The organism is Nonomuraea sp. NPDC049141, from assembly GCF_040648415.1.
Lineage (GTDB): Bacteria > Actinomycetota > Actinomycetes > Streptosporangiales > Streptosporangiaceae > Nonomuraea.
Window position 1 is genome coordinate 1 of record NZ_JBEZDR010000016.1, and the last position, 55,202, is coordinate 55,202.

Annotated in this window: 58 protein-coding genes and 1 pseudogene (1 of these 59 running past the window's edge); 28 read left to right on the forward strand and 31 right to left on the reverse strand. The window is 66.7% G+C overall.

All coding sequences use genetic code 11. The features are described from left to right. Positions 1-719 precede the first annotated feature (719 nt). The gene (locus tag AB0B91_RS39985; RefSeq protein ID WP_358331485.1) at positions 720-1,376 is read right to left on the reverse strand and encodes an ATP-binding protein; all 657 of its coding nucleotides are present in this window, start codon (positions 1,374-1,376) and stop codon (positions 720-722) included. A 221-nt stretch (positions 1,377-1,597) separates the two neighbouring features. Here AB0B91_RS39985 and AB0B91_RS39990 point away from each other — a divergent pair, with 221 nt between their 5' ends. The 3 genes from AB0B91_RS39990 to AB0B91_RS40000 all read left to right on the forward strand — a co-directional run bounded on the left by AB0B91_RS39990 (position 1,598) and on the right by AB0B91_RS40000 (position 2,841). Next, entirely contained in the window at positions 1,598-2,413 is an 816-nt protein-coding gene (locus AB0B91_RS39990) for a helix-turn-helix transcriptional regulator (protein WP_358331488.1), read from the forward strand. Further along, positions 2,401-2,607 (forward strand): DUF397 domain-containing protein, encoded by a 207-nt coding sequence (locus AB0B91_RS39995; RefSeq protein WP_358331491.1) that lies wholly within the window; start codon positions 2,401-2,403, stop codon positions 2,605-2,607. The genes AB0B91_RS39990 and AB0B91_RS39995 overlap by 13 nt, the downstream gene beginning before the upstream one ends. Positions 2,608-2,718: 111 nt before the next feature. Beyond that, a complete protein-coding gene (locus AB0B91_RS40000) occupies positions 2,719-2,841 on the forward strand; it encodes a hypothetical protein (protein ID WP_358331494.1) in 123 nt (40 codons plus the stop codon). Positions 2,842-2,874: 33 nt separating this feature from the next. Here the strand turns inward: AB0B91_RS40000 and AB0B91_RS40005 are convergent, their stop codons facing one another. From AB0B91_RS40005 to AB0B91_RS40015, 3 genes are all read right to left on the reverse strand, one after another. Further along, positions 2,875-3,336, reverse strand: coding sequence for a PaaI family thioesterase (locus AB0B91_RS40005; RefSeq protein ID WP_358331497.1), 462 nt, complete (start codon positions 3,334-3,336; stop codon positions 2,875-2,877). A 156-nt stretch (positions 3,337-3,492) separates the two neighbouring features. Next, positions 3,493-4,164 carry an enoyl-CoA hydratase-related protein gene (locus AB0B91_RS40010; RefSeq protein ID WP_358331500.1) on the reverse strand — a complete coding sequence of 224 codons (672 nt, stop codon included), beginning with the start codon at positions 4,162-4,164 and terminating at the stop codon, positions 3,493-3,495. 58 nt (positions 4,165-4,222) lie between these two features. Beyond that, a complete protein-coding gene (locus AB0B91_RS40015) occupies positions 4,223-4,840 on the reverse strand; it encodes a TetR/AcrR family transcriptional regulator (protein ID WP_358331503.1) in 618 nt (205 codons plus the stop codon). Between the two features lie 475 nt (positions 4,841-5,315). On the opposite strand from AB0B91_RS40015, the gene AB0B91_RS40020 reads away from it, so the two are divergent. The 4 genes from AB0B91_RS40020 to AB0B91_RS40035 all read left to right on the forward strand — a co-directional run bounded on the left by AB0B91_RS40020 (position 5,316) and on the right by AB0B91_RS40035 (position 10,034). Then, positions 5,316-8,270, forward strand: a complete 2,955-nt coding sequence (locus AB0B91_RS40020; RefSeq protein WP_358331506.1) for a glycosyl hydrolase — start codon at positions 5,316-5,318, stop codon at positions 8,268-8,270. 127 nt (positions 8,271-8,397) lie between these two features. Then, the gene (locus tag AB0B91_RS40025; RefSeq protein ID WP_358331509.1) at positions 8,398-8,940 is read left to right on the forward strand and encodes a MarR family transcriptional regulator; all 543 of its coding nucleotides are present in this window, start codon (positions 8,398-8,400) and stop codon (positions 8,938-8,940) included. A gap of 45 nt (positions 8,941-8,985) precedes the next feature. After that, a complete protein-coding gene (locus tag AB0B91_RS40030) occupies positions 8,986-9,399 on the forward strand; it encodes an RNA-binding S4 domain-containing protein (protein WP_358331512.1) in 414 nt (137 codons plus the stop codon). 101 nt (positions 9,400-9,500) lie between these two features. Next, complete coding sequence (locus AB0B91_RS40035; RefSeq protein WP_358331515.1) at positions 9,501-10,034, forward strand: hypothetical protein; 534 nt, start codon at positions 9,501-9,503, stop codon at positions 10,032-10,034. 71 nt (positions 10,035-10,105) lie between these two features. Here AB0B91_RS40035 and AB0B91_RS40040 read toward each other — a convergent pair whose 3' ends face one another. The 6 genes from AB0B91_RS40040 to AB0B91_RS40065 all read right to left on the reverse strand — a co-directional run bounded on the left by AB0B91_RS40040 (position 10,106) and on the right by AB0B91_RS40065 (position 17,218). After that, a complete protein-coding gene (locus AB0B91_RS40040) occupies positions 10,106-11,092 on the reverse strand; it encodes an aldo/keto reductase (protein WP_358331518.1) in 987 nt (328 codons plus the stop codon). A 288-nt stretch (positions 11,093-11,380) separates the two neighbouring features. Beyond that, entirely contained in the window at positions 11,381-12,427 is a 1,047-nt protein-coding gene (locus tag AB0B91_RS40045) for an ABC transporter permease (protein ID WP_358331521.1), read from the reverse strand. Further along, a complete protein-coding gene (locus AB0B91_RS40050) occupies positions 12,420-13,988 on the reverse strand; it encodes a sugar ABC transporter ATP-binding protein (protein WP_358331524.1) in 1,569 nt (522 codons plus the stop codon). The genes AB0B91_RS40045 and AB0B91_RS40050 overlap by 8 nt, the downstream gene beginning before the upstream one ends. Positions 13,989-14,021: 33 nt before the next feature. After that, entirely contained in the window at positions 14,022-15,092 is a 1,071-nt protein-coding gene (locus AB0B91_RS40055) for a sugar ABC transporter substrate-binding protein (protein WP_358331527.1), read from the reverse strand. 54 nt (positions 15,093-15,146) lie between these two features. Beyond that, positions 15,147-15,920, reverse strand: coding sequence for an SDR family oxidoreductase (locus AB0B91_RS40060; protein ID WP_358331530.1), 774 nt, complete (start codon positions 15,918-15,920; stop codon positions 15,147-15,149). Next, on the reverse strand, positions 15,917-17,218 hold the full coding sequence (locus AB0B91_RS40065; protein ID WP_358331532.1) for an enolase C-terminal domain-like protein: 1,302 nt from the start codon (positions 17,216-17,218) through the stop codon (positions 15,917-15,919). The genes AB0B91_RS40060 and AB0B91_RS40065 overlap by 4 nt, the downstream gene beginning before the upstream one ends. A gap of 341 nt (positions 17,219-17,559) precedes the next feature. On the opposite strand from AB0B91_RS40065, the gene AB0B91_RS40070 reads away from it, so the two are divergent. The 7 genes from AB0B91_RS40070 (at position 17,560) to larE (ending at position 24,286) form a co-directional block, all read left to right on the forward strand. After that, a complete protein-coding gene (locus tag AB0B91_RS40070) occupies positions 17,560-18,279 on the forward strand; it encodes a FadR/GntR family transcriptional regulator (protein WP_358331535.1) in 720 nt (239 codons plus the stop codon). A gap of 126 nt (positions 18,280-18,405) precedes the next feature. Beyond that, positions 18,406-19,257: a fumarylacetoacetate hydrolase family protein gene (locus AB0B91_RS40075; RefSeq protein WP_358331538.1), complete on the forward strand. Its 852-nt coding sequence runs from the start codon at positions 18,406-18,408 to the stop codon at positions 19,255-19,257. Further along, positions 19,257-20,279 carry an aldo/keto reductase gene (locus AB0B91_RS40080; RefSeq protein ID WP_358331541.1) on the forward strand — a complete coding sequence of 341 codons (1,023 nt, stop codon included), beginning with the start codon at positions 19,257-19,259 and terminating at the stop codon, positions 20,277-20,279. The genes AB0B91_RS40075 and AB0B91_RS40080 overlap by 1 nt, the downstream gene beginning before the upstream one ends. Further along, positions 20,276-21,553 carry a nickel-dependent lactate racemase gene (gene larA / locus AB0B91_RS40085; RefSeq protein WP_358331544.1) on the forward strand — a complete coding sequence of 426 codons (1,278 nt, stop codon included), beginning with the start codon at positions 20,276-20,278 and terminating at the stop codon, positions 21,551-21,553. The genes AB0B91_RS40080 and larA overlap by 4 nt, the downstream gene beginning before the upstream one ends. Beyond that, positions 21,550-22,242, forward strand: coding sequence for a nickel pincer cofactor biosynthesis protein LarB (gene larB, locus AB0B91_RS40090; RefSeq protein ID WP_358331547.1), 693 nt, complete (start codon positions 21,550-21,552; stop codon positions 22,240-22,242). The genes larA and larB overlap by 4 nt, the downstream gene beginning before the upstream one ends. Next, positions 22,239-23,414 carry a nickel pincer cofactor biosynthesis protein LarC gene (gene larC / locus AB0B91_RS40095; protein WP_358331550.1) on the forward strand — a complete coding sequence of 392 codons (1,176 nt, stop codon included), beginning with the start codon at positions 22,239-22,241 and terminating at the stop codon, positions 23,412-23,414. The genes larB and larC overlap by 4 nt, the downstream gene beginning before the upstream one ends. After that, positions 23,411-24,286, forward strand: coding sequence for an ATP-dependent sacrificial sulfur transferase LarE (gene larE, locus AB0B91_RS40100; protein ID WP_358331553.1), 876 nt, complete (start codon positions 23,411-23,413; stop codon positions 24,284-24,286). Before larC ends, larE begins: the two co-directional genes overlap by 4 nt. Position 24,287: 1 nt before the next feature. Here the strand turns inward: larE and AB0B91_RS40105 are convergent, their stop codons facing one another. The 4 genes from AB0B91_RS40105 to AB0B91_RS40120 all read right to left on the reverse strand — a co-directional run bounded on the left by AB0B91_RS40105 (position 24,288) and on the right by AB0B91_RS40120 (position 27,605). Continuing rightward, the gene (locus AB0B91_RS40105; RefSeq protein ID WP_358331556.1) at positions 24,288-25,094 is read right to left on the reverse strand and encodes a DUF1963 domain-containing protein; all 807 of its coding nucleotides are present in this window, start codon (positions 25,092-25,094) and stop codon (positions 24,288-24,290) included. A 318-nt stretch (positions 25,095-25,412) separates the two neighbouring features. Further along, on the reverse strand, positions 25,413-26,093 hold the full coding sequence (locus AB0B91_RS40110) for a hypothetical protein (RefSeq protein WP_358331559.1): 681 nt from the start codon (positions 26,091-26,093) through the stop codon (positions 25,413-25,415). Between the two features lie 109 nt (positions 26,094-26,202). After that, entirely contained in the window at positions 26,203-27,294 is a 1,092-nt protein-coding gene (locus AB0B91_RS40115; RefSeq protein ID WP_358331562.1) for a serine hydrolase, read from the reverse strand. 50 nt (positions 27,295-27,344) lie between these two features. Further along, positions 27,345-27,605 carry a hypothetical protein gene (locus AB0B91_RS40120; protein ID WP_358331565.1) on the reverse strand — a complete coding sequence of 87 codons (261 nt, stop codon included), beginning with the start codon at positions 27,603-27,605 and terminating at the stop codon, positions 27,345-27,347. Between the two features lie 67 nt (positions 27,606-27,672). Between AB0B91_RS40120 and AB0B91_RS40125 the strand changes: the two genes are divergently transcribed. Then, the gene (locus tag AB0B91_RS40125) at positions 27,673-28,227 is read left to right on the forward strand and encodes a GNAT family protein (RefSeq protein ID WP_358331568.1); all 555 of its coding nucleotides are present in this window, start codon (positions 27,673-27,675) and stop codon (positions 28,225-28,227) included. Positions 28,228-29,212: 985 nt separating this feature from the next. Here AB0B91_RS40125 and AB0B91_RS40130 read toward each other — a convergent pair. The 3 genes from AB0B91_RS40130 to AB0B91_RS40140 form a co-directional block, all read right to left on the reverse strand. After that, a complete protein-coding gene (locus tag AB0B91_RS40130; protein ID WP_358331571.1) occupies positions 29,213-29,689 on the reverse strand; it encodes an inorganic diphosphatase in 477 nt (158 codons plus the stop codon). A 488-nt stretch (positions 29,690-30,177) separates the two neighbouring features. After that, positions 30,178-30,603, reverse strand: a complete 426-nt coding sequence (locus tag AB0B91_RS40135) for a potassium channel family protein (protein ID WP_358331574.1) — start codon at positions 30,601-30,603, stop codon at positions 30,178-30,180. A gap of 15 nt (positions 30,604-30,618) precedes the next feature. Further along, complete coding sequence (locus tag AB0B91_RS40140; protein WP_358331577.1) at positions 30,619-30,765, reverse strand: hypothetical protein; 147 nt, start codon at positions 30,763-30,765, stop codon at positions 30,619-30,621. 258 nt (positions 30,766-31,023) lie between these two features. Between AB0B91_RS40140 and AB0B91_RS40145 the strand changes: the two genes are divergently transcribed. Further along, positions 31,024-31,236: a hypothetical protein gene (locus AB0B91_RS40145; RefSeq protein WP_358331580.1), complete on the forward strand. Its 213-nt coding sequence runs from the start codon at positions 31,024-31,026 to the stop codon at positions 31,234-31,236. On the opposite strand, the gene AB0B91_RS40150 is transcribed toward AB0B91_RS40145, so the two are convergent. From AB0B91_RS40150 to AB0B91_RS40165, 4 genes are all read right to left on the reverse strand, one after another. Next, on the reverse strand, positions 31,233-32,783 hold the full coding sequence (locus AB0B91_RS40150; protein ID WP_358331583.1) for a carbohydrate-binding protein: 1,551 nt from the start codon (positions 32,781-32,783) through the stop codon (positions 31,233-31,235). The two genes, AB0B91_RS40145 and AB0B91_RS40150, sit on opposite strands and share 4 nt — an antisense overlap. Positions 32,784-33,000: 217 nt before the next feature. Then, a complete protein-coding gene (locus tag AB0B91_RS40155; protein WP_358331587.1) occupies positions 33,001-33,423 on the reverse strand; it encodes a hypothetical protein in 423 nt (140 codons plus the stop codon). Then, the gene (locus tag AB0B91_RS40160; protein ID WP_358331590.1) at positions 33,420-33,677 is read right to left on the reverse strand and encodes a CopG family transcriptional regulator; all 258 of its coding nucleotides are present in this window, start codon (positions 33,675-33,677) and stop codon (positions 33,420-33,422) included. Before AB0B91_RS40160 ends, AB0B91_RS40155 begins: the two co-directional genes overlap by 4 nt. 89 nt (positions 33,678-33,766) lie before the next feature. After that, positions 33,767-35,260 (reverse strand): MFS transporter, encoded by a 1,494-nt coding sequence (locus tag AB0B91_RS40165; protein WP_358331593.1) that lies wholly within the window; start codon positions 35,258-35,260, stop codon positions 33,767-33,769. Positions 35,261-35,446: 186 nt separating this feature from the next. On the opposite strand from AB0B91_RS40165, the gene AB0B91_RS40170 reads away from it, so the two are divergent. Next, entirely contained in the window at positions 35,447-35,818 is a 372-nt protein-coding gene (locus AB0B91_RS40170) for a YciI family protein (RefSeq protein ID WP_358331596.1), read from the forward strand. Further along, positions 35,815-37,041: a DUF6596 domain-containing protein gene (locus AB0B91_RS40175; protein WP_358331599.1), complete on the forward strand. Its 1,227-nt coding sequence runs from the start codon at positions 35,815-35,817 to the stop codon at positions 37,039-37,041. Before AB0B91_RS40170 ends, AB0B91_RS40175 begins: the two co-directional genes overlap by 4 nt. A gap of 236 nt (positions 37,042-37,277) precedes the next feature. On the opposite strand, the gene AB0B91_RS40180 is transcribed toward AB0B91_RS40175, so the two are convergent. The 3 genes and pseudogenes from AB0B91_RS40180 to AB0B91_RS40190 all read right to left on the reverse strand — a co-directional run. Next, positions 37,278-37,454, reverse strand: coding sequence for a hypothetical protein (locus AB0B91_RS40180; RefSeq protein ID WP_358331602.1), 177 nt, complete (start codon positions 37,452-37,454; stop codon positions 37,278-37,280). 171 nt (positions 37,455-37,625) lie between these two features. Beyond that, a complete protein-coding gene (locus tag AB0B91_RS40185) occupies positions 37,626-37,871 on the reverse strand; it encodes a hypothetical protein (RefSeq protein ID WP_358331605.1) in 246 nt (81 codons plus the stop codon). Continuing rightward, a pseudogene (locus AB0B91_RS40190) lies at positions 37,868-38,050 on the reverse strand (hypothetical protein); the annotation flags it as partial. The gene AB0B91_RS40185 and the pseudogene AB0B91_RS40190, both read right to left, overlap by 4 nt. 801 nt (positions 38,051-38,851) lie before the next feature. On the opposite strand from AB0B91_RS40190, the gene AB0B91_RS40195 reads away from it, so the two are divergent. From AB0B91_RS40195 to AB0B91_RS40220, 6 genes are all read left to right on the forward strand, one after another. Beyond that, complete coding sequence (locus tag AB0B91_RS40195) at positions 38,852-39,190, forward strand: hypothetical protein (RefSeq protein ID WP_358331608.1); 339 nt, start codon at positions 38,852-38,854, stop codon at positions 39,188-39,190. A 111-nt stretch (positions 39,191-39,301) separates the two neighbouring features. Continuing rightward, a complete protein-coding gene (locus AB0B91_RS40200; RefSeq protein ID WP_358331611.1) occupies positions 39,302-39,745 on the forward strand; it encodes a helix-turn-helix domain-containing protein in 444 nt (147 codons plus the stop codon). Between the two features lie 87 nt (positions 39,746-39,832). Further along, on the forward strand, positions 39,833-40,333 hold the full coding sequence (locus AB0B91_RS40205) for a protein-export chaperone SecB (protein WP_358332257.1): 501 nt from the start codon (positions 39,833-39,835) through the stop codon (positions 40,331-40,333). After that, a complete protein-coding gene (locus AB0B91_RS40210) occupies positions 40,317-41,201 on the forward strand; it encodes a hypothetical protein (RefSeq protein WP_358331614.1) in 885 nt (294 codons plus the stop codon). Before AB0B91_RS40205 ends, AB0B91_RS40210 begins: the two co-directional genes overlap by 17 nt. Positions 41,202-41,323: 122 nt before the next feature. After that, positions 41,324-42,103 (forward strand): macro domain-containing protein, encoded by a 780-nt coding sequence (locus tag AB0B91_RS40215; protein WP_358331617.1) that lies wholly within the window; start codon positions 41,324-41,326, stop codon positions 42,101-42,103. A gap of 1,034 nt (positions 42,104-43,137) precedes the next feature. Next, positions 43,138-44,604, forward strand: coding sequence for a serine/threonine-protein kinase (locus AB0B91_RS40220; RefSeq protein WP_358331620.1), 1,467 nt, complete (start codon positions 43,138-43,140; stop codon positions 44,602-44,604). Here the strand turns inward: AB0B91_RS40220 and AB0B91_RS40225 are convergent. The 3 genes from AB0B91_RS40225 to AB0B91_RS40235 form a co-directional block, all read right to left on the reverse strand. After that, positions 44,571-46,607: a GxGYxYP domain-containing protein gene (locus AB0B91_RS40225; protein ID WP_358331623.1), complete on the reverse strand. Its 2,037-nt coding sequence runs from the start codon at positions 46,605-46,607 to the stop codon at positions 44,571-44,573. The two genes, AB0B91_RS40220 and AB0B91_RS40225, sit on opposite strands and share 34 nt — an antisense overlap. Positions 46,608-46,774: 167 nt before the next feature. Further along, positions 46,775-47,479 carry an SDR family oxidoreductase gene (locus AB0B91_RS40230; RefSeq protein WP_358331626.1) on the reverse strand — a complete coding sequence of 235 codons (705 nt, stop codon included), beginning with the start codon at positions 47,477-47,479 and terminating at the stop codon, positions 46,775-46,777. Positions 47,480-47,564: 85 nt separating this feature from the next. Then, complete coding sequence (locus tag AB0B91_RS40235; RefSeq protein ID WP_358331629.1) at positions 47,565-47,930, reverse strand: SgcJ/EcaC family oxidoreductase; 366 nt, start codon at positions 47,928-47,930, stop codon at positions 47,565-47,567. Between the two features lie 70 nt (positions 47,931-48,000). Here AB0B91_RS40235 and AB0B91_RS40240 point away from each other — a divergent pair, with 70 nt between their 5' ends. Next, positions 48,001-48,636: a TetR/AcrR family transcriptional regulator gene (locus tag AB0B91_RS40240; protein WP_358331632.1), complete on the forward strand. Its 636-nt coding sequence runs from the start codon at positions 48,001-48,003 to the stop codon at positions 48,634-48,636. Here the strand turns inward: AB0B91_RS40240 and AB0B91_RS40245 are convergent. Further along, positions 48,627-49,781, reverse strand: a complete 1,155-nt coding sequence (locus AB0B91_RS40245) for a glycerophosphodiester phosphodiesterase (protein ID WP_358331635.1) — start codon at positions 49,779-49,781, stop codon at positions 48,627-48,629. The genes AB0B91_RS40240 and AB0B91_RS40245 overlap by 10 nt on opposite strands. Before the next feature lie 145 nt (positions 49,782-49,926). Then, positions 49,927-52,422, reverse strand: coding sequence for a polysaccharide lyase family 8 super-sandwich domain-containing protein (locus AB0B91_RS40250; protein WP_358332259.1), 2,496 nt, complete (start codon positions 52,420-52,422; stop codon positions 49,927-49,929). 247 nt (positions 52,423-52,669) lie between these two features. Between AB0B91_RS40250 and AB0B91_RS40255 the strand changes: the two genes are divergently transcribed. The 3 genes from AB0B91_RS40255 to AB0B91_RS40265 all read left to right on the forward strand — a co-directional run bounded on the left by AB0B91_RS40255 (position 52,670) and on the right by AB0B91_RS40265 (position 54,621). Next, the gene (locus AB0B91_RS40255; protein ID WP_358331638.1) at positions 52,670-52,852 is read left to right on the forward strand and encodes a hypothetical protein; all 183 of its coding nucleotides are present in this window, start codon (positions 52,670-52,672) and stop codon (positions 52,850-52,852) included. Between the two features lie 188 nt (positions 52,853-53,040). Beyond that, positions 53,041-53,817 (forward strand): SDR family oxidoreductase, encoded by a 777-nt coding sequence (locus AB0B91_RS40260; protein WP_358331641.1) that lies wholly within the window; start codon positions 53,041-53,043, stop codon positions 53,815-53,817. Between the two features lie 99 nt (positions 53,818-53,916). Further along, positions 53,917-54,621, forward strand: a complete 705-nt coding sequence (locus tag AB0B91_RS40265) for an expansin EXLX1 family cellulose-binding protein (protein WP_358331644.1) — start codon at positions 53,917-53,919, stop codon at positions 54,619-54,621. A 16-nt stretch (positions 54,622-54,637) separates the two neighbouring features. Here the strand turns inward: AB0B91_RS40265 and AB0B91_RS40270 are convergent, their stop codons facing one another. Then, positions 54,638-55,021 (reverse strand): VOC family protein, encoded by a 384-nt coding sequence (locus AB0B91_RS40270; RefSeq protein WP_358331647.1) that lies wholly within the window; start codon positions 55,019-55,021, stop codon positions 54,638-54,640. Beyond that, a protein-coding gene (locus AB0B91_RS40275; RefSeq protein WP_358331650.1) for an ArsR family transcriptional regulator crosses the window boundary here: on the reverse strand, positions 55,018-55,202 show its final stretch. It continues 601 nt past the right edge of the window; 185 of the gene's 786 nt are visible here — the last part of the coding sequence; its start codon lies off the right edge, out of view; its stop codon occupies positions 55,018-55,020. The genes AB0B91_RS40270 and AB0B91_RS40275 overlap by 4 nt, the downstream gene beginning before the upstream one ends.

The following is a 55,202-nucleotide window of genomic DNA, read 5'->3' on the forward strand; positions in this document are numbered from 1 at the left end:
CGCCACATCTCGCGCGACGCCACCCGCACGCTCACCGTCCTCAACCTCACATGATCGAGAAACCGGACAAAACTCCACTACGCCGGAGCCCTGGGTTCTCCTCGAAGGGCCAGAAGCCGTCGCTGCGAAGGCAGAAGCCGTCAAACATGCGGCCACGGACGCCAACGGAGCGCTGTAGTACATCGCACAAGGCGCCCCTGAACCGCGTTCACGCTTCGACACCGCCCATCAGGTGTTCCGTGACCGGCTGAAGAGCTTCATCGAAACGGCCCGAGCGACCATAGGTTCCCCGTAGCGGGGTTGCTCTGCGAATACCAAAGGGGGCGTGGTGGCGTTCACCGGCCTTACTGGACGCTTCGGAGGTGAGACACGAACATAAGCTGGCCTCGCCCGAGAGGATCAGCGCCCACGTGCGTTCCGCTACCTGGCGGCGCCACGGGCCGGCGTATGTCTCACCAGGAGATAATGCCTGGTTCGTGCGGCGGATCCGATAGTTGCCGCCGCAGGCCAGGAGTTCGTAAACGACCGCGCCGCATGAGCAGGTGTAGTCGAGGATCCGGTAGCGGGACGGCTTATCCGTGGTCCACTCCAGGAGGGTCTTCGGGCTGTCTGTCCGGTGGGGTGGGTGTGGAGAGAGTCCAGGGCAGGGCCATGTCTTCGTCTCCAGACATTCGGGGGGAGCCGGGGCGTCAGCCGCGCGCTTCTCGTTGGCCACGGCCTCAACGCGGCTCATCCAGCGCTCCAGACCCTTGGTTGATCTTCAGTGCGGCCCAGACGATCTTCCCGCCTGTGCTCGGCCATCGATAACCCCAGCATGCGGCTGTCTTGTCGACCACCTGCAGCCCTCGTCCGCCCTCTTCCGACGCGTTGGGGTGGCTGATTTTCGGCGGCTTGCGACTGGGATCCCACACCTCTATGACCACGTCATGGACCGTCCGATGGAGGCCGATCCACACGTGTCGATCACACCAGGCGAACATCCCGATTTCTTCTCCATGGGAATGTTCGCTTGGCTCGACGGCTTTTATGCCGTTTGTCACGAGCTCGCTGATGATGAGCTGGGCGTCGTCAACCAGCTCTTCGCGACCCCACCCCTTCAGCACACGCACAACATGTCTACGCGCAATCGACACAGATACCGGAAAAGCGGGTAGCTCTATGCAGTTGTGTCGATTCGCCATTTCCTTCGCCGCTCCGTCCATATCGCGCTCCCGGAGACGGTCGTGTGGATCCACACCCGCTTGGGTCGGCGTCGGCAACATCTCCCGCTCATGGCCTGCGCCCCCTTTCTCTTGCCGATCAAGATCCGGATGTACGGGCCGGACGACCTCTCCACGAGCTGAGCAATGCGCGTCCATCTCGTCGACCACCTCCATGGGCCTGGAAATCCGTTCACCGCATGCGACGAAAGCTCCGTCTTTCGCTGTTGCGTGGAACCCAAGCATGAGCAATATTGGCGGCCGGTAGAGCCTCCACTTCACGAAACTGGATGACAAAAGAAGACGCAAAGCCTGTATTATCTGTCGCACATCCGTCGTTCTATTGCTGCGGCCCTGGATATTCCATGAGCGGCAGAGCGTGATGATCGGAGGGCAGGGTGGATACCGGCAACAGCGATCAGATGTCACCGCGGGCGCGCTTCGCCTCCAATCTGGAGCACTACCGGAAGAAGGCGAAGCTTTCCCAAATATCACTAAGCGCCCGTATGCGATGCCATACCTCCCTCATCAGCCACGTCGAACGAGGGCGCCGGACGCCCACACTGGAGTTCGCCGAAGCGGCCGATCAGGCTTTCGGGCTTGACGGGCATTTCGCAAAGCTATATAGGCAAATCGCCCATTCACCCGCCCTCGGTTGGTTTGCACGCTGGGTGGAGGAGATAGAGCCGCAGGCGGTCATCCTTCAGTCGTGGGATCCGCTCCTGGTGCCAGGGCTACTCCAGACCCCGGAGTACGCGCGAGCGCTCTTCTCCACAACGTCTCCTCCCGACCGAGTGGAGGAACGGGTTCAAGCGCGCACGCGACGCATGCAGATCTTCGAAGGTCCGGCGCCTCCGACGTTCCTGGCCCTGGTCGACGAGAGTGTGCTCGATCGCCCCATCGGAGGGCCGGCAGTCCTCCTGAAGCAGCTCCACTACCTACACGAACTGACGCAGCACCCGCGAATCACCATCCAATTGGTGCCAGTCGCAGCAGGCTGCGTGGTTGGCATGGTGAGTGCATTCGCCCTGGCACGCCTCCGTGACGGAACCGAGGTGGTGTCGGCGGACTCGATCCTGTCCGGCCATGTCACTGGGGATCATGACGCCGTAGCACAAATCAAGCTGAGATATGACACCATCAGAGCGGATGCTCACTCGCAAACAGTGTCACAACGGGCAATAGGGGATGCGATAAGGAAATGGTCGAAGTGAACCTGGAGCAAGCGGAGTGGCGTAAGGCGACCGCCAGTGGCGATACCGGCCAGTGCGTCGAAGTGGCAACCAATATCCCGAACGTCGTAGCCGTGCGTGACAGCAATAACCCAACCGGACCTGCATTGATCTTCACGCGCGATGAGTGGACGGCGTTCCTGCACGGAGCGACCCACGGCGAGTTCGACGTCTGATCACCGGGAAGCCCTCGCGCGCTGTCGCGAAGACTTCCCGCATCGCCGTACGACTCTTAACGAGAACCCCATGTTCGGGGTCAGGCGCCGCAGCAGGGGTACAGCGGCATCGTGGCGGCGCTCCTCTTCTCCCCCACGGCGGCTCTGGTACCGCTCGCGGTCACCGTCCTGACGATCACCGTGCGGGTCGTGTACGGCAGCGGTGTCCTCCGGCACGCTCGCCCTGCGGCGTGAACCAAGGCTCCGAACCAAGGCTCCGAACCACGGTCAGTCGCTGCCTCCGATAATGAGACAGGTGGTGGTGGCGTGGGCGACCAGTTTCCCCTGGTCGTCCAGGACCTTGCCTTCTGCTGTGGCGGTACGGCGGCCGGCGTGGATGACGTTCCCCTCGGCGGTGAGCGTCTGGCCGCCGGTGTGGGCTGCCCGGATGTAGTTGACCTTGAGTTCGAGGGTCGTGTAGCCGACACCCGCGGGGAGGGTCGTGTGGACCGCGCACCCCATGACGGAGTCCAGGAGGGTGGCCGCGATGCCGCCGTGGACGGTGCCGAGGGGGTTGGCGAAGTCCGGCCGGGTGTCGAGCGAGATGACGATGCGGCCGTGCTCCACTTCGTCGAACCGCATGCCGAGCAGCCTGCTGATCGAAGGGATGTCGGTTTCGGTCGGCCGCACGGACTGTATCCGGCGCATCAGTTCGAGGCCCGACAGAGCGGTGAAGTCGGTCGTGGACACGGATTGCTCCTTGCGGTGGTGCTAATAGAGCCGTCGGGTTGACGGTCAGCCTTGAAGGCTTTCGATGCGAGAGGGCACGGGCTTGTGCCAGGTGGGGGTGGTGCCGGCCGAGTGGGTCATGCTCTCGTCTCCGCGTCGGCCGTGGCGGGTACGGTGTCAGCCCATGAGGCTGGTCGTGTCGCGCAGGGCGGCCAGGACAGGTGCGTACATGCGGGTTCTAATGGTGGCGAGGGTGTCACCCGCCTTGGGCGCCTGGGCCTGGGCTATCTCGACGGCGGTCGTCCGTACGGCGTTCTCGTCGACGGCGTGGTCGACGATGCTGGCGGCCACGGCGTCATGGCCGCCGTAGCGGCGGGCGGTGAGCATGGCCTCGTGGGCGGTCTGCGGCGTCAGACGGGACTGGATGAGGGCGGACATGCCGGGTGTGAAGGGGATGTTGATGCCAGCCTCGGGCAGGCACCAGAAGCCGCGGTCGGCGCGCATCACACGGAAGTCGTGGGCCAGCGAGAACATGGCGGCGGCGGCGAAGGTGTGCCCCTGCAGCGCTGCCACGGTGGCCACCGGCAGGGACAGCAGCCGCGCGAAGAGCGCGTGCACCGAGGTCACGTAATCCTGGTGCTGGTCCGGATGGGCGAAGTACCAGTCCAGGTCGAGCCCGGTGGAGTAGAACTTTCCCGTCGCGGCGGTCACCAGGGCGCGCGGCCCGTCCGCCTTCTCCACCTCGTCCAGGGCGGCATCGACGGCGGCTATCCAGTCGGGGTGGAATCGGTTCTCGCCGTCGCCGAGGTCGAGGACGAAGACGTCGTCCTGGCGGTCGAGTACGGGCATGGCGCGGCTCCCTCGGGCTGGGCGGTCACGGACGGGTGCCGTGACCGGAGTTGGGCGGTCACGGACGGGTGCCGTGACCGGGGTCAGGGTCGGGCCGGTCCCTCAGGGCGTGGACCAGCAGGTCGTGGATCTCGGCGGCGGCGTCGTCCAGAGGGGCGATGCCGCGTTCGGCTCGGCACATGATCACGGCGCCCTCGACCGCGGCGATGACGAAGGCGGCCAGCCTCCTGCTTCGCCCCTCGGGCAGGCCGTTCTGGAGGAACAGGCCGGTCAGTGCCTCTCGCCAGCGGGCGAAGACCTCGGCGGCGGAGCGGGCGAGTTGCGGGGCGTCGTCGTTGGTCTCCACGGCTACCGCCACGATCGGGCAGCCCGCCCGGAAGTCGCTCTCCACCAGCCGGTCCCGCCACAGGGCGAAGAACGTGTCGAGGGCCTCCAGTACGTCGTCGGCCCGCGTTGCGGCGTCGATGAGGCCCGCGACGTAGTCGCCGGCCAGCGTCACCGCCTCGTCGATCAACTGGGCGCGTCCGCCTGGGAAGTGGTGGTAGACCGACCCGCGCGGAGCGCCGCTGTGCGCGAGGACACGGTCGATGCTCGTCGCGCCGGCGCCGTACTCGCGCAGCAGGGTGGCGGCGCTGAGGACCATCCGCTCCCGGCTGTCGCTTTTACGGGGACTCACACCGCCACCGACCTTCATTCGACGCTACCGATGAGTAACTTATGCCGTATGTCATAGAACATGCAAGAAGGTTCGGAGGCCGGACGGGGTGGCCGGCGCCGTCCGCGACCGCCCTCCGTCGCGCGACGGAGGGGCATGGCAGGACAAAAGGCGAGCGCTGTCGGGCAGCTCGCTGGCGGCCTCGTTCGGCCAAGAGAATCGGAAGCTCGGGAGCCCCGAAGATGTGAATCGTTTTAAACTCAATGCGCGAAAAGGGGCGATCACGGGCGAGGGTGCGAGGCATGGCGGCGCCTGGCGCCTGAGGCTATCGCACAGGGGTCGCGAGGCTCGCCGGACCCAGTCACGGCAGGAAGCCGCCCACGCCAACATTTATAGTTTCCTCACGACATTGCTTTTGCGCGCAGCACGGGCCTAGTGTCGGACCCAACGGCGCCCGCAGAACGAGTTAAATCGATGCAATCTTGAAGGGGTACTCATGTCACTTGACGACCTCACCCGCCTGGTCACCGACCCGCCCATCGAGTTCCGGCCTGAGGTCCGATGGTGGCTGGCAGAAGGCCTGCACACCGACGAGACGCTGTTGCGCGAGGTCGACACCGCGCACCGGCTCGGGTTCGGCGGGATGGAGTTCCTCGCCATGGACGAGGCCGGCATCGACCATGCCCGTTACGGCTGGGGCTCGGAGGAGTGGACGCACGACTCCCACGTGGTGGTGAACGAGACGACCAGGCGGAACATGGCGGTGAGCTTCACCTCCGGCACGAACTGGGCGAACGCGAACCTGCCCACCATCACGCCCGATCACCCGGCCGCCGCCCAGGAGCTCGACGTGGTGACCGAGGACCTCGGGCCCGCCGGCTCGCGCAGCGGCCTGCTCCCGCGCGTGGACCTCGACGCCGAGGCGCCCGTGACTCAGCTACCCGGTCATCGCGGCAAGGTGACCGAGCAGCATCTGGTGGCCGTCGTGGCCGCGCGGGTGTTGGAAGCCACCACGCTCGACCTTCAATCCGTCGTCGACCTCACCGACCAGGTACGGGACGAGACGCTGGAGTGGCGCGCCCCGGACGACGGCCCGTGGCGACTGTTCGTCTTGTGGATGCACGGCACCGGGCAGACCGCCTCGCCCTCGGCGTCGGTCAACTACACCGTCAACTACCTGGACCGGGACGGCGTCGAGGCGGTCATCGACTACTGGACCTCGGTCGTGCTCACCCCCGAGCTGCGCGAGCAGATCAGCCGCAACCCGCGGGTGCAGATGTACATGGACTCCCTGGAGCTGTCGACCTACGGCGCCGGCGGCCTGTTCTGGGGGCGTACCTTCGCCGAGGAGTTCCGTGCCCGCCGCGGCTACGACATCACGGTCTGGCTGCCCTTCCTGCTGCGCAGTGTGCCGTTCATGGCGGTCAGTACGGCATATCACTACGACGTACGCGAGGAGCACCGCGTCACCGTCGAGAAGGTGCGCTTCGACTACGTGCGTACGCTCACCGACCTCTACATCGAGAACATGCTGCGCCCGTTCGCCACATTCCTGCACGACAATGGGATCACGCTGCGCTCCGAGATCAGCTACGGGCTGCCGTTCGAGCTCACCCGGCCGGGGCCGGAGGTGGACGGCATCGAGACCGAGTCCCTGGAGTTCGGGGCGCAGATCGACGCGTACCGGCTGATGGCGGGGCCGGCCCACCTGTTCGGCAAGCAGTACTCCTCCGAGACCGGCGCGACCACCCGCAACCACATCCTCGACCACCGCTTCTACGACCAGATCATCGCCACCCAGCTGGCGGCCGGGATCACCAAGACCGTGCTGCACGGCTGGGCGAGCACGGCCGGCGCCGAGGGCGTCACCCAGTGGCCGGGGCACGAGGGCATGTGGCCGATGTTCTCCGAGCGGTTTGACACCCGGCAGCCCGCGGCCGAGTTCTATCCCCTGTGGAACAAGGCGATCGGCCGATTCCAGGCCGTCCTGCGTCAGGGCAGGCCGCGGATCGACGTCGGGATCCTGCGTACCGACCACTTCACCGACAACACCAGCGGCCTGGCCCTGGTGGACTCGGAGGGCCGTCGTATCCCGGACGAGGACGCCTACGGGCGCATGTGGATGCGCGACCGCCAGAACCACTGGTGGCAGGACCTGGGCATGCAGGACGCCGGATGGACGTACGAGTTCTTCGACGGATCGCTGCTGCTGCGCGATGAGGTGTCGTTCACCGGCGGGCTCGTCCAGCCCGACGGACCCGGCTACCAGGCGCTCATCGTCTACCAGGAGACGCTGGACGCGGACGTTGCGGCCGAGCTTCTGGAGTGGGCGCGCCAGGGTCTGAAGCTTGTCATCGTCAACGGCGCCCGCGAACTCAAATGGCTCACCGCCGGCCAGCACACCACCCATCACCAGGCGGCGGCCCGCACCCCGGGCCTGGACGGCCGCGATGAGGAACTCGCCCAGACGATGGCGCACCTGCGCGCGTGCCCGAACGTCGCCGAGGTGCACGATCCCGCCCATAGCCTCCAGGCGTTGCGTGACCTCGGCATCTCCGGACGCGCCGAGTTCGCCACCGGCAACCACAATGTCCTGAGCCACCTGCGCGAGGACGGTGACCTGCTGCACCTGTACCTCTACCACTTCCTCTACGAGACCGGCGAGCCGACCACCGTCGAGGTCGCTCTTCCGGGTACCGCGGCCGTACACCGGATCGACGCCTGGACCGGCGACATCCGGCCCCATCGCGGCGTACGGCACGAAGCGGGCCGGACGATCGTCACCGTAACCCTGGCCCCAGGTGAGACGGCGCTGTTCACTCTCGACCGCGCAGCGTCGCAGCCGACGGGATCCGATCCCGTCACGGCCGAGCCGTCGCAGGAGATCCCCCAGTGGACGATCGCGGTCGAGAGCTGGGACGCCGGCGGCCTGGAAGTGATCTCCGAGGACCGCGGGCTCGGCTATGAGACCCGCGAGGAGCGCCCCACCACGGCCATCACCCGCCTCGACGCCGGCCACGGCCCCCTGCGGCCATGGAAAGACCTCCCCGAGGTGGGGCCCGAGGTCAGCGGCGTCGGCGAGTACACCACCACTTTCGCTCTCGACCAGGCCCCGGCCGAAGGAACCAGGTACCTGCTCGACCTCGGATCGACTGCAGGCGCCTTGGGCTGTGTCCAGGTCAACCAGGGCGCGGTCAAGGGCTTCGACACGTCCTGCCCGCAGGTGGACGTCACCGGCGACCTGCAGCCGGGCCAGAACCGGGTGACGGTCCGCGTTTCCAGCTCGCTGAACAACCGGCTGCTCGCCCGTGGCTACTACGACGCCATCCGTGACGTGATCGCGGGCTTCACCGGCGGCAACGAGACGCAGAAGACGACAGTGCACGACCACGGGCTGCTCGGACCGGTGCGGCTGCTGCAGGAAGCGACAACGGAAGCGACAACAAGCTGAACCGGCCGCGCGGCGACCGGACTCGTCACAGGCAACCACGTGCCCTGACCGGTCGCCCGCGCCTGCACCGCCAGCACATAGGCTTTCGCCGAGTACGAACTATGCAAGGCCATAGGGGAGGCACATCGTGGCGCGCGTACAACGCTACGAGCTGGACGATCCGGACATCGACCTGTCACCCGCCATCGCGCCGGACCCTCTCGACCTGCGGGTCTCCTTGGCTTCGATCATCCACTGGGCCGACAGTCTCACCCTGCGGCTGACCGTCATGGCCGCTGTCGACTTCCCCGTGAACGACGTGTCGATGTTCCTCGTCGTCAACCAGCTCAGTTATCGAGGGGCGATGCGCCCCAGCGAACTGGCGGAGGCCCTGGGCACAGGACGGGCGAACCTCTCCAAGATCGCCCACCGCCTGGACGAGGCGGGCCTCATCGTACGGGTGCGCGAGCCCTCCGACGAACGCAGCACACTGCTCGCGCTGACTCCCCGAGGCCGGGAGATCGGAGAGCGGATCATGCTGCAGGCCCAGCAGCATGTCGACACGATGCTCGCCGACTGGAGCGAGGAGGACACCACCACGCTCAAACGCCTCCTCTCCCGCCTGGCCCGCGACGCCATGTGGATGCAGCAAGCGCCACGAAAGCGCATCGAGCCAAACCGCCACCGGTGACGTGCTGGCCTGCTGGCGGCGCGGCAGCCTCAGTACAGTGGCGGGGTGACAGGTGAGCAACTGAGTGCGCGAGTGGACACCTGGATCTGGTCAGTGCGGCTCACCAGGACTCGTTCGATCGCGTCCGACGCCTGCCGAGGCGGTCACGTCCGGGTCAACGGGGTGCGGGTCAAGCCCGCGCACGCCGTACGGGTCGGCGACGAGGTCCGGCTGCGGCACGATGGGCACGAACGCATCGTGGTCGTCTCCCGCGTCATCACCAAGCGCGTAGGCGCTGCCGTGGCCACCGAGTGCTACGTCGACAAGAGCCCTCCGCCTCCTCCCCGCGAGGAGGCCGTGACGGTGGCCGTCCGGGCTCGTGGCGCGGGCCGTCCCACCAAACGCGAACGCCGCAGCATCGACAAGCTGCTCGGACGCCCTGTGGTGGAGGGGCAGCCCCGCCAGGCACACCCGGAGTGAAAGGGCATGCCTCGCGGCGATCGACGCTGTGTACACCCACCTCGTAACCCAGCCCTGCACATTCGGCAGACCGACGAGACTGAATGTGATGCCATGAGGCCATGGAAGCTGTGCTGGCAGGAGCCGTCGCCGTAGTAGGAACTCTCCTGGGGTCCATCGTCACGCACTGGTTGCAACGCCGCACGACAGATCAGATGGAGATGCGGTCCCGAGAGCGCAACCTCCGGCAAGAGCGAATCGAGGCATATGGAGCCTTCGCCGTCGCGTCAACCACGTACAGACAGGCGCGGATCACGCGTTGGTACAGACAACAGGACGACCCACAAGGGCCGACCTATCACGAAGCTCGCGCCGAAAGCGACCGCGCCCAAGGAACAGCCCGGCACGCCCTGTTCCGCGCCCAGATCATCGCCGGCGACAACACCGTGACGGCCTGCGCCCAAAGCGTGCTGGCGACGATCGATGAAATGCGTCCCACTCTGTCACGACCGGAGTTCGACGCAAAGGCCAAGGAGAGCGACTACCTGCTTACTCAATTCGTGTCCCATGCATCGCGGGACGTAGTCGGCCTGATAAAGCCTCATGACCTGCGATCATTGCCCGAGCTTGACGCCCAGCCGAGCCCCGAAAGCTGACCACACCAGTTCCTCGCGGAGCAGCGGCGGATACAGGAGGCCGGCGGTCCTCGGCTGGTGACGGTGCTCTATTAGTGGACCGCGTCCAGGCGGGCCCGCTGGTCCTCGGTCAGTTCCAGGTCCACCGCGGCGAGGTTCTCCTCCAACTGCGCCACCGACGACGCACCAGCCAGCGGGATGATCGGGAACCGGCCGCCGATCTGCCAGGCCAGCACCACCTGGTTCACGCTCGCCCCGCTCTCATTGGCGACCTGGCGCAGCACCGCCATCCGGGCCGGAGTTCCAGGGTGGTCGTAGTCCGGCGGCACCGGCTTATCCTCCCTGGTGTAAGCGCCACCTAGCAGCGGCGAGTAGGCGACCAGGGTCAGGCCAGGCTCAGCGCGTAGGTAGCTCAGCAGTTCGGCTCCGGCATGCCCGAGGCTACCGTCCTCGAAGATCGATTCGGGTACGTCGAAGCGAGGGCGCAGATGGCTGTGCTGGTACTGCAGCACCTCGTACCCCGCAACCCCCGCCGCAGCGGCGAGGGCGCGGGCCCGCTCCACCCGCCAGATCGCATGGTTGCTCACGCCGAGCAGCCCAACCGTGCCCTCCGCCACCAACTCGCCGAAGCCCTCGACGGTGTCGCTGAGCGGCACTGTCCGATCCTCGATGTGCGCATAGAGTAGGTCGATCTTGTCCACGCCGAGCCGTTCCCGGCTGCGCTCGGCCGACTCCCGGATCGCCATGGCGGACAACCCCTCGGCGTTGCCGGCATAGCTGGTGCCGGGCGCGAGCGGCCTCGCCCCCAGCTTGGTGGCGATCACGATCTCGTCGCCGATGCCCCGGCTGCGACGCCAGCGCCCGAGGAGTTCCTCGCTCTGGCCGCCTTGGCCGCCGTCGACCCAGAAGGCGTAATTGTTTGATGTGTCGATGAACGTCCCGCCGGCCTCGACATAGCGGTCAAGGATGGCGAAGGACGTCTTCTCATCGGTCACCGAGCCGAACAGCATCGCGCCGAGGGCGAGCACGCTCACCTCACGGCGAGTCGTTGAGTCGGTGCCTATCGTTCGATATTTCATGCCGTCTCTCCAGTCCGGCCCGCCGTATCCGGGCCCGAGAGAGAGCCTGGGTGCTGGAGCGAACTCCAGGTCAAGTCAGAAAGGCGTAGTGGGATCCGACTGCAGCGCCCTCACCCGTACCTGATGACCTCGCGACGCAACAGGAAATCCGTCATTCCTCGTTGCCCCTCCCATCTGAAGCCACTGCTCATCGACATCTTGCACGTTCAGCACCCTTGAGGGCGGCAGGCGCCGCAAAAGCGCATCGAGCCGAACCGCCACCGGTGATGCGCTGAACCATCCCCCTGGTCATTCTTGGACCTTTCCTCCGGTGATGCGGGAGATGACCAGAGCGATGATGATGATCGCGCCGTTGAGTGCGCCGATCCACTGGGCGGGGACGCCCGCGAGGGTGAGCACGTTCTGGATCAGGTAGAGGAGCAGAACGCCGGTGAAGGCCCCGAAGATCGTCCCCTTGCCGCCGTTCAGGCTGATGCCGCCGATGACGGCAGCGGCGAAGACCGTGAAGATGTAGCCGTTGCCCTGGGCGGAGGCGACAGAGGCCAGCCGGCCGGACAGCAGCAACCCGCTGAGCGCGGCCAGAACGCTCGCCGTGACGATGACGATCCACAGCACGCGGTCGGTGCGGATGCCGGCCGCCTTCGCGGCGTTCACGTTGCCGCCGATGGCGTACAGCGACCGGCCGAAGCCGGTGAAGCCGAGTACCACGATCCCGATCGCGAACAGCGCCAGGCAGATCCAGATGGAGGCGGGGACGCCGAGCCACTGGGTCGTACCGAGGTACATCATCGATTCGGGCAGTTGGAAGAACGTCTGCCCACCGGAAATCCCGGTCAGAATGCCTCGCAGCACGATGAGCATGCCGAGCGTGACGATGAAGCCGTTGAGCCCGAACCGGATGATGAGCAGCGCGTTGGCGGCGCCCACCAGCAGACCGACGGCGATGGTGACGGGAACCGCCCAGGCACCCGGAAGGAGGCCGAGACCGTGGCCCGCCCCGGCGGAGACGGTGAGCCAGGCGGCGACCCCGGGCGCCAGCCCCATGGTGGACTCGAGCGAGAGGTCCATCTTCTTGACGATCAGCACCATGGTCTGCGCGAGGACGAGTATCGCGATCTCCGACATGGTCTGCAGGATGTTGACGATGTTGTCGGGTTGCAGGAATACCGGGCTGACGAACTGTCCTACTACCCCGATGACGATGATCGCGGGGATGAGCGCCAGATCGCGCAAGCGGGCGAAGGCGATCCGGCGCCGGGTGCCGTCGGCCGAGGGCGAGTCGGCTCCCGGTGTGCCGGGGGTGGCGTCCGCGTTCGCGGTCGCGGTCTCATGCATCGAGGTCCACTCCTTCCATCGCGGCCACGAGGTCGTGGTCGTGCCAGCCACTGGCCATCTCGGCGACCACGCGGCCCTTGAACATCACCAGGACGCGGTCGCACATTCGCAGGTCGTCCAGCTCGTCGGACGCGATGAGCGCGCCCGTGCCCGACTGGACGATCTCCTCGACCTTGCCGAGGAGGAATTCCTTGGACCGCACGTCGACGCCGGCGGTCGGGTTGATGAGGACAAGCAGCCGTGGGTCGTTGGCCATCGCCCGAGCCATGACGACTTTCTGCTGGTTGCCTCCCGAGAGTCCGGAGACCGGCACCTCGTGCCCGGGAGTTTTGATCGCCAGCCGCTTGATCATGGAGCGGGCGAGGGCGTCCCGGCGAGGCCCGCTGATGAATCCCGACGGTCCGAGCCGCTCGGGAATCGTCAGCGTGCTGTTGTCCGCGATGGACATCTCGGGCACGAAGCCCTGGTCATGGCGGTCCTGCGGGACGAACCCGGCTCCGGCCGCCAGGGCGGCGGACACGCTGCCGGGCCGTGGGCGCTGTCCGGCGATCTCTACGGCGCCCGCGCCGGCAGTGCGCAGGCCGACGACCGTCTCGGCCACCTCGGTACGGCCACTGCCCGCCGCGCCGGCCAGACCGACGATCTCACCCACGCGGACCTGGAACGACACATCGTCGTACGCGCCCTCCGCGGACAGGGCATCGACCCTGAGCACGTGCTCCCCGCCGGGCCGGTGCGCGGCTTCATGCCCGTGCTGTGCCGCGGCCGCAGCGGCCTCGCCGGTCATCGCCGCGACCAATTCCGCGCGCGGCAGCCGCTCCACGGGCGCGGTGAGGATGTGGCGCGCGTCCCGGAAGACCGTCACCATGTCGCAGATTTCATAGATCTCCTGCAGGTGGTGACTGATGAAGAGGAAGGTGACGCCCTGCTGCTGGAGATCACGGATACGGTCGAAGAGCCGGGCGATCGCAGCGGCGTCCAGTTGGGCCGTCGGCTCGTCGAGGATGATGAAGCGCGCGCCGAACGACAGCGCTCTGGCGATCTCGACGAACTGCCGTTGCTCGATGGTGAGGTCTCCCGCCCTGGTTCCGGCGCTCACGTCCACCGACCAGCTCTCCAGCAGTTCCCGGGCTTGGCGGCGGAGCATGCGCCAGCTGATCAGTCCGGCGCGGCCCCGGCTGTACCGGTTGAGGCACAGGTTCTCGGCGACCGTCAGCTCGGGGATGATCGTCGATTTCTGGTAAACGCAGGCCACTCGCTGCCGCCAGGCGTCGCGGTCGGCGAGCCGTGGCGCGGGCTGCCCGCCGAAGGTCAGCGCCCCTTCATCCGGTGCCTGCAGACCGGTCAGGATCGACACCAGGGTCGACTTGCCGGCTCCATTGCGCCCCACGAGCGCGTGTGTCTCACCCGGCATGATCGTGATCCCGGCGCCGTCGAGCGCCAACGTCGAACCGAACCGCTTGGTGATCTCCGCCGCCTCGGCGACGGGTGGCCCAGCCGGGGGCCACCCGCCGCCGCTCGGGGCTGGACCGGAGCTCGTCGCCGGCTCCCGATCGCCCATATCAGCCGCCTTCCTTCTCTCGCCGGCTTCCGATCAGCCGAGGTTGTTGCCCCACAGGGACTTGTCGTCGCTCTTCAGGCTCTTGACGCCGCCGTAGGTTTCGCCGTCTGAGGTGACTAGCGGGGCCGAGAGCTGGTCCTCCAGCAGGCCCGGGCGGACCTGGATGATGGTGCTGTCGTGGTCGGTCGGGCCCGGCTGGAACGTCTTGCCGTCGATCGCGGCTTTGAGGTAGTGCAGGGCGTACTTGGCGTAGAGGTCGGCCGGCTGCGAGACGGTCGCGTCGACCTTGCCCTCGGCGATGGCCTTGAGCTCCTCTGGGATGCCGTCGTTGGAGACGACGTAGACGTGCTTGGGGTCATCCGGCTTCACCAGCAGGCCTCGCTGTTGCAGCACCTGCAGCGTCCCGGCGAGCGCGAAGCTCGACTGCATGTAGACGCCCTTGATGTCGGGGTTGGCGATCAGGTCCGTCTGCAGCTTCTGCGCGGCGATCGCGCCGTCCCAGTTCGTGGCCTCCCCGAAGACCTTGATGCCGGGGTAGTTCTTCTTCATGCAGTCGTTGAAGGCCTCGGTGCGGTCGCGGCCGTTGACCGAGGCGAGGTCGCCCTGCAGCATGACGACTTTGCCCTTGCCGCTGAGTTTGGTGCCGAGGAACTGGCAGGCCTTCTCGCCGTACGCGCGGTTGTCGGCCCGGACGACCATGTAGACGTCTCCGGTGTCGGGTCGGGTGTCGACGGTGACGACGGGGATCTTCTTCGCGGCGAGTTGCTGGAGGGTCGGGGCGATGGCGGCGGTGTCCTGAGGTGCCATCGCGACGCCCTTCACGCCCTGACTCATGAACGTCTGCGCGTTGGCGGTCAGCTTGGCGACGTCGTTCTGGGAGTTGGTGGTCTTGATGTCCAGGCCGAGCTGCTTGGCGTATTCGGGGGTGTACTTGATGTAGGAATTCCAGAAGTCGGTGTCGGAGCGCGGGTAGTCGACACCCACCACGGGGGAGCCGCCGCCGTTGGTGGCCGCGGTGCCGGAGGCGCCGCCACCGCAGGCCGAGAGGAGGGAGACGGCCAGGCAGGAGCCGATGCCAGCCACGGTTGCCGACCTGAGTTTCATGTGTTCTCCTTGCCGCTGACCTCGGTCTCGCCGAGGGACGAAGTCGGTGCTGAGTCAGTTGCGTGGACGGATTCGCAGGCCGCTCATGCCGCCATCCACGGCAAGATCGGTTCCTGTTGTGGCCCCGGCGAGCGGACTCGCCAGATACGTGATGGCCGCGGCGACTTCCTCGGCGGTCACGAGCCGGCCGGTGGGTTGACGTGCTTCCAAGGCGCGGCGTTCCGCGGCCGGGTCCGGCGCCGCCGCCAGCAACCGGCCGATCCACGGGGTGTTGACGGTGCCGGGATTGACGCAGTTGACGCGGATACCGGCGTGCACCAGGTCGGCCGCGCTCGCGCGGGTCAGCGATAGCACGGCGCCTTTGGTGGATGAGTACAGAGCTCGGTTCGGCAGTCCTGCCGTTGCCGCGATGGAGCAGGTGTTGACGATCGCGGCCTTTCCCGGCCGGGTCTGTGCGGAGCGGCGCAGGTGGGGGAGCACGGCACGGGTGACCCGGACGATCCCGAACACGTTGATCTCGAAGACCCGGCGCCACTCCTCGTCGTCGTTGTCCTCGATCGCGCCCTGGGCGCCGATTCCCGCGTTGTTGATCAGGATGTCGATCCCGCCGAGGAGCTCGGCGGCTCTGCCGACGGCCCCGCGCACCGAGTCGTCGTCGGCGACGTCCGCGTGGAGCCCGGCGAGCGGTTCGACCACGTCAGGCTTCAGGTCGAGGCAGGCGACGCGTGCGCCCCGCTCGGCGAGGAGCGTCGCGGTCGCCAGCCCTATGCCGGAGGCGCCGCCGGTGACGATCGCGGCCAGGCCCGCGAATTCCTGCGGGCCGTTCATCCGGTGGTCGCCCATTCCGGGCCGTCCGGATAGCGGTGGCGGGCGACGGACTCCGGGTGGAGCTGGGCACCGATCCCCGGAGTCACCGGGGCGCGGTAGTGGCCTTCACGGATCCGGACCGGGTCGGTGAAGTGTTCGTGCAGGTGGTCGACGTACTCGATCACCCGGTCCTCGGTGCTGCCGCTCACCGCGACGTAGTCGAACATGGCGAGGTGCTGGACCATCTCGCACAGTCCGACGCCGCCGGCGTGCGGGCAGACCGGGACGCCGAACTTGGCGGCGAGCAGCAAGATGGCGACGTTCTCGGTGACGCCCGCCACCCTGCTCGCGTCCATCTGCAGGATGTCGATCGCGCCGGCCTGGAGCAATTGCTTGAACATCACCTTGTTGTGGGTGTGCTCGCCGGTCGCCACCTTCATCGGCGCCACGGCCTGGCGGATCGCCGCGTGGCCGAGAATGTCGTCGGGCGAGGTGGGCTCCTCGATCCAGTACGGATCGTACGGCGCGAGCGGCCGAAGCCATTCGATGGCCTGGGGAACGCCCCACGCCTGGTTGGCGTCGATGGCGATGCGGATGTCGGGACCGACGGCCGAGCGGGCCAGTGCGAGGCGACGCAGATCGGCCTCCTGATCGGCGCCGACCTTCAGTTTGATCTGGGTGAAGCCGTCGGCGACCGCCTGTTTGGCCAGATGGACGAGTTTTTCGTCGGTGTAGCCGAGCCAGCCTGGGGTGGTGGTGTAGGCGGGGTACCCGTGCGCGAGCAGGTGGCGCGTCCGCTCGGCCCGGCCAGGTTCAGCACTCCGGAGGATGGCCAGAGCCTCCTCGCGCGTCAGCGCGTCCTGCAGGTATCGGAAGTCGACCAGGTCGACGATCCGCTCCGGGGACATCTCCGCCAGCAGGCGCCATACCGGCTTGCCTTCACGGCGGCCATGAAGATCCCATATGGCGTTGTCGATGGCCGCCGCCGCCATGTGGATGGTGCCCTTCTCCGGGCCGAGCCACCGCAGCTGGCTGTCACCGGTGAGCCTGCGGGAGAACGCGCCGAGGTCGGCGAGCACCTCCTCCACCGGCAGGCCGACCACCAGCGGCGCCAGTGCCTTCACGGCGGCGACCTCGAGGTCGTTGCCGCGGCCCACGGTGAACGCCAGTCCGTAGCCCTCGCCACCCGTGCTGGTGCGGACCACCACGTAGGCGGCGGAGTAGTCCGGTTCGGGGTTCATCGCGTCGGAGCCGTCGAGATCGCGTGAGGTGGGAAACCGGACGTCCACCGCCTCGACGGCGCTGATGACTTCAGTCACGGCGGCCGACGCCTTCCCAGCGACCTCTATGGGCCGCGACGGTCATCGGTGCCGGACTCCCAATGCGTTTCGTTTGCGTGAACGTTGCGTTAGGTCGGTGCTTCGACATGGGATGGATTTAAACGCGCCAGGGAATGCCGTGTCTAGGCTTGCCTCATGATTTTTGACATCATCACAGCTCATCCCGTTGGTACGGTGAAACCTTCAGTGCCGTCCTCCCAGCAAGACATGGGATTACTGCTTTCCAGACATGGGATGTCGCTGCTACGCTGCGGGGACGAACCGATCACAATGTCCGGATCTCCTCCTGTGAAGGCCGGACCGCCCCCGGGGGACCGTCGATGTCATTGACCGACAAGGCCATCGCGCGTATTCGCGAGCTCATCCAGTCCGGAGAGCTGCCGCCCGGTTCCAAGCTGCCGCCCGAGCAGCAGCTGGCCGCCGAACTCGGCCTGTCGCGCAACCTCATGCGCGAGGCCGTCAAAGCGCTGGTCGTCACCCAGGTCCTGGAGATACGTCGAGGTGACGGCACCTATGTCACCAGCCTCGAACCGAGCCTGCTGCTCGGAGGGCTCGTCGGCGCGGTCGAACTGCTCCAGGGCGACACGCTTCTGGAGGTCACCGAGGTGCGGCGGCTGTTCGAGCCCGTGGCCACCGGGCTGGCCGCAATGCGGATTTCCGCCCAGCAGCTCGGCGAGGTCGAGCGGCATCTCGACGCCATGCGCGAGGCGCGCGACGACGTCGAACTGCTGAACAGGCACGACGCCGCGTTCCACCAGGCGGTCATCGCCGCCACAGGCAACCAGACCCTGGCGACCCTTCTCAAGGGCATCGCCAGCCGTACGCTGCGGGCCCGAGTGTGGCGCGGACTGGTGGACGGCAACGCCGGCGCCCGCACGCTCGCCGAACACGAGGCCATCTACGAAGCGCTGGTTGAAGGGGACGCCGCGCTGGCCGAGGCCGCGGCGCGCATGCACGTCAGCACAACGGAGCGCTGGCTGCGCGCATACCTCCAGCAGAGCGAGACGTCGACCGTCGGCGGCGGCGCGCGGACGTCCTGACAGCGTCCTCATGATTACCCACCCCGACGCCCGACCGGCCCTGACACAAGACCGATACGACACTCCCGGACCGGCCGCGACAGCCTTGTCGGCCGTGACTGCCTGATATACCTCCCAGGAGAGACGATGAGATTCCTGCGTGTGGGACCTGCGGGCGCCGAGCGTCCCGCCGTTCTCGACACCGATGGCAGACCCCGCGACCTGTCCCGGCTGGCCTCCGACATCGACGGCCGATTCCTGTCGGGTGACGGCGTCGAACGCACCCGCGCGGCCTTGGCGGCCGACGAGTTGCCACCGATCGAGCTCAGCGGGCAGCGGATCGGCGCACCGGTCGCGCGCCCCGGCAAGGTGGTCTGCATCGGGCTCAACTACAGCGACCACGCGGCCGAGACCGCGACACCGGTCCCCGGCGAGCCCGTGGTGTTCATGAAGGCCGCGAACACCGTGATCGGCCCGGACGACACCGTGCTCGTGCCGCGTACCAGCGTCAAGACCGACTACGAGATCGAACTGGCGGTGATCATCGGCGGCACCGCGCGTTACCTGGACTCGCCGGAGGACTCCGACGCGGTCATAGCGGGGTACACGATCGCCGACGACGTCAGCGAGCGGGCCTTCCAGCACGAGCGCGGCGGACAGTGGGACAAGGGCAAGTCCTGCGAGACGTTCAACCCGCTCGGCCCCTGGCTCGTCACGCCGGACGAAGTCGGCGACCCGCAGGCGCTCGGCATGCGCCTGTGGGTCAACGGGCGGCTCCGCCAGGACGGTCACACCAAGAACATGGTGTTCGGGGCCCGCCACCTCGTCTGGTACCTCAGTCAGTTCATGGTCCTCGATCCAGGGGATGTGATCAACACCGGCACTCCGGCGGGCGTGGCGTTCGGGGCCAACGACTTTCCCTATCTGCGTCCGGGCGATGTCGTCGAAGCCGAGATAGACCGGCTCGGCCGCCAGCGCCACATTGTGGGACAGGCCTGATGTCGGCTCTGGGCACGAGCGCGGCCGGGTGTGTCCCGCTCGGGCGCACCGAGGTCACCGTGAGCCGCATCGGACTCGGCACCGCACCGCTGGGCGGCCTGTTCGCTCCCGTGTCCGAATATGAGGCGGCCGCGACGCTGGCGGCGGCCTGGGACGCCGGAATCCGGTTCTTCGACACCGCACCTCACTACGGTGCGGGGCTCGCCGAGCGGCGTCTCGGCGCCTTTCTCACCGACCGGCCCCGCGCTGAGGCCGTCGTGTCCACCAAGGTCGGCAGGCTGCTCGACCCAGGCCCGGACACGTCCGGCGACGAGGGGTTCTTCGGCGTCCCCGACATGATCAGGACACCCGACTACAGCTCGGCCGGAGTCCGCAGGTCGCTCGCCGAGAGCCTGGAGCGCTCCGGTCTCGACGCCTTCGATCTGGTGCTGATCCATGACCCGGACGACCACTGGGAGCAGGCCGTGGGCCAGGCGTTCCCCGCGCTCGCCCGGCTCCGCGACGAAGGGATGATCAAGGCGATAGGCGTGGGCATGAACCAGAGCGAGATGCTCACCCGCTTCGTCGCCGAGACCGACGTCGACTGCGTGATGGTGGCCGGTCGCTACTCCCTCCTCGACCGGGGCGCGGCGGACGAACTCCTGCCACTCTGCCTGGCGCGCGGGGTCTCCGTACTGGTCGCGGGCGTGTTCAACAGCGGCGTGCTCGCGGACCCGCGTCCGGGCGCCACCTATGACAACGCTCCCGCCTCGCAGGCCGTCCTGCGGCGCGCCATGGAACTGGCGGAGTGCTGCCGCTCCCACGGAGTCCCGCTGGCGGCCGCCGCATTGCTGTTCCCGCTGCGCCACCCGGCCGTTACTGGGGTGGTGGTGGGTGCCCGGACCCCCGCCGAGGTCATGGAGAACGTCGCCCACGCCTCTACGACCGTTCCCGAGCCGCTGTGGGACGAGCTCGACACATGGGGCCGCGTCTCCGGATTCGGCACCCGGCGCCGCCACGGCGCGAAACGGAGGAACGGATGAAGGTCCGCCTCGCCTACGGCGAATCCGGGCTCGATATCGACGTCGACCCCGCGATGACCACGGTGGTCGAGCCCGTGCACCACGACGCGGCACCCGACCAGATGGCCATGCTGGTGCGGGCGCTGCGCGAGCCGGTGTCCGGGCCGCCCCTGCGCGAGCGGGTACGCCCTGGGCAAACGGTGGCCATCTCGGCCTGCGACGGCACCAGGCCGCAGCCGCGGCATCTGATGATTCCGGCGATCCTCGCGGAACTCGACGGGATCGTCGATCTCGACGACGTGGTGGTCCTGGTCGCCACCGGCACCCACCGGGGCAACAGCGCCACCGAGCTGCGCCAGATGTTCGGAGACGACGTCGTCGACTCCGTCAGGGTGGTCAACCACGACGCCCGCGATCCGGGGCGGCTCACCTGGCTCGGCACTCACGGCGACGGGGTGCCCGTCTGGCTCAACCGCGAGTGGGTCGAGGCCGACGTGCGGATCACCACCGGTTTCGTCGAACCACACTTTTTCGCCGGTTTCTCGGGCGGTCCCAAACTCGTGGCGCCCGGACTCGCCGCCCTGGAGACCGTGCTGGTCCTGCACGACGCGACCCGCATCGGGAACCCCCGAGCCACCTGGGGGATCACTCACGGAAACCCTGTCCATGACGACGTACGGGCCATCGCGGCGGCCACGGGGGTCACCTTCGCCTGCGACGTGATACTCAACCGCGACAAGGACATCGTCGCGGCCTTCGGAGGCGACCTGCTGCCGATGCACGCCGCCGCGACCGCGACCGCCAAGCGCATGGCGATGCGACCGGTCCCGGAGCCCTTCGACGTGGTGGTGACCACCAACTCCGGGTTCCCGCTGGACCAGAACCTCTACCAGGCCGTCAAGGGCATGTCCGCCGCCTACCAGGTGGTCCGCCCGGGCGGCACCGTCATCTGCGCCGCCGAGTGCCGCGACGGGTTCCCCGACCACGGCTCCTATCGCGAGGTGCTGGCCTCCGCGCCATCGCCCCGCGCACTGCTGAACGAGATCCAGGCCCGGGCCGGCACCGTACCCGACCAGTGGCAGGTCCAGATCCAGGCCCGCATCCAGTGCGGCAGCCGGGTCATCATGCATACGTCGTACCTGAGCGACGCCGACCTTGCCACCGCGCATCTGGAACAGACAGGCGACGTCTCCACCGCGCTCGCCGCCGCGCTGGCGGCGGCTGGGCCGGGGGCACGCGCGTGCGTTCTCCCGGAGGGGCCACAGACGATTCCCTATCTCGCGGGGGCGTCATGACCCTCCCGACGAACGAACCCACCGTGCTCGATCTCGGATTCGCCAGAGTCGACGTCGGCAGGGAGGCGAGACAAGGGCTTCCAGAGGTCGTCTACGGGCCTGGCAAGACGGCGGAGCAGGTGAAGGCCATCGTCACCGGCCTGCTCGCGCACAACACCGGTCCGGTCATGGTCACACGCGTGGCCCCTGAGGCGGCTCGCGAGATCCTCACCTGTAGTCCGGGCGGCACGTACGACTCTGAGGCGCGGCTGCTGCTGTGGCGGCCGACGGCCATCGGGAGTTTCAAGGTCATGGTGGTGGCGGCCGGTACCTCCGACCGTCCGGTGGCCGCCGAGGCGGCCACCGTGTGCGCGGCCGTGGGCCTCGACACCGCCGCCGTCCACGACGTGGGCGTCGCCGGGATCGAACGCGTCCTGCAGGTGCGGGAAAGACTCCGGGCCGCGGACGCCGTCATCGTCGTCGCCGGCATGGAGGGGGCCCTCGCCAGTGTCGTTGGAGGCATGGTCCGCTCGCCGGTCGTCGCCGTGCCCACTTCCGTGGGCTACGGAGCGTCCCTGGAAGGGGTCACGGCTCTTCTCGCCATGCTTGCCTCCTGCGCCGCCGGTGTGACCGTGGTCAACATCGACTCCGGGTTCGGCGCCGCCATCGCCGTCCACCGGATCGCCCTGGCCTGGGGAGGACGCCGGTGATCTGCTGGATCAACCCCTTCACAGGGCTGGCCGGCGACATGCTGCTCGGGGCGCTCATCGACGCCGGGGCGCCGCTGCACCGGATCCGCGCCGCCGTCGAGTCCACCGGCCTCACCGGCTTCGAACTGACCGCCGCACGTGTGGTCGAGCACGGCCTGGCCGCCACCCGCGTTCACGTCGACGTCACCGACGACCGCTCCGAACGCCGCGCGGCCGAACTCATCGAGTCGGCCGCGCGAGCGCAGCCCCAGCAGGTCGCCGCGCTCGCGGTCGCGGCGCTGACCGCCATCGCCAAGGCCGAGGCACGACTGCACGGAGCCGACCCCTCCTTCGTCCACCTGCACGAGCTCGGGGGCCATGACACGATCGTCGACATCGTCGGGGTCGCGGCGGCACTGCACTACCTGGACGTGACCGAGGTCGTCTGCGCGCCGCTCCCGCTCGGCACCGGTTCGGTCCGCTCCGCCCACGGGGTGATTCCCTGCCCGGCCCCCGCCACCCTCGCGCTGCTCAGCGGAGCCGCCGTCACCGGCACCGCCATCCCAGGGGAGACCGTCACCCCCACCGGTGCAGCCCTGCTCGTCGCGGCCCGCACGCGGTACGGGCCACCTCCGCTGATGACGGTTGCCGCGACCGGCTACGGCGCAGGCACACGGCGCCTGGCGGACCGTCCGAACGTCACCGCCGTGACGATCGGTCACCCCGCCGAGTCCCAGCAGGGAGCCGCCGAGCATGTCGTGGTCCTGTCTACCAACCTCGACGACGTCACCGGCGAAGTGCTGGGCCACACGATCTCCCGGGCGCTGGAAGCCGGCGCGCTCGACGCGTGGGCGACGCCCGCGGTGATGAAGAAGGGCCGTCCCGCGCACGTGCTGCACGTCATGGCACCGCCGGAGGCCGCCGACCGGCTCAGTCGGCTCGTCCTTGCTGAGACCGGCAGCCTCGGGATCCGCCAGACCGCGGCCGGCCGGGTGGTGCTCCCCCGGACGACCCGCACTGTCGACGTGAACGGGTGCGCCGTCCGGGTCAAGTGCGGGCCCTACGGCGCCAAGCCCGAACACGACGATGTCGCCGCGGCGTCCACCCGCCTCGGCCTGCCGCTGAGGACCGTCGCCCGGCACGCCCTGCAGGCGTGCGCCGGGGTTGCGGACGACGAGGGGGAAGCCCGGTGAGCGCCGCCAAACCGACAGGGAAGGTTCCCGAGCAGTCCGCCGGCCCAGGGCTGGAGGAGACCCTTCTGGCGCGCGTACGGGCCATCGGTCCGATCGCCGTCGCCTATTCCGGCGGGGCCGATTCCGCACTCGTTCTGGCTGCCGCGGTGCGGGCCCTCGACCCGGAACGGGTGCTCGCCATCACAGCCCTGTCCGAGAGCCTGGCCGCCGCCGAGCTCGCCCCCGCCGCGGAGCTCGCGGCATCCCTGGGAGTCCGCCATCTGACGCCGCGCACGCATGAATTGAGCCGTCCCGGATACCGGGCCAACGGCCGCGACCGCTGCTACTTCTGCAAGTCGGAGGTGCTGGACGTGATCGCGGATGTGGCCGCCGCCCACGGGTTCGACCAGATGGCCACCGGCACCAACGCGGACGACGCCGCCGACCCGTTCCGCCCCGGCATCCAGGCCGGTGCCGAGCGCGGCGTCCACACGCCTCTGCGCGACGCCAGCTTCACCAAGCGTGACGTCCGCCTGGTCAGCCGACGGTGGGGCCTGCCCACCTGGGACAAGCCCGCGACGCCGTGCCTGGCGAGTCGCATCCGTTACGGCATCGAGGTCAGCTCCTACCGGCTGGCCCGCGTCGATCGCGCCGAGACCGCGATGCGAGCGCTGCTCCACCGTACGGGCCTGCGAACCTCTGATCTCCGTGTCCGCGATCTCGGCGACGCTGTGCGCGTCGAGGTGGATGCCGCGGCCGTGCGAGCGGTCATGGCGTTGCCGGGCCTGGCAGAGGCCGTGGCCACCGCGGGGTTCGGGCGCCGCCCCGTCGAGGTCACGCCGTTCCACTCAGGCGCCCTCAACATAGAGCCCTCCGCCCTCCCGCCGCAGTGAATCAGTGCAGGCCGTCTTGTTCACATACCGCGTTGGTGAACTTGCCGGTTTGAAGCGCGCCCGGGGGGACCATCACACGCTCAAATCCGTTGTCGTTCCACAGGTCGCCCGAGAGTGTGAGGAAATGGTGGTATCCGTCTGCCCTCATTCCGATCCAGCTGTCGATGTGAGGCCAACCGAACACCTGGCTGTCTCCAGGCGCGAATCCCTGTCGGTCCCGGCAGTAGTAGTGCCACTCCTCACGGAGCGGTCCCTGAACGAACCGTTCGGTTGGGGACTCCCAGTGGTCTTCGTCGTAGCCGGGTTCGGCGCGGTAATCGAATGTTTCCAGGACCGGGTCGCCTGTGCCGTATTCGCCCGAAACCGACGGCAGAGTGATGATTGGTGCCGCATGCAGCTCGACCATGGTGAGGACCTCCCCCCGCGCCGGCGTCGGCGTCTCCACGGCATGGGCTGGGTCTGCGCAGATGATCGTGCATTCGTCGATGCCCCATCGGACGGCCTTGAAGACGTTGACCAGGCCAAGCCGGGCGGACAGTCGGTCACCGAGCGATGGGGCCAATTCGTCGGTGTCCAGCACGGCGAACAGGCTGAGCGGAGCTCCGTCCGTGGCCTGCGGCCACGGCGTTCCCGGCTCCAGAAGCGCTGGGCCCCCTGCGCGGGACCGGCCGGCCGGGAGCATGTCGGGGCTGCTGGGCTTGAGCACGAACCCCGGCTGGGCAAGAGCGGCCATCTGTTGGCCGAGCCGCTCACCCAACAGCTGGATACAGAGTTCGCGGACTTCGGCCAAGGTGCTCTGCTGGTCCATGGGCCGAATTTCAGCAGACGCACACGACAGATTTCTCAATCTTCCTGATCTTTGGGTGATACCCCTGCACCCAGTACTTCACTGATTAGGCTCGCGGCCAAGGCGTTCGGCGGCGACATCAAGAAACGCAAGTGAGTCGGACGTGGGGCGCCTGGCTACGCAGATCTGCCGGACCGCCCATCCGCCGATCACCGCAGCCGAATGGGACCAGCATTTCCCCGGACTGCCGTACCGTCGGCCGTGCCCGTAACCCTGTCGACGTTCGGGCTGCGATCATCGCAGGGCTGCCTGCTCCAACACGGTCATGTGCCATTGCGCCTATGTATCTGACGTCGTCGGCCTCGGCGACCGCGCCTGCCGCTCGTACTCGATGACCCGGGCGTTCAGCATGAGCAATCGGAGGTTGCTGACCAGCGTGACGGCGACCAGGCAACCGGCGACGAGCGCGACCATGCCGTAGCCGGGGCGGTCATCAGCCAGCGAGCCCACGGTGGCGAGCCCGCCGATGACGACCACGATCCAGCCAAGCCGCAGGCCGGGCGCGATGCCGTCAGTGGCTCCGTGCAGCACCAATTGCCCGCAGCGCAGGAACTGGATGCCGAGCAGCGTCGGGATCCCGGCGATGAAGCAGCCGACGACCATCACGGCGACGATCGCTCCGGCGCTGCTGCCGTTGTCGTGTGGGATCCGATAGGCCGAGACGAGGATCGCGAAGGCCGCGAGGAACCACGGCACGCTGTAGGCGATGAGGAACACGGCGACGCTGCGGAAGTTGCGCCGTAGCGTGGGATCCGCCATCGCCGGTGAGCGCCTGAAATCTGGCATCCAGCCGGCGATTACCTGACGGATCAGCAGGCCCGCCGGCACCCCGGCGAGAACGAGTCCGACGACGAACAGCGGAAGACCCGCCCGGACGTCGCCGTCCACGAGCTTGCCCAGCCCGATCGCGAGCGTCAGCACGCCGACGGCGACGACGAAGCGCAGAAGCCGGAGACTCACGCGGCCCCCCAGTGACTGTTGCTTCGCCTCACCCGCTTGATGGACAGCGAGTCGGACAATCGGCTTTCAACCAAGCCCATTTGCGTCATCCTTCCTTGCTCGTTCACCGTCAGCGGGTCCTGGCCACCTCGGCCGCCACGGCGCGGAACGCGATGAGGGCCTCTTCCTGATCAGGAGCGCCTCCGGCGATGGACGACTTGACGATGACAACGCCCTGCTGGGGTGAGACGTAGATGTACTGGCCACCGAGCCCGGCCGCCATGAAATCGCCTCCCTCGCCCAGCCACCAGTGCAGGCCATAGTGCGGATTGGCCGGCGACGGTTTGGTGGACAGCTTGACCCAGGAGGCCGGGACGACCTGGCGGCCGTTCGCCTTGCCGCCGTGCAGGTAGAGCAGGCCGAAGCGGGCGAAGTCACGGTCGGTGGCGTAGTAGCAGCAGTAGCCCAGGCTGTCGCCGTGCGAGTCGTTGCCGACGGTCGCCGTGGACTCCATGCCGGCGGGCCGCCAGATCTTGCGCTCGACGTAGTCGTGGTACGGCATTCCGGTGGTTTTGGTGATGAGCCGGGCCAGGACGAAGGAGTTCATGCTGGTGTACTCGAACCGGGCGCCGGGCTCCCAGCCGCGCTTCTGGCGGGCGGCCATCTTGCTGATCGAGTAGCCCTTGTTGGCTGCGGCCTGCAGGCGTGGTGCGTCGGTGGCCTCGTCCCAGTCGATGCCGGACGACATACGCAGCAGCTCGCGAATGGACACCCCGGCGTAGCCGGAGCCGGTCAGCTCAGGCAGATATTTGTCCACGGGGTCGTCGATCGATCGGATGTGCTTCTCTCTGAGCGCGATGCCGACGGCGGTCGCGGTGAATGACTTGGCCATCGACCAGGACTGGAAGCGGGTGTCACGGCTCGCGCCGGTGTAGCGCTCCGCGACGATGTCCTGGCCGTCCAGGACGAGGAAGCCGTTGGTCCTCGTACGGGTGAGGAAGTCGTCCAAGGTGTGTTCCTGGCCTTGGTAGGTGTAGGTCACCGAGAGCTTTCTGAGGGCAGTACGCAGCTTGACCGGGTGCGCCGATGGCCGCAGCACGTCAGCGGTCTCGGCCGCGGCCGCGGATGGCCGCAGCACGTCGACGGTCTCGGCTGAGGCCGCGGCTGCTGCCGGCATGGACAGTGCGAGCGCGACCGCGACCGCGTAATGGGTGATGCGCATGTCATCTCCTCCGAAGGATCAGTTCGGACGGATGGTGACCTGTTTTTCTGTCATTTCTCTGGCAAGAGCCATTCCAGCGAGGCGCGGGCGAACATCGCCTGGCGGCACCCGAGCGGGATCCCCCGACCCGTGCTCAGCGCGACCGGGCTCCCGCGGCTCCCGCGGAGCAGCGGCGGATGCAGGAGACCGGCGGGGCCGCAGCGGTAGAGCATGGCGGGACAGCCCATTTCCGCGAACCGCTGTTCCCCCGTCGCCTCCAGGAACCGATCGGCACGCGTGACCTTGCGCCGGAAGCTACTCGGATCGAGCATCAACCCCATCGGGGTGTTCTGGCCCGAGGGTGCCGAACGCTGATCTCATCTCAAAGGACGTGACCGCATGTACCCGGTAACGATCACGGCCGCGCGGATGGGCCTCCGGGAGTTCACCCCGGCCGACGTGGAGCCGCTCCTATCCATCTACGGCGACCCGGCCGTGACGCGGTACATGAGCTTCGAATCACGAACTCTCAACCAGGTCCAGAACACCATCGAGAGTGTGATCGCGGCAGCCCGCGCCGACGAGCGGCTCGACTATTCCTTGGCTGGCGTGCTCCCGGACGGAGAGCTGGTGGCGTTCGCCCGGCTCTCGATCGACGTCGGCCATCCGTTGCAAAGCAGCGGGCAGATCGGCTTCGCGCTCAGGGCCGACCAATGGGGACGTGGGCTCGGGAGCGAAGTGGTGCGGCTCCTGCTACGACTCGGGTTCGACGAGCTCGGCCTGTATCGGATCTGGGGAGCTCGTGATCCTCGGAACGAGCCATCCGCTCGGGTCATGGCCAAGGCGGGCATGGTGGAGGAAGGCCGCATCCGCGGGCACTTGAGGCTGAATGATGGATGGCGTGACTCCGTCATTCACTCCATCCTGGCGCCGGAGTGGCCGGATATCGGCTAACTCCTGACATGCGTGGCCGGGCTCGTCGGCGTCAGTGAGACGGACCGAAGGCTAGCCCAACAACTCATGGCAGGCTTGATTGCGAATCTGGAACTCGGGGCGGGCAGGCGGGAACAGTTCGTCGCACTTCGCGGCGATTGGCGGGACCGCGCGCTCCCTATCGCTGTCCTTCGGATCGACACTCCTGGTCTTTCTCACACGGTCAGCGGGGATCGTGGTCCTGGTCTTCCTGAGCGGGGCCGACGGGACAGGCTGATGACGCTGGCGCGGCACAGCCGAGACCGCGGGTCGGTGACGATTCCCCGGCGGTATCGCCTTGTTCTTCGGCGCCTTGGAACTTGAGCTGGGTGTCGCCGAGGACAGCGTCCGAGGCTTGGGCTTGGGCTTCAGCTTGGGCTTGGGCTTGGGCGTCGGCGGGGCGGTGGCCACAAGCGAGCGGCCGGCAACGCTCTGGCGAGGTGTCGGCGTAGAGGCGACATTCGTTCGATGCGAGGCACTGTCAGTGGCCCACCCACTCGACCATATGCCGAAGCCCACGCAGGTCAGGAAGCCGGCGATGAGCGTCGGCCGGGCCAGACGAAGTCGCTTACGCAGGAGTGATCGTCTTGGTGGAGTTGGGGTCGCGTACCTTCTCCAGCCGACGGAGTCGGACGCGGCGCGGAGTCGGGGACGGTCGTGGAGCGGCAGGCCGTACGGCGGGCGCCGTGTTGGGCGGGGCTTTTCGGGTGAGGGAGCGGGATGGTCTTGACCTTCGTGCATGATCCTCCCTACTCACTGCCCATATCTGCCAGCGTGCCGCAGCGCGGCCACGTCCAGCGGAAGCGACTCGGCAAAGAAGGCTGTGCACGACGAACCGGGCCCGGAACAAACAGGGCCGGAAATGGATAAATGTGGCTATCGGGCCAAGGCTTGGTTGATTTTGCCGCATGGCGGCATCGGGCTGGCGCGGGTTTCGCCTATGCCGTTGCCTGGACGCTGCCGTCGTTCATGCTGTCCGGTGGGCGGCGCGCATGATCACGTCTTCTGCCTGCGCGCGTGGTTCCCAGCCTCGGGTGTCGGTGTCCTTGTCCGGTTCGAGGTCCTTGTAGACGTCGAAGAAGTGGCTGATCTCGCCAAGTACGTGGACATCGACGTCCAACAGATCCTGGATGTGCGCGTAGCGGCTGTCGTTGGCGGGCACGCAAAGGATCTTCGCATCCGGCCCCTGTTCGTCGTGCATCCAGAACACCGCCACAGGACGCGCGCTGATCGTGCATCCAGGAAAGGTCGGCACCTCGCCCAGCACCAGCGCGTCCAGCGGATCGTCATCCTCGGCCAGCGTTCCGGGCACGAACCCGTAGTCGTAGGGGTAGGCGGTCGCGGTGAACAGCATTCGATCGAGCCTGATCCGCTGTTTGGTCTGATCCATCTCGTACTTGTTGCGCGATCCCCGCGGCGTCTCCACGATCACATCGAATTGCATCACAACCTCCTGCGCCGCAGCTCTCGGCTGCCACATCCTCGGCCAGGGCGTGCATCCAGGTGTCTACCCACACCCGATAGGGAGCCGACGTACGACGCCTCAGCCTCACGCAGGCGGGTGTAGACCTAAGGCCCAGGCGGCGATTTGGACAGACCATTGCCGTGCCCGTCCCCGGGACAGCCAATAGGACCGATCGAAAGGCCGATCGCTCGACTGGAACATCGCGCTCACAGGCATCCCCCCTCATCACGAGGACAGGACCCATTGGCTGGTATGGCGAAGCGGCACTCTGCGGAGCGACCTCGGCAAGATCCACCACCGAGCACTTCCATCATATGCCGCGTGCCGGCCGGTCAGAGCCTCCCGATGTGGCAGGCGAGTTCGAGGCCGAGGATCCGATCGATATGGACGAAGGCCTCGAACTTGGCGCCTTCGTTCGGTCAGGAGCTTGACAGGAAGGCAGGCCGACTGGACGGGCAGGGCGGCCGTCAGACGCACATCTGCTCGTTGGCTGCCTGCCCGAGCTGGGCGAGGTGAGCGGCATAGCCGATCGTTGCCGCTAGGGACGAGTGATCCTCACCGTCATGGAAGTAGTAGGCCTCGGCGTACTGGGTGAAGTCGATACGGACACGTACCACCTCGGTCGCCAGGCTTTCCAGCAATGACGCACCTGCAGCGCAGTCGAGCTGCTGCACGGACGGGGCCGAGCGGTCCAGCAGCGCCAGCCGGATCGCGAGCACCCGTCGGCGGGTCAGCGTCGGATAGATCTCCAGCACCCAGGAGACGGTGGCCGTCAGGAGGACGAAGCCGATGAGAGCTTCCAGGGGCGAGACCACACGGAGCCATCCTTCGGCAGGCACGATGTCCCCGAGCCCGAGGGTGGCGACCGTGACGAGCGGACCGACGAGCCCCACCACACGCCTACGCGCTCAGAGATGCCGGGCCAGTTTCCACAACGTCGCCATGACGAGTCGGCTCAAGCCTCCATGGCGCGTGGGGTGCCAGAGCGTGTGGAACAGGTCTCGTAGGGCGGTCATGATGAGCGCGGCTCCGAGCAGTGAGACCAACCACTCCATTCATCCCTCCCTCAGTGGCTGTCCTGTGGAGCGGGGGGCGACTGTGCGGCCAAGGCCGGGGTGACCTGCAGCCCGAACCGGGCCGCGCTTGGAGCCTAGGCCGCAGGCACCGTTGGCGAACGCAGACTCGCCGTATCCATGATGGTCGCTGCAACTCGACGGGGGACACGCAAGAGCGCATGGTCAGAGACAGGCTTGGGAGCCGGAGATGCGCCGGCGTCTGCCCGTGCTCAACGCTTCTTCCTCGACGTGATGACTATGACCGCTTCTCGTCCCGCGTCGAGGTCGTTTGTCCTCGGCTGCGCCTTTGACTCGTTCGACCAGACGGCCCACGAGCCCCCGGTCATGGCCCAGCCGCTCGCGTTGCCGTCCTCGAAGTCGTCGATGCTCGGCGGCATGGTCGGGCTGGGGGTGCTGGTCGGGGGCTCGTGGGCTGTGCGGCGGGGGGCGGTTACGGCGTCGCCGGGCTAGCCGAAGGTCACGACGAGGCGGCCGTCCGCGGCGAAGGACCAGTGCAGGGCGCCGGTGTAGGAGGAGCATCGGGATCCGTTGGAGCCGGACCAGAACTGGTTCGAGCTGTCGGCGTCGCCAACGATCCGGTCGTTCGTGCCGCTGCTGCTGCGGCATGAGACGTTGTTCCGGAACACCGAGGTGCCGCCGTCGAACGAGTAGTTGCGCTCGGTGTTGTCGATGCTGACGTTGTTCGAGATCGACATGGTGCCGAGGTTGCGGTTGTAGGTGAACCCGTGCTTGCCGTTGTGGTAAGCGATGTTGCGGCGGATGACGTGGTTGACGCCGATGTCCTCGCCACCGAGTTTGTAGCCGTTGCGGTCGCCGTTCCCGTTCTGGGTGCCGTTGCTGAGGGTGCCGTTGCCGTACGAGAGGGAGTCCTCGATGGTCACCGGGCCGATGGGGCCCGTGTCCGTCTTGGTGTAGAGGTCCCAGCCGTCGTCGATGTTGTTGTGGGAGACGGCGTAGCGGAAGACGTTCCCGGGGCCGGAGGTGAGCTTGGCGGCGAAGCCGTCGGCGTCCTCGCCGTCGGAGTCGGCGTTGTCGTGCGACTCCGCGCTGAGGACGAGGTTGTTGGACGGCCACTGGTCGTGGGGGGTGTCGGAGGCGATCCGGGAGATCTGCAGTCCCGAGTCTCGGTTGAAGCGCGTCACCGTGCGCTCGATGATGTTGTTGCTGCCGCCGACGAAGATCCCGTTGTCACCGGCACGTTCGACGACGATGCCGTACAGGCGCCAGAACGACCCGTTCAGGGCAAGCCCGCGGTTCGCCGAGTCCTCGCTCATGGCCGAGAAGTTCAGTACCGGGGTCTCGCCTGGGTAGGCGGACAGGTTCTTGCGGGCGCTGGAGGTGCCGTTGTTGCCCGGCGCGATGGTGAGCGTCTGGGAGAGGCTGTAGGTGCCGCCGCGCGCGTAAATCGTCCCGCCGGCGGTGATGCGGGTGATCGCCGACGCGAGGGTGGTGGGGTTCGACTCTGTGCCGGGTGCGCTCGCACTGCCGCTGGGCGATGCGTACAGGGTGTCGCCCGGGGGCTGTGTGGTGCCTGTGGTGAAGTCGATGTAGTCGATGTTCGGCAGGCCGGTGCTGCCGGTGGGGTTGAACCGGATCGTGTTGCTGCCCGCGTTCACGTTGACGGTCAGCGTTTTGGTGACCCAGGTGTCCCATGTGCCCGTGCCTTCGAAGGACGGCGACTGCGTGGTCGTACCGTTGACGATCAGGCCGGTGGGACGGCTGGTGGTGGTGCCGTTGGCGAACCGTACTCCCAGCGTCGCCGTGCCGGCTGCCGAGGCGTTCACCGTGAACTGGGCGTAGGCGTTCGCGGCGTTAGTGCCGTTGCAGAAGCCGCTGCCGGAGTAGCCGGCCCAGTTGGAGTCAATCGTGCCGGTGCAGAGCGCCGGGGAGGTCTCGGCCTCGTACCGGGTGGTTGCGGCATTGGCGGCGGATGGGGAAAGTCCGACGAGTCCGGTGGCTAACAGGCCGGCGCATGCGATGACGGCTTTTAGGCGCATCTTTCGTCTCCATGGGCTTGGTAAGCGCTTTCCGGTGGACGAGCGAAGCTAAGCACGCACCGATGAGCGCGGGAAGCCCTGGCGTGACGGGACCACCCGCAGCGCGGCAACCTCACTGGGAGGCGGCACGTTAGCCGAGGTCACAGGCGGGGAGGGGGCCCCATCCTCATGCTGTGCTTCTGTGCAGCCGTGAAAATTTCACCTGCTCTGCGGAAGGTCATACCTTCTTGACGACGATCGAGTCCGGGACCAGCTTCTCCAGGTCGTCCACATCCGAGGTGAAGACGGTGACCTGCCCCTTCTGCTGGCGGGCGATGACGGCGAGCACCGCGTCGATCGCGTACTTGTGGCCGTGCAGCTTGGCGTCGGCCAGGAGCCGGCGGGCCTGACGGGCTTCATCCTTGCCGATGTCGGCGACGTTGAGCCGGGACAGCACCCAGTCCCAGCGCTGCTCGGTGATCCTGCCGTCGTACGCCTCGACCACCGTCATCGGAGACGCCACCACCTCCGCCTGACCACGAGCCGCCAGGTCGAGCCAGGCGATCATCTTCCGGTCGCCCCGCACGGCCAGGGACAAGGCTTCGCAGTCGAGTACGAAGATCCGCAGCGGCTGCCCATGCTCAGCGCTTGGCTTGCTCACGCAGTCTCTCCCGCGTCGTGCTTTCCGCCGGCGCGGCGGCGTTCGTGCTCGGCGTCGAGATCTTCCAGCTCCTCGATCGTTGCCGCGCGCTCCTCGTCGGTGACCGGGCCGTACTCTTCCGCCAGCCAGTTCGCCAGCTCCAGCAACCGGTCCCGGTCGCGCTTGAAGCGCAACGCCTCGGCGACGTACGCCGACAGGCCCCGATCGGCGGCATCTGCGCGGATCTCGTCAAGGAGCTCCTCGGGGATTGTCACCGTAATCTTCTTAGTCGCCATACAAGCGACCATACTCTAGGTATTGATCTCCTTACCAGCGCTTTCGAGCTAGCTGCTGTCCATGCTCGTCAGGGTTCTATGAGCGAGGGGAGTGCGGCTGGCGACGTCCGGGTTGCCGGGCGCAGGACGAAAACCAGCACGGCCAGCCCGGCGAAGATGATCGCGGCGACCACGCCAGTGACGTGCAGGCTGGCGGTGAAGGCCTCCCGCGCGCTGTGCAGCAGCTCCGCGCCTTGGTCCGCGGGAAGGTGCCCGCTGGCGGCGACCGCGCCGGCCAGCGAGTCGGACGTGCCGGCCATCCCGCTGCGGTAGACCACCGCGGCCAGCACCCCGAACAGCGCGAAGCCCAACGAACCGCCGAAGTAGTTGCCGGTCTCCGACATCGATGCCGCCGAACCGGCGCGCTCCGGCGATACGGACCCGACGACCAGCCCGGTGCCCAGCGCGAACAGCGGGCCTGTGCCCAGCGCCAGTACAGCGATGCCGATCATCACCAGGGGCAGGGCGATCGCACCGTCGACGTCGACCCCGACCAACAGCAGGCCGCCCAGCGCCGACCCCACCAGCCCGCCGGCGATCGCGGTCGTCTGCTTCATCCGCCGGGCCAGCGTCGGCGCGGCCATGGTGCCGGCCGCCACGCCCAGGCCCATCGGTGCGAACAGCACCGCCGACGCGACCGGCGAGAAGCCCAGGACGCTCTGCAGGTACTGGGTCACCAGCAGGCCCGTACCGGCCATGGCGATACCGGCGAAGACCAGCGCGACGACCACCGCCGTGAACGGGCGGTTGCGGAACAGTCGCAGGTCCAGCAGCGGCGTCTCCAGCCGCAGTTGCCGGCGTACGAACACGAATCCGATGGCCGCACCGGCGACGAGGGCCAGCGCCGGGACGATCGGCACGCTCTCGACGGTCAGCTGCTTGATGCCGTAGACCATCAGAAGGACCGCCACGAGCGACAGCCCGACGCTGGCCAGGTCCAGCCGGCCGGCCTGGTCGCTGCGGAACTCCGGCAGCAGGAACGGCCCGGCGAGCAGCAGCAGCGCCATCGCCGGTACGGCGGCCAGGAACACCGATCCCCACCAGAAGTGTTCGAGCAGGAATCCGGCGAGTACGGGGCCGAGCGCGCCGCCGGTGAACTGGCAGGTCGCCCAGATCGCGATGGCCTGCCCGCGCTGTCGTTCGTCGCGGAACATGTTGGTGATCAAGGCGAGTGTGGACGGCGCCAGGGTCGCGCCGGCGACGCCCAGCAGCGCACGCACCACGATCAGCATCAGCGGGCCGGTCGCGAAGGCGGCCGCGACCGACAGCACCGCGAACGCCGCTCCGCCGATCATCAGCAGGCGCCGACGGCCGATCCGGTCGCCGAGCGTACCCATGGTGATGACCAGGCCGGCCACCATGAATCCGTAGCTGTCACTGATCCACAACTGCTGGACGTTGGTGGCCCCCAGGTCGGCGCTCAGCTGTGGGAGCGCGAGGAGCAGCGCCGTCATGTCCATGGCGACGAGCAAGGTCGGCAGCATGAGGATGATCAGTCCCAGCCACGCTCGGTTGACTCGCATATCTGTAACTTCCTGTTCTCTCGACGGTTCGGCGGATGGTCGGAACAATCGGGAGCTTCTTGACATCGGTCCCGGCGACGCGGCGGTGAGAACTCATGCGAAAGTTCTGGCGGGGGATGTCAAGACTGCGGCAGTGGCTCCGACCAACCAGTCGAAGGGACCAGCCGAACCACGAGGGAGTACGAGATGAAGTTCCTGATCAGCCTGCACATCAACCCGGCCGTGCTGGACGCGCTGACCGACGAGGAGAAGGCGGCGATCGGCGACGGCCACGGCAAGTTCATGGAGGCGCTGAAGAAGTCCGGCGAACTGATCACCACGCAGGCGTTGGTCGATCCGTCGCAGGCGGCTGTGGTGTCCGTACGCAACGGCCAGCCGGTGGTGACCGACGGACCTTTCCTGGAGTTCAAGGAGTATCTGGGCGGCTTCTACCTGATCGACTGCGAGAACAAGGAGCGGGCGATCGAGCTGGCGGCGCAGATCCCGGACTGCGCGATCCAGGGGCTCGGGGTCGAGGTGCGGCAGGTGATGTTCGCTGACGGACAATTGGAGGCATGACTGCACCTGCCATCGAGGACCTGCTGCGTGAGCTCACGCCGCAGGTCCTCGGCACGTTGGTACGCCGGAACGGCCAGTTCGAAGGGTGTGAGGACGCCGTACAGGAGGCTGTTCTCGCCGCGACCGTGCAGTGGCCGGCGGAGGGGGTGCCGGACAACCCGCGCGGCTGGCTGGTGACGGTCGCGTCCCGGCGGTTCATCGACCAGCTGCGCAGTGAACACGCGCGCCGCGAGCGGGAGTCGGCGACGGCCACCGAGGTGGTGCCCGAGGACGTACCGGACACCGACGACACGCTCGTCCTGCTGTTCCTGTGCTGCCATCCGACGCTGACCGCGGCCTCCCAGACCGCCCTGACGCTGCGCGCGGTCGGCGGCCTGACCACCGCCGAGATCGCCCGCGCGTTCCTGGTGCCGGAGGCCACGATGGCGGCCAGGATCAGCCGGGCCAAGCAACGCATCAAGGCCGCCGGCAGCTCGTTCAGCCTGCCGGACGGCACGGAACGCGAGGAGCGGCTGCGGGTCGTCCTGCACGTGCTCTATCTGATCTTCAACGAGGGCTACACGGCCTCCTCGGGCAGCGAGTTGCACCGGGCCGACCTCGCGCGCGAGGCGATCCGGCTGACCAGGATGGTGCACGCGCAGCTGCCCGAGGACAGTGAGGTGACCGGGCTGCTCGCGCTGATGCTGCTCACGCATGCCCGCCGGGAGACGCGTACGACGGCGGCCGGCGACCTGGTGCCGCTGGACCAGCAGGACCGTACGAAGTGGGACCGCGGGCTGATCGACGAAGGCACCGAGCTGGTCAAGACGTCGCTGGCCGGCTCGGTGCTGGGGCCCTACCAGTTGCAGGCCTCCATCGCCGCCACGCATGCCGACGCGGCCACGGCCGAGGGGACCAACTGGCCGCAGGTGCACGCCCTTTACCTGGTCCTGGAACGGATCGCGCCCAACCCGATGGTCACCCTCAACCGGGCGATCGCGCTCGCCGAGACCGAGGGCCCGGCGGCCGGGCTGGCTCTGCTGGCCACGTTGGACGGTGACGAGCGGATGGCGGGGCATCATCGGTTGCTGTCCGTACGGGCACATCTGCTGGAGAAGACCGGCGACCTGGCCGGGGCGTACGAGCATTACCGGCGCGCCGCGAAGGCCACCGCCAGCCTCGCCGAGCAACGCTACCTGGAGTCCCGGGCCAGCCGGGTGAGAGCATCACACGACAGTCACTAGCCGGCGACTGTCGTGTTGACCTGTTGCCGGAACCACCGTCGGGTGTGAGTGGCCGCCGGTGTGGTGATCGACGCCTCCGGGCCGGGTTTTTTCATGGGCGAACATTATCTTGAGCCGCTGATCTTTGCGGGGCCTCTGACCTGGGCGGCCTCGTTGGAGACGGTGTCCGCAACGAGGCCGTGGGTTGTCTGGAAAGCACCGGTCAGCAGGGGCCGATCGTTACGCTCGTCCCTCTGCTAGGCCGCGAACACTACCCATTCACGCATGGTCCGCTTTCCCATGGTCACCTGTTCGGCGTTCCCGGTCGACATACTGCCGAGCTCGATCCTGGGGACTTTCACGATGAGTTCTCCGTCATGACCGAGGAACCCGAAGGTCTTGTCGCCGGTTCGCAGCCCCGAGTTGCGGAACATCGTCCCCAGGACACGTCTGGTTCGTTCCTGAAGTCACCGGCGATCTCCTCCAGGAGAGCCACCGAGTTGTGACCGTCAGTCATCGGTTTGCCCTCTCGCCGGCAGAAGGCGTTCGAGAGCCGCCGCGGAGCCATGAACGACCAGGCCCCTGGGCCTCGGCCGTCCGCAGGGTCATCTGTCAGGTAATAGCGGAACGAGCACCTGCGGTGGCGCCGTGATCGTCGCGCCGGGTTGCCGCCTGGTAGAACAGGGACGCACGTCGACCTGGCCGTGCTCGGCGATGATCTCGCAGCCGTCGTACGGGGCGCCGACGCGCACGGTGCCAGCCGACTCATCGAGTGAGCCGTCCCGGCGCAGGTAACGCGGTAGCAGCGAGAACCAATGCACCTTGAACTTCGTCTTCATTCGGCGGGTCAATCATCAAGGATGCGCCCCAGCGAGTCAGCTCGCGGTCGCGGTCGGTGAGGCTGATCAGCGTCGCGGCGACCGATGGCAGCTGGGTCGTGCCGAGCGATCACTGCGTCCGACTCCATCCCGCGTAGGCGCTCGGCCAGCAGATTGCTGGCGATGCCAGGAAACCCGCGTCGCAGGTCGGAGAAGCGGCAGGGCTGCGCCGGGGCCGCAAGGGCGAGCGCACGTCCTTCCCCGAGGCCAACTTCGCGGCCCGATCGTGCTCGTTTGGGACAATCTCAACACCCACCTCAGCGCCAGTATGCGCGAGCTGCTGGGGCGGCGTGCCTGACTGACGATCATCCAGTTGCCCTCTTACGCCCCCGACCTCACGGTCGATGCCGTCTGGGCGCAGCTGAAACCATTCCTGACCAATCAGGCCAAGAAGTCCCTGAACGAACTCGCACGACTGATCAAGACCGTCCAAGAAGATGCAATACCGCCCCCAGCTGATCAGCGGCCTCATCGCCAAGACCAGCCTCGACAGCAAGCCGCCATAACCTCAGCCTTTAAGCTCTCTAGCACATCGAGACTAGGCAGTCCAAGGAGCCCATCTCAACCGACCTGCCCTAAAACATGCTTTAAGCTCCGCCTTATCTCGCCAAGTCCAGATCTAGCGGTCAAGCAGCACTAGTTCTTGGCGAAAAGATAGGATCGTGTAGGTTTCCCCACTACAATCCCAAGGTCAATGTTCAACCAAGCCCGATGTGAGCAATGTCCGATTTGTGTGCATTAGCACCAAGCAGACCGATATTGGTCGGTATAGCGTGCCGGCTGTATCCAGTGGGGCTGGCCGACAAACGCCTCATGAGAACAGCAATCGAGAGAACGAGTCCAGAGGCAAGGTCCCAGCTTCACCGACAGCGGATCTCCGCAGGCCACGGACAGCAACGCGTGTGCAGCCATCTAAGACAACTAGTAGCCCCCCGGGGGTAACGCTGAACGGCATGGACTGGCGACTGTACATAGCGGCTTCAGGAGCCACGGTTGTTGCCAAGGAGTTCTTGGACCTGGGGAGGGTTGGCGAGGGCGTACTTCTGCACTTCATGAGCCAACTGGAGCACAACGATCCCCGCATCACGTTCGTCGGCGAAGATCAACTTATCCAGATCGCGTGGGTGCTATATGAGAGCCTGTCGTATGGCGTCGTGTTTGCGACTGATCGAGCCAAGAACCACATTGTCCTGCATGTATGCAGATCAGATAGGTACCCGCCCATCGTGAGAGCCAGAGGAGTGGCCGTGGCTCGCAGCCGTTGGGAGGACTGGATCGAGCGGCACGGGTGAGACTATCTGCCAAGCCCTTGCAAAGATTATCGGTTAAAAGCGATACTGATCGTGCCTGTCGCTGGGTATAGTCCGTGACACAGAGTTCAACGAAGACGGCCCGAGGTGACTATGAGCGACCACGTCGAAGGAAGCTTTGATCATTTCCTCCAAGAGCGCCTCCAAGATGCCCAGGTCAGAGCGGCCTTCGAGGATGCAAGAGCCCGCTCCTTGATTTTGCGCTCCTTAGTTGCAGAACGTAAGCGATTGAAGATTACGCAGAAAACTATTGCCGATCGCATGCAGACGACTCAATCTGCGATCTCCGATTTAGAAAATGAGCGAGCTGACCCACGTTTATCAACCTTACAGCGTTTCGCACGCTCCGTAGGTGCATCCCTAACCCTGGTTTTCGCAACCGAACCGAGCCAGGTAGATGATTTTCAACTACTCGTTGAACCAACGCAGAAATTAGCTAGCGAGCCTAGGGCACAAACTCCGAAGCGATTCATGCGGCCCCGAGACCGATGCACTACTACTCGGACATCGATATCAGTAGAACCACCGCAGCGCTAACAACATATCAGTTATCAGTCTGGATAATGGCCGATGAATCGAAAGAGTCGCAGAGCGTCAGAGAACAGCGAAGCCGTCAGCGACGAAATGCATTATGTCGCGCGCTCTGTCAGAGTTGGAAGCCTACTTAGGCTACAAAACATCCGACTATCGGCCCTAAACTTCTGGTCGAGCGACGAAAAGACGAATCCTCCCTACCAGATCGCCGTAACTATAACTCCACGCATACTTATTCCAGATAAATTCATAGTATGCTCACTAAATTACAAAATAGTAGCGTCAAAAGGACCCGAAAGAATAGCGCAGATCGATTGCAGGTACGACGTAGCATATGCTATCGAATTGGATAACTCGACATATCAGCATCAGAGCCAGGTAGTTGAATCTGAAGACTTTGATGCATTCGCGAGGGTAGTGTTACCGTATACGCTTCATCCTTATGTACGCGAGCTTGTTTTTGACCTGTCGGGGAAATCTGGACTGCCTCCTTTGATACTTGAGGAGATGCACCTCCCTCAGGAAGTTGCAAATCTTCTGTATTGGCGTTTCGACTCAGGGGCTGGTTTACAATATGAAGATATTCCTTAGTTGGTCCGGCCAGTTGAGTCAATCAGTCGCAGAAATACTGAAGGACTGGCTTCCCTGTGTACTCCAGTTCGCCGAACCGTACTTCTCGAGCAAAGATATAGACAAGGGAACACGGTGGAGTGTTGATATTTCACAAGAGCTAGAGGCGTCAACTTTCGGTGTCATAATCGTCACTACCGAAAATATAAGTCAGCCCTGGATAAATTTCGAAGCCGGAGCTCTTTCTAAATCCCTCCAAAAAAGCCAAGTGTCCCCTCTTCTCGTAGACATCGAACGAAAAGAGGTCGTAGGGCCACTGCTTCAATTCCAATCTACGGTTTTAGAGAAAAAAGATGTATACGCCCTTATAGAGAGCATCAACAAGTGCGCGGGCGACCAGGGCATCAACGATTCTGGCCGGCTACAAAATGTCTTTGAAAAATGGTGGCCCGATCTTGAGGAGAAGATCGGGACCGTCAGGCGCGAGGCTGCCGCTCAGCCTAGCGCAAGCATTGTCGCTACTCGTTCTCGAGAAGATATCTTGGATGAAGTTCTTGAGCTATCCCGGAGTAACCAGAAGTTGCTCACCACTCCAATTAACCTGTTGCCCCCAGATTACTTTCTTTGGATTCTGACTAGGTATCAACCGCATCAAGTAACTCGCCTGCCGGAAGTTCGCCGGGCATATCGGCGATTCCACCATGTCTTGCTCGAGGCAATCTTGCGTGCGCCCGGCGACAAGAATCTCGATGAGTTGAGAATTTTCGGTCGCGAACTCATACTGGTCCTTGAAGACGCAGGCTTGGAAAGCTATCAGGCTGACAAGACAGTTAGACTAATGGCGGAGGCTCCATCCTCTGATCTGGACAGGGAACCTCCAAGAGAATAAGAGGATCACAGCAATTCGTCATAGGCGGATTTCAAGTGAGACGTTCTATATACAAGCGATACATATTATCGCCGCGGACGTGGCGTCTTTTCGCGATCAATTCACTGGCAGCTTTCGGTGCCTTGGCGGCCCTTGTAGGTGCCCTTGCCGCCTTCTTTCCGGATGAGCTCAGATCTCGAGGATTAATCTACCTCGGCATCCTTATGTTATTCACTCTCCTTTTTGCCTGCATTCGAGTTTGGCCGAAGCTTAAAGTTACGAAGCATCTAGGTCATCCCAATTCGAATATCACCCTGCTCATTGGTGATCTTTTCGCCCAGCAAGGCCATCTAGTCATCGGCATGTCTGATACCTTCGATACTGAACCCCCTATAATTATCAGCGAAGAGAGCGTTCAAGGGCAATTTCTTTCGCATTTTTACGGTGGCAACGTCCGGAAGCTGGATAGCGAAATAGAAGCAGCTCTTGGCAAAGAGCAGGTGGGCAGTACAGAGCTACGATTCGACAAGCCACTAGGAAAACTTGCTAGATATCCCATAGGAACTGTCGCGGTTCTGGGAGATGGGCAACGACTGTTCTTTTGCGTGGCATACGCGAAGATGGACAACCGGTGTGTAGTAGAAACATCCGTGCATGAGTTATGGAATAGCCTAACTTCGCTGTGGGTCGCTGTTAGGGCGAGAGCACACCTCGGCACGGTTTCCATCGCCGTTGTTGGGTCAGGTTTGGCGCGGCTGTCGAATAATTTGTCCCATGTAGATCTAGTCAAGCTTATTTCTATGTCATTCTTAATCGCATCAAGACAGCAGGTAGTGGCTGGCGAGTTACGCATAGTATTGAGACCCGAAGACGCTGCTGCTATCGATATAGGAGCTCTCTTCAATTTTATCCAGTCACAATAGTGGGCTATCCCGCTGGCCCACCTGGGACCGACCTAGGCTTGTCAGAATAAACATACCGACTGACATGCTGCAACGCCCATCTGCGACAGCCAGCGACGAGGGCTCCAAAGCACGTGGCATGCCACAGCACGCAGCGCACTCGACAAATCGCCCAGGCTGGTTCCCGGCACCGGATTTTCGAGATCCGCTCGTCGCGATCCAGCACCACCGCCGAGACGCCTGGCCGTCGTGTAGGGGGCGGATCAGTGGGTGGCGCGTCGTTCGAAGTCGTCGTTCAGCAATTTCAAAAGGTGTCGCTGCGGACGAGCTCAAAGCGGTCAGCCCAGCAGGGCGGCGGTGTCCAGTTCCAGGCGTTGATCGCGCCGGCGGTGAACAACAGTGGCTTCCCGTTCCAGCGCTCGATGTGCTTCAGCAGCGTGTCGCGATACTCCGGGGCTTTCCCTGAGGGGAGAAATAGCCGATCATCGGGATACCGGTCGGGCGGGCTGGATGTTAGGGCTCTTTGCGGGCGCCATCGCGCTAGAGTGGGCGTTCGATAGGGGCTCGGACGGCCACGACCTGCTCACCGTGGGCACTCAGGGACTCGTCATCGTGGACAAGAGGCGGGCGCATTGGCGGGACTGTCGTTCCCGTGGCCTGAGGCCATCTGGAACATTTCACGGTGATGGCCGACTTCTCCGGCCCCTCCCACCTTGTCGTCGTGGAGTTCAAGGATGGCGACAAGCCCGACAAGGACTGGGTAAGCGGCACAGCACACCAGCACTGCCGGGATGCCCGGTGATCCTGCTGTCCGCCGGCCAGGCGACCAAGCGGACGAACCCGTAGAATGCCGATCTTCAGGCCGCACAGCGGGGGTTGTGGCAGCCTTGCCGCACGCGTGTCCAATCACCATGTGCACCGGACGCAGGTGGCGGGCCGATCGGGTTCTAGAGCTGCTGACACAAGAACGACGAGAAAGCTGAGGGGGAGCAGATGAACGTGGAGAGGCGATTAGCCCACGAACGGACGGCGCCGATCACCGGTTACGACACGACGTGAGCGTCGTCGCGAACCGCTACCGCCTGCTGTCACCTCTGGGCCAGGGCGGTATGGGGACTGTCTGGCGGGCCGTTGACGAGCTGCTGCGGCAAGAAGTAGCCGTCAAGGAGGTGCGCCTGCCGCCGGAGCTCGATCAGGCCGCCCGCGCGGAGCTGACCGAGCGCACCCTGCGCGAGGCACGGGCCGCGGCGCGGCTGCGCTCCCATCCGTCGATCGTCACCGTCCTCGACGTCGTCATGGACGGCGGACGGCCATGGATCGTGATGGAGCTGATCAACGGCCGCTCGCTCGACCAGATCGTCCGCCAGGACGGGCCGACCTCCCCCAGCCGGACCGCATGGGTAGGGCAGCACGTGCTCGACGCCCTGACGGCCGCGCACTCCATGGGCGTGCTGCACCGTGACGTCAAGCCCGGCAACGTGCTCATCACCCAGGACGGGCGCGTTCTGCTCACCGACTTCGGGATCGCCACCCTCGCCGGCGATGTGGCGTTGACTCAGACCGGCCTGCTCAACGGCTCGCCCGGGTACATCGCTCCCGAGCGGCTGCGCGGCGAAGCCGACGGCCCGTCGGCCGACCTGTGGTCGCTCGGCGCCACCCTGTACACGGTGGTGGAGGGCAGCCCGGCCTTCTCCGGCATGAACTCGGCCGCGGTGATGGCGGCCGTCCTGCTCCACGAGCCCGCGCCCGCCCGCCTGGCGGGGCCGCTGGCGCCCGTCCTGGCCGCGCTGCTGGAGAAGGATCCGGGCCGGCGCTGCACTCCCGAGCAGGCGGCCGTCTGGCTACGGGACGTCGCCCGGGGCGACGTGCCCGAGTCCGTGCCGACGGTCCCGCGGGGCCGGCCGCGTGCCGTGAAGAAGCGCCGGATCGCCCTGATGGGCGGCTCGGCCGCCGCGGCGCTCAGCGTGGCGGTGGGGCTGGTGATCTGGATGAACACGCGTGGCGTGCCCCAAGATCCCGGCACGGAGACGCTGCCTTCGACCGGCTCCACCTCCTCCGCCCCTTCGCCCACGGCCGTGAAACTGTTCCGCAAACAGCCCAAGACCTGCCCGCTGCTGAGCACCGCGCAGGCACGCACAATGCTCAGCGGTACGGTGACGCGCCCGCTCATCTCCACCATGCGCTGCCAATGGTCGAGCCCCGATGGCGCGAGCATCACGCTGACCACGTATCGCACCCCCACGGTCAAGGGCTGCAAGGCGAACTTCGACGGCACCCCGATGAAGGACGAGAAGATGCGCTATCCGAAGACCAAGCAGCGGTCCGCTTCGACGGCCGGGTACCGGACGTTCGCCTACACGCGCAAGGCTCCTGAGATAAGCACGGGGTTCCACCGTTCCGGGACGACGTTCTGCCTGACGAACATCCTGGTATCCGTGGACTACTGGGGTCCGCGGGCCGGATACACCGCCGTGGATCGCGCGACCGCCTACGTCGTCGAGGCGTTGGAGGCCAAACGCTGAGTGAAGTCGTCGTTCAGCAGTTTGAAGAAGGTGTCGCCGCGGACGATCTCAAAGGGGTCGGTGAGCAGGGCGCCGAGCTCGGCGACGTCGGACGGAGTCCAGTTCCAGGCGTTGATCGCGCCGGCGATGAACAGCGGTGACTTCCCGTCCCAGCCCTCGATGTGCTTCAGCAGCGTGTCGCGATACTCCTGGGCTTTTCCCTGCGGGGAGAAATTGCCGATCAGCGGGATGCCGGCCGGGCGGGTCAGCAGGTCGCCGCTTTCCCACGATTGGATGATGCCGCGTAACGGGGTGTTCTTTCGGTACGAGCCGACGATGCGCTCGTCGAACGCCACCCAGCCGGTGTTCTCCGGGTTGCGGTAGTTGTAGGCGTAGACCAGGTCCATGCCGGTGCCGCGCAGGAACCGTCCGCTGAGTTCGGTGTAGGCGTCCAGGTCCTTCGCGGGCCACGAGCCCGGATAGGTGTAGCCCGCGCCGGAGGGGCCGGAGATCAGCAGGTCGTTGGCGGTGGCCGTGCGCTGGTAGTACGCCAGGAGCGCGGGGCCGATGTCGGCCAGCAGGGGGCTGACGGTCCAGTTCACCGGCACGCCGCCGCGTTTCGGTTCGTCCCAGAGTTCGCGCATTCTGCGCTGGCAGTACTGGATGTTGTCGCCCTCGCCGAAAGTGAGAGTGAGGTAGACGCGGTTGCGTAGGGTGGCCGCCGGTCTTGGGCGCACGCGGTTGGAGACCTTCGCGGGGACGCCCGCGTGCACGGTGGCGTTCATGTAATAGTCGGCGGGCACGACTTCGACGGCGTGCTGCGAGGCGCGGTCCACGCCGCCCCATTCGCCCGCCACGTCGTTGGAGAACCAGCCCGCATAAGGGGTGGTGGGCTTCACCTTGCTGAGAATCTCGTCGAGCAACGTGCCCGTCTCGCCCGAGGGCGGCAGCCAGAACACCATCGCGCGCATCGCCGCCGCGTAGTCGCGGAAATACGGGAAGGGCTCCACGCGGGTGGGCGCGGTGGTTGCGGCGGTGACCAGGTATTGGTTCCACAGGTCTACCTCGACCAGGAACTGCTGGGTACCGGCCGGGGCGGTGAATCGGTAGATGAAATAGCCGCCACCGTCGGAGAAACGGTTGGCGTCCCCGCCGATGGAAGAGTTGAGGCCGTCGAACAGGTACGGGGTTTCGGCGGCCGTACCCGGGATGAAGGACACGATTTCCTTGCCGTCGGCCTTCACCTTCACCGAACCGACCGAGGCGCCCCAGCCGTCGTCGCCGAGGGAATCCTGGAAACGCAGGTAGACGCCGTCCTGACCGGAAAGCTCCTGGCTCAGGTCGAAGGTGCGTACCGCCCGGTTGGAGGCGTCACGGACGCGCTCGCTCTCGCGGGCGATCTCCCGCCACTGAACGCCGTCCACCCGCGCCGTCCTGGTCGGCGGGAGTCCGGTGAGCAGCGCGTGCGTGCAGCGGGGGAAGAGGTTGTCGAGCTGCCACCGGTACGTTCCCAGAACGTCGTCGGCTTTGAAACGGCCGCGCAGGTCGGTGATGACTCTGAAGCCGTACTGGCCGGCCTGCTCGGCGGTGGCGGCGACGGCGTTCTCCAGCCCGGCCAGCGTGGTGGCGACATTCACGGAGTCGGGCACCGCGGGATCGTGCACGATCGCGCCGCGCACCTCGTTCTTGTAGCGGGCGACGAGGTCGAGCGGCCGGTCGTGGCGCGTCACGGCGGCGCCGGTGCTGGACAGCCAGCGGAGGTCGTAGCCGGCGCTGTCGTAGTTGAAGTAGAGGCGGGGCTGCCGCCGGTTGACGATTCCCTGGAGGGTGGTCAGCAGAAGCTGGTCGTTCCCATGAAGCGCGCTGACGTCGGCGACGTCGAGCCGGGTCGGACGGCCGAAATTCGGCAGGAGCGGGGCGGCGGTACGGGTTGTGGCGGCGGCAGGGCCGGGGAGGGTGATTCCGAGGCCGCCGGCCGCGAGGACCACGCCATTCGCCCAGAGGAAAGTACGTCGTGACACCATCAGCGATCGCTGCTCCTCGCTGGAGGGACCGGGACTGACATCGTTGTCATCTGCAGCGAACCTAACTGCCTGACGAAATGTTGTCCATGGTGTAAATGCGCCTGCCGACTCGTAGAACCGGCCAGGCACGTTTCCGCGCCTGGCCGGTTCTACGAGCCGGCAGGCGGTCAGTGTCCGGCGCTCATGCCGCCGTCGACGTGCAGGATCTCGCCGGTGACGAACGGGGCGTTCTCCAGGTAGACCACCGCGTCGACGATGTCGCTCACCTCGCCCATCCGCCCGACCGGGTGCAGGCCGGCGAGGACCTGGTGGGACTCCTCGGGGTGCATCGGGGTCTTGATGGTGCCCGGCGAGACGGCGTTGACGCGGACGCCGCGGGTCGCGTATTCGATGGCGAGGCCCTTGGTGACGGACTGCAGGCCACCCTTCGTCAGCGAGGCCAGCGCGGCGGGGACCCTGGAGTCGGCGTTGTCGACCAGGCTGGTGGTGATGTTGACGATGTGGCCGCCGCCTTGAGCGAGCATGTGCGGAATGGCCAACTGGGTGATGCGGAAGAACCCGGCCAGGTTGATACCGGTCACGGTCGCGTAGTCCTCGGCGGTGTACTCGGTGAAGGGCTTGGCGACGAAGACGCCAGCGTTGTTGATCAAAGCGTCGACCCGGCCGAAGCGCTCGACGGCTGCGGCGATGACGCGCTCGGCGGTGGCGGGGTCGGCGATGTCGCCCTGGACGGTTACCACGTCGGCGTCGTCGGCGGGGGCGATCGTGCGTGAGGTGGCGACGACGCCGTAGCCGAGCTTGCGGTAGGCGGCGACGAAACCGGCACCGAGACCCTGCGACGCACCGGTGATTACAGCAACCTTCTGACTCATGATGACCTTCTTTGTGTTTGCGAATTCAGTGCTAGCCGACCGGTCGTCTAGCAACGTAGACGACCGGTCGACAATCGTCAAAGTGTCAGCGTCCCGTGATGACCTTGGACACGTGGTACTGGCGGATCCGCCACGCATCCTGATCGCGCCGAAGGACCAGCGAAAGGTGCACCGGCACCTCCCAACCCTCCGGGTCGCGGAAGGTGACGTCCGCGAATCCGCCGGCCACCTCCTCGCCGATGGCGTACGTGCTCAGCACGGTGACCTCGGCGGTGCGATCATCCGGCACCGCGTCGTAGTAGGCGCGTACCGCGTCGCGGCCGGCGACGACCTTGGGGCCGAAGCCCTGGAAGAGGGCGTCCGGGGTGAACAGGTCGGCCATCGCGTCCACCTGGTGGCCGTCGAAAGCGGCCTTCCAGCGGTTCAGGATCTCTCGCATCGGATCGGTCATGGTGCCTTCCTTCGTGGCTGAGTAGTCGACCGGTCTAGTAAAAGTAGACGACCGGTCGTACACTGGCAACATGGGACGTACCAGTGATGCCAAGGAGAGGATCCTCAGCGCCGCGCAGACACTCATCGAGCTGCGTGGCTACTCGGCATTGGGAGTGGCCGAGATCTGCAAGGCGGCAGGCGTGCCGAAGGGCAGCTTCTACTACTTCTTCGACTCCAAGGAGGAGCTCGCCCTGGCCGTCATCGACGAGCATTGGGCCGGTCAGCGCAGCGGCTGGAACCGTATCCTTGGCAGCGATGATCCGCCCCTCCAGCGGCTCCGGCAGCTGTTCGAGGCCACCGAAGCCGACCAGCGCGCCGGGCAGCAGAGCTGCGGCACCGTCTCGGGCTGTCTTTTCGGGAACCTGACCCTGGAGATGAGCAACCAGACGGAAGCCCTCCGCGAACGGCTGCAGCAGATCTTCGAGGCGCAGGTCGGCATGGTGGAAAAGGTCATCACCGCGGCCCGGGAGCGCGGAGAGGTCACGGCCGCCGACACCCATGAGGCCGCGCGATCCGTCGTCGCCCAGCTCGAAGGCCAGGTGCTCTTCGCCAAGCTCTACAACAACACACAACGCCTCGACGCCCTGTGGACGAACTGCCTGGCCCTTCTCGGCGCCACCGTTCCCGGCCGCGCCGAGGAAGGCTCCTTGTCCAGCTACTCCTGACCCTCTTCTGGCAGGCCGTTGTCGAACTGCTTCGGCTGCACCTGCTTGTGCGGCTGGCCCCGCTCGGCCTTGGCCAGGGCGGCGGTGTCGGGATAGTCGGCGACGAAGGCGTCCACGCCCAGGTCCAGGTGCGCGCGATACTCCGCCAGCGCGTCACCGTGGTCGGTCGCGATCTGGCCGCGGCGCAGCTGCAGGGGCAGGTACTGGTTCTCGCTGCGGAAGGTGTAGACGCCGATCTTCAGCCCCGCCTTGTGCGTGTCGGAGACCAGTGTCGTCGGGGTGCCCGAGCTGCCGTCCGGGTTGAGCGGGATCACCGATGACTTGTCCGGCCCGATCCACTGCGCGTACTGCGCGATCTTCGCCAGCCCCTCGGGCTTCATCATGTCCGCGTAGGTCGTCGGGTCTCCGGCCGCCGTCAGATCGTACGGCTGGCCGGTGGTGCCCAGGGCCTGCCACAGGGGCACGCGCAGGTCCTTGGCCACCCGCTTCAGGCTGGACGGCTCGAACGACTGCACCACCACCGGACTGTTCGGCCGGTTCAGCCCGTTGCGCTTGACGGTCTCGATCAGCGGCTCCTCCAGCGGCAGCCCGATCGACCTGAAGTAGGTCGGGTGCTTGGTCTCGGGAAAGACGCCGACCTGCTTGCCGTACTGGCGCGAGAGCCGCTTGGCCAGGTCGAGCACCTCCTGGAAGGTGAGCACCTGGTAGTAGCCGTTGTATACGGTGTTGCGCTGGCGGATCGCGGGCAGTCGCTCGACCGCGCGCAGCGTCTTCAGCTCGGCCAGCGTGAAGTCCTCGGTGAACCACCCGGTCACGTTGCGCCCGTCGACGACCTTGGTGGTCTTGCGTGCGGCGAACTCGGGGCGCAGCGACACGTCGGTGGTGCCGGAGATCTCGTTCTCGTGCCTGACGACCAGCACGTGGTCCTTGGTCGGCACCAGGTCGGGCTCGATCCAGTCGGCGCCCATGGCCACGGCCAGCTCGTAGCCGCCCTGCGTGTGCTCGGGACGGTGACCCGCCGCGCCGCGGTGGCCGATGATGACCACCTGGGACCGGTCGGGTGCGGCTTCGGCCGAAGCCGGAGCCGCACTCGCTCCGGCCAGGGGGATGAGGACGGCTAGGGTGGTGGCTGCGATCTTTCGCACGTGAGACTCCCGGCGGTGTCCGCACCGGAGACTTTCACCGGTGATCACCGCGGGCATTATGGTAAGGACCGAAATCCGCCTTCGGGCCAATAACGGCGAAATTTCCGGTGACAACCCACTGTGAGGCCGCGCGCCGAGGGCCGGTTCAGCGCAGGGTGGCGGTGAAGGTGCGGCCGTGGGTGTGGCGGGTCGTCGCCTGGATCAGGGTGCCGCCCGGTACGTGTCGTACCGTTACCCCTTCGTCGGCCTTGTCGAGCCTGAGGGGCGCGCCGAGGAGGACGACGGAGACGCGGTCGCGTTTCATCGTGGGATCGGACAGGGCGACGACCGTGCGCTTGCCGGACTGGACGATGACCGAGGCGGGGCCGTCGATGAGCAGGCGCTCGGCGTGGCGCGGGCCGTCGGAGAAGACGTTGGCGGCGACGATCCCGAGCGTCTTGTGCTTGATCGCTTGTACGTGCCGGTCGTTGGCCAGGACGACCAGCCGGCCGTCCGCGTAGCCGCGCAGGCGGGCCTCGGTCGCGTTCGGGACCAGGGCGTAGGCGAGGGCGGGGACGGCGCCGGTGGTGGGGTGGGCGATCGAGGCGGTGAAGACGTTCTTGGTCACGCTGGTGTCGGGATTGGAGGTGCGTACGACTCTGCGGCTGCGGGTCACCGTCTCCAGCCCGGCCGCGACGGGCTGCCGGGTGAGGAAGGCGTAGCCGACCGCGGTACGGCGGGTGCCGTTGGCGTAGCGGAGCCAGCGCGGGGGTGTGGTGTCGCCCGTCTGCCAGGCCTTGCCGTTCCAGCCCTCGCCGGTGAGGACGACCGCGTCGCCGGGAGCGGCGATGCGGCTGTCCACGGTGGTCACCGCGTCGCGGCCGCCCTCGCCGGAGACGCCCGCGGCCAGCACCACGATCTCGTCGTCGAGCATGAACCAGGACTTGGTCGCGCGGGCGTTCTGGTAGGCGACGAAGTCGTCCGGCAGGATGCCCGCCTGTTTGGCGGTGTACGCGGCGTCGTCGGACTGGACCATGCCCGCCGCGCCGAACGCGCCGAGCGTCGCGCCGCCGGAGAAGGCGTTCCCGGCGCGGGGGAAGTACACGTAGGTGTTCTGGGACTCCGAGGAGGAGGTGAAGTTCAGCGGGTGACCCGGGTTCTCGTACCAGAGCCGGCCGTACAGCTCGGGGACCGTCCGCCGCTCCTGCACCGGCGCGGTGATCCCGGCCAGCCGGTACGGCGAGACGGCCGTGTAGTAGTCGACGCCGAAGACCTCGCGCTGGTCCTCGCCCGCGAGGTAGAGATAGTAGGCGCCGTCGCCCTGGAACCAGGGCATGAGGTTCTCACCGCTCATGTACTCGTACTTGCTGATCCGGTCGGAGCTGCGCGCCAGGGCGAAGGCGTAGCCGGGGCGCCGGTGGACGGTCCTGTCCATGGCGTTGAACGCCACGCAGCGCTCGGGCGGGTTCAGGTCGGCGGCCGGGATGGCGGAGTCGGCGCGGATGGCCGCGTACCGGGCGACACTGATCGGGGAGACGAAGGCGGCCGGGTCGACGGCCGGCAGGAACTTGACGTACTTCTTCAGGGCGAGCGCGCCCGCGCCCTCGACGTGGTCGGCCAGGTCGGTGATGGCCTCCACGACCACCCCGACATCGGCGTAGCCGGTGGTGGGGCGCGAGGCCGCCCGCCCCTTGACGATCTCCATCATCCACCCCTCGAAGATCAACGGGGCGAAGCCGTCGGCGACCCAGCGGTACACCACGCCGGCCAGGTCGGAGGTGCCGCCGCTCGTCGCGCCCTCGAGCATCTTGAGGGTCTGGACGACGCGGGTGAGCAGGGCCTTCCCGTACGAGCCCGTGTAGGCGACCGAGTCGTGCTGGATGAAGGAGCCGTCGCGGTAGTAGCCGTCGGTGACCCCGTGCTGGAGGTTGTAGGGGTCGATCGTGGCGAAGACGGTGGCCTGGTCGGAGATGGCCTTGCCGACGCGGGCGTCGTCGCCGGTGAGCGCGCCTTGCAGGATCCGGTTGCCGGTGATGTCGGCCAGGTTCGCCCCGGTGTGGAAGCGCGAGTCGAGGTCGACGTCGCCGTTCTTGCCGTTGCGCAGGTAGGCGTCCATCGAGGCGATGTAGGTCGCCGTCAGGTCGGGCCGTTCCGCCCGCAGCCGTTCGGCCAGCAGGGCCAGCGTCCTGCTCACCTGGGTGGAGATGCCGATCTCCCAGTTGAACCAGTTGCCGTAGTAGCCCGCCGACTGGTTGCCGTAATAGCGCTGGTGCAACCACAGCAGGCCGTCGGCGACCCGCCGCTGGACGGCCGCGTCATCGACGAGCTCGCCGCCTGGTGTGCGGGTCGCGAGCGCGATCTCGTACAGGTACTGGAAGGCCAGTCGCAGGTTGGCGTCGTCGGTGCCGAGCCGCAGGCCGGAGAACAGCTCGCCGTCGCCCGCCTGGTCCATGGCGGCCAGCCGCTGCTTGGCGGTCCGGAGGATCGCCGCGAGATTGCCGGCGACCTCGGGCCGGGCGTTGATCTCCGGGGTTCCCGCGAAGATCGCCACCGTGTTGGCGAGCAGCCGCGCGTGATCGACGCCCGCCGCGGCACGCGAGGGGGAGGTGACAGTGAGCAGACCGGCGGCGGGGAGCAGGGCGAGAACCTGGCGGCGAGACATGTGCGGCACGGCGGACTCCAGGCCATTGGAGGATATGCCGGGCTCACATTACATGATCTATTCCGTCGGCCAAGGTGGGAAAAATGCGACATGCGGACTTTGCAGTGCTTTGCCGCTTGCCGAGAGACCCCGCGGACCACCCCCGCTAAAGTGAGAAATGTCCGATGCGCCGTTCTGGCGCTTCCCGGGGGCCCAAGTCGACGCTCCGTCAGCCCTGAATCATCATCACCTTACGGAGTGATCTCTGATGTTCGAACGACTTCTTGTTGCCGCCGCCGTGGTGGCATCCGCAATCATCGGCTCGACCGCGCTCACCACGCTGGCCGCAAGCGCGGCCGACACGCCGAGCACGACCATCGCCGCCCAGGCCGCCGCCACCATGGCGGAGCCTCCCATCCCTGACGATGACGACGAGGACAGAGCACGCTGACCCAGGCGACCGCTGCGGCGGACGATCCGTCGTGATCGCGTTCCACCGGAATCGCGGCCACCCCGTGGTGCGAGTCATCGCGGGGTGAGCCGTCCGCGTTGTGGATGGCGTGGCGCAGCCCAGGCGGGGCACGCGGTAAATGCGGCCGGGTCGGCGGAGATCGAGCAAACGCTTGGTAGTGTTGTGGCGTGCTGCTGGATGGCAAGGTCGCGGTCGTCACCGGGGCAGGTCCCGGGCTGGGTCGGACGCTGGCCGGGCTGCTGAGCGAGGAGGGCGCCAGGGTCGTCGTGGCCGCCCGTACCGCGGCGACCGTGACGAAGACCGCCGCCGAGGTGCCGGGCGCGCTGGCCGTCCCCGCCGACGTGACCAGGATCGACGACGTACGGCGGCTCGCCGACACCGTGATCGAGCAGTTCGGCCGGGTGGACGTGCTGGTCAACGCCGCCTTTCCCGGATCGCACCGCAGGAACGTGCTCGACATGTCGGCCGACGACCTGGAGACCTGGCGCGGGGCCGTCGAGACCGGCGGCTATGGGACGCTGCTGGCCTGCCGGTTCATCGCGCCGCACATGGTGGCCCAGGGGTCCGGCTCGATCGTCAACATCACCTCCATGTCGTCCCGCACGGGCTACGCGGGGCGCAGTGACTACGCCGCGGGCAAGGCCGCCGCGCACCTGCTGTCGCACTGCCTCGCCGACGAGCTCGGGCCGTACGGGGTCCGGGTGAACTGCGTCGCGCCCGGCTGGATCGCCAGCGACGTGCTGGAGGAGTGGATGCGTACCCGGGCGGCGGCGGAAGGCGTGCCGTTCGAGGAGATCCTCGCCCGCGACGTCTCGGCGATGGCGCTGCGCCGCATCGCCACGGAGGAGGACGTGGCCCGCGCCGTCGTCTACCTCGCCTCCGACCACGCCAAGGCCGTCACCGGCGCCACCATCGACGTCAATGGCGGCCAACTGTTCACGTGACAAGCCTTGAGCATCACATCTGGATATCTAGTGCTTTACCGTACCGTGATCCACTGATTTCGCTACTGTCGCATCCGTCCCGTACGAGAGGAACCCCGGATGCGACGTTTACCCTCCGTTCTCGCCACCGCGCTCGCCGCGATCTCCCTCCTCCCATCCCCCGCCCTGGCGCAACCCACCCGGAGCGAAGAGACCGCCCAAGTGACGGCGAAGGCGATCAAGGGGCAGGCGACCATGTACGAGCTCCAGTCGGGAGGCGGCAACTGCTCGTATCCGTCACCTCCCGCCGGCAACCTCTACGTCGCGCTCTCCCCCGGTGAGTACGCCGCCGCGGCCGCCTGCGGCGGCTACCTGGACGTCACCGGACCGAAGGGCACCGTCCGGGTCAAGGTCGTCGACCAGTGCCCGGAGTGCGCCGCGGGGCACATCGACCTGAGCCGTACGGCCTTCGCCCGCGTCGCGGACCCCGTCAAGGGCCTGGTGGGGGTCACCTACCGCCCGGTCGCCAACCCGCGCGTCGGCAGCCCGCTGTCCTTCCGCGTCAAGGAGGGGTCGTCGCAGTGGTGGCTGGCCCTGCTGGTCGTCGACCACGGCAACCCGCTCACGTCGGTCGAGGTGAAGAGCGCCGGCGGCGCGTGGCGCAAACTGGCCCGAGCCGACTACAACTACTGGATCGCCGAGTCCGGCGCGGGCCAGGGCCCCTTCACCGTGCGGGTCACCGACACCCGTGGCCACCAGGTCACGGCCAAGGGCATCCGCCTGACCCCCGCCGCGGTCCAGCGCACCACCACGAAGATGTACTGACACCGGCCGCTACGGTTCAGCGGGCCGGTTCGAACAGTTCGATGAGGTTGCCGGCCGGGTCGGTGAGCAGGATCTGGCGGCCGCCGGGGCCGGCGATGACGTCGCCGCGGAAGGACAGCCCGGCGGTGCGCAGCCGGTCGATCTCGGCGTCGAGGTCGTCGACGACGAGATGGATGCGGTTGCGGCCTGGCGCGGTGGAGTCGTCGGGCGTGGCCCGGGCGCCGGAGCTCGCCGGCCCGGACAGCAGCAGGCGCAGCGGGCCACGGACCACGTCGGCGAACGCGGGCGCGGGGTTGGTACGCAGGGTGAAGCCGAGATGAGTGGTGTAGAAGTGGACGGCGGCGGCCACGTCGTCGACGATGTAGCGGACACTGGCGAGCTCGTCGGGTGTTGTTGTCACGGCTGAACCTCCGTATTCGTGACGTGGGAAAGAACGGGCAGCAGATAGCGGATGCGCGTGTCGATGTCCGCCGCCATGTGTCTGAAGGCGGGGTAGCTCGCCTGATCGTTGTCGTTGGTGGCAGCGGGGTCCGGGATGCTCCAGTGGATCGGTCGCGGCTGATCACCGAACTCGGGGCGGA

Excerpts from the sequence above, each read along its gene's own strand:
- AB0B91_RS40195 (WP_358331608.1), top strand. The coding sequence starts at position 38,852 with ATGGACTGGCGACTGTACATAGCGGCTTCAGGAGCCACGGTTGTTGCC.
- larB (WP_358331547.1), top strand. The coding sequence starts at position 21,550 with ATGACCCTCCCGACGAACGAACCCACCGTGCTCGATCTCGGATTCGCC.
- AB0B91_RS40120 (WP_358331565.1), bottom strand. The coding sequence starts at position 27,605 with ATGCTCGATCCGAGTAGCTTCCGGCGCAAGGTCACGCGTGCCGATCGG.
- AB0B91_RS40225 (WP_358331623.1), bottom strand. The coding sequence starts at position 46,607 with ATGGTGTCACGACGTACTTTCCTCTGGGCGAATGGCGTGGTCCTCGCG.
- AB0B91_RS39995 (WP_358331491.1), top strand. The coding sequence starts at position 2,401 with ATGGTCGAAGTGAACCTGGAGCAAGCGGAGTGGCGTAAGGCGACCGCC.
- AB0B91_RS40060 (WP_358331530.1), bottom strand. The coding sequence starts at position 15,920 with ATGAACGGCCCGCAGGAATTCGCGGGCCTGGCCGCGATCGTCACCGGC.
- AB0B91_RS40165 (WP_358331593.1), bottom strand. The coding sequence starts at position 35,260 with ATGCGAGTCAACCGAGCGTGGCTGGGACTGATCATCCTCATGCTGCCG.
- AB0B91_RS40045 (WP_358331521.1), bottom strand. The coding sequence starts at position 12,427 with ATGCATGAGACCGCGACCGCGAACGCGGACGCCACCCCCGGCACACCG.
- AB0B91_RS40055 (WP_358331527.1), bottom strand. The coding sequence starts at position 15,092 with ATGAAACTCAGGTCGGCAACCGTGGCTGGCATCGGCTCCTGCCTGGCC.
- AB0B91_RS39985 (WP_358331485.1), bottom strand. The coding sequence starts at position 1,376 with ATGGAGGTGGTCGACGAGATGGACGCGCATTGCTCAGCTCGTGGAGAG.
- AB0B91_RS40075 (WP_358331538.1), top strand. The coding sequence starts at position 18,406 with ATGAGATTCCTGCGTGTGGGACCTGCGGGCGCCGAGCGTCCCGCCGTT.
- AB0B91_RS40010 (WP_358331500.1), bottom strand. The coding sequence starts at position 4,164 with ATGCCCGTACTCGACCGCCAGGACGACGTCTTCGTCCTCGACCTCGGC.
- AB0B91_RS40150 (WP_358331583.1), bottom strand. The coding sequence starts at position 32,783 with ATGCGCCTAAAAGCCGTCATCGCATGCGCCGGCCTGTTAGCCACCGGA.
- AB0B91_RS40235 (WP_358331629.1), bottom strand. The coding sequence starts at position 47,930 with ATGACCGATCCGATGCGAGAGATCCTGAACCGCTGGAAGGCCGCTTTC.
- AB0B91_RS40040 (WP_358331518.1), bottom strand. The coding sequence starts at position 11,092 with ATGAAATATCGAACGATAGGCACCGACTCAACGACTCGCCGTGAGGTG.
- AB0B91_RS40050 (WP_358331524.1), bottom strand. The coding sequence starts at position 13,988 with ATGGGCGATCGGGAGCCGGCGACGAGCTCCGGTCCAGCCCCGAGCGGC.
- AB0B91_RS40205 (WP_358332257.1), top strand. The coding sequence starts at position 39,833 with ATGCATTATGTCGCGCGCTCTGTCAGAGTTGGAAGCCTACTTAGGCTA.
- AB0B91_RS40140 (WP_358331577.1), bottom strand. The coding sequence starts at position 30,765 with ATGGAGTGGTTGGTCTCACTGCTCGGAGCCGCGCTCATCATGACCGCC.
- AB0B91_RS40170 (WP_358331596.1), top strand. The coding sequence starts at position 35,447 with ATGAAGTTCCTGATCAGCCTGCACATCAACCCGGCCGTGCTGGACGCG.
- AB0B91_RS40105 (WP_358331556.1), bottom strand. The coding sequence starts at position 25,094 with ATGGACCAGCAGAGCACCTTGGCCGAAGTCCGCGAACTCTGTATCCAG.
- AB0B91_RS40035 (WP_358331515.1), top strand. The coding sequence starts at position 9,501 with ATGGAAGCTGTGCTGGCAGGAGCCGTCGCCGTAGTAGGAACTCTCCTG.
- larA (WP_358331544.1), top strand. The coding sequence starts at position 20,276 with ATGAAGGTCCGCCTCGCCTACGGCGAATCCGGGCTCGATATCGACGTC.
- AB0B91_RS40080 (WP_358331541.1), top strand. The coding sequence starts at position 19,257 with ATGTCGGCTCTGGGCACGAGCGCGGCCGGGTGTGTCCCGCTCGGGCGC.
- AB0B91_RS40020 (WP_358331506.1), top strand. The coding sequence starts at position 5,316 with ATGTCACTTGACGACCTCACCCGCCTGGTCACCGACCCGCCCATCGAG.
- AB0B91_RS40240 (WP_358331632.1), top strand. The coding sequence starts at position 48,001 with ATGGGACGTACCAGTGATGCCAAGGAGAGGATCCTCAGCGCCGCGCAG.
- AB0B91_RS40210 (WP_358331614.1), top strand. The coding sequence starts at position 40,317 with ATGAAGATATTCCTTAGTTGGTCCGGCCAGTTGAGTCAATCAGTCGCA.
- AB0B91_RS40230 (WP_358331626.1), bottom strand. The coding sequence starts at position 47,479 with ATGAGTCAGAAGGTTGCTGTAATCACCGGTGCGTCGCAGGGTCTCGGT.
- AB0B91_RS40130 (WP_358331571.1), bottom strand. The coding sequence starts at position 29,689 with ATGCAATTCGATGTGATCGTGGAGACGCCGCGGGGATCGCGCAACAAG.
- AB0B91_RS40250 (WP_358332259.1), bottom strand. The coding sequence starts at position 52,422 with ATGTCTCGCCGCCAGGTTCTCGCCCTGCTCCCCGCCGCCGGTCTGCTC.
- AB0B91_RS40145 (WP_358331580.1), top strand. The coding sequence starts at position 31,024 with ATGACCGCTTCTCGTCCCGCGTCGAGGTCGTTTGTCCTCGGCTGCGCC.
- AB0B91_RS40125 (WP_358331568.1), top strand. The coding sequence starts at position 27,673 with ATGTACCCGGTAACGATCACGGCCGCGCGGATGGGCCTCCGGGAGTTC.
- AB0B91_RS40175 (WP_358331599.1), top strand. The coding sequence starts at position 35,815 with ATGACTGCACCTGCCATCGAGGACCTGCTGCGTGAGCTCACGCCGCAG.
- AB0B91_RS40255 (WP_358331638.1), top strand. The coding sequence starts at position 52,670 with ATGTTCGAACGACTTCTTGTTGCCGCCGCCGTGGTGGCATCCGCAATC.
- AB0B91_RS40070 (WP_358331535.1), top strand. The coding sequence starts at position 17,560 with ATGTCATTGACCGACAAGGCCATCGCGCGTATTCGCGAGCTCATCCAG.
- AB0B91_RS40180 (WP_358331602.1), bottom strand. The coding sequence starts at position 37,454 with ATGTTCCGCAACTCGGGGCTGCGAACCGGCGACAAGACCTTCGGGTTC.
- AB0B91_RS40265 (WP_358331644.1), top strand. The coding sequence starts at position 53,917 with ATGCGACGTTTACCCTCCGTTCTCGCCACCGCGCTCGCCGCGATCTCC.
- AB0B91_RS40200 (WP_358331611.1), top strand. The coding sequence starts at position 39,302 with ATGAGCGACCACGTCGAAGGAAGCTTTGATCATTTCCTCCAAGAGCGC.
- AB0B91_RS40115 (WP_358331562.1), bottom strand. The coding sequence starts at position 27,294 with ATGCGCATCACCCATTACGCGGTCGCGGTCGCGCTCGCACTGTCCATG.